The sequence below is a fragment of the Cedecea sp. NFIX57 genome (genome assembly GCF_900177785.1).
Taxonomy (GTDB): Bacteria; Pseudomonadota; Gammaproteobacteria; order Enterobacterales; family Enterobacteriaceae; genus Cedecea; species Cedecea neteri_C.
Genome location: NZ_FXAS01000024.1, coordinates 1 through 56,667, shown reverse-complemented (window position 1 = coordinate 56,667; position 56,667 = coordinate 1). Strand labels below are relative to the sequence as shown.

At 51.5% G+C, this 56,667-nt stretch carries 58 protein-coding genes (1 of these 58 only partly in view); 33 read left to right on the top strand and 25 right to left on the bottom strand.

All coding sequences use genetic code 11. From position 1 onward, the window contains the following. Both B9Y90_RS18860 and metB read right to left on the bottom strand, forming a co-directional pair. Positions 1-1,344, bottom strand: the 5' portion of a protein-coding gene (locus B9Y90_RS18860; RefSeq protein ID WP_039289183.1) for a bifunctional aspartate kinase/homoserine dehydrogenase II. Its footprint begins 1,089 nt before the window's first position; the window shows 1,344 of its 2,433 coding nt (coding positions 1-1,344); its start codon is at positions 1,342-1,344; its stop codon lies off the left edge, out of view. A 2-nt stretch (positions 1,345-1,346) separates the two neighbouring features. Next, on the bottom strand, positions 1,347-2,507 hold the full coding sequence (gene metB / locus B9Y90_RS18855) for a cystathionine gamma-synthase (protein ID WP_039289182.1): 1,161 nt from the start codon (positions 2,505-2,507) through the stop codon (positions 1,347-1,349). A gap of 276 nt (positions 2,508-2,783) precedes the next feature. On the opposite strand from metB, the gene metJ reads away from it, so the two are divergent. Then, the gene (gene metJ, locus B9Y90_RS18850) at positions 2,784-3,101 is read left to right on the top strand and encodes a met regulon transcriptional regulator MetJ (protein WP_008457553.1); all 318 of its coding nucleotides are present in this window, start codon (positions 2,784-2,786) and stop codon (positions 3,099-3,101) included. A gap of 356 nt (positions 3,102-3,457) precedes the next feature. Further along, entirely contained in the window at positions 3,458-4,894 is a 1,437-nt protein-coding gene (locus B9Y90_RS18845; RefSeq protein ID WP_085542174.1) for a diguanylate cyclase domain-containing protein, read from the top strand. A 64-nt stretch (positions 4,895-4,958) separates the two neighbouring features. Here the strand turns inward: B9Y90_RS18845 and rpmE are convergent, their stop codons facing one another. Further along, a complete protein-coding gene (rpmE, locus tag B9Y90_RS18840) occupies positions 4,959-5,174 on the bottom strand; it encodes a 50S ribosomal protein L31 (RefSeq protein ID WP_008457552.1) in 216 nt (71 codons plus the stop codon). A gap of 206 nt (positions 5,175-5,380) precedes the next feature. On the opposite strand from rpmE, the gene priA reads away from it, so the two are divergent. From priA to rraA, 7 genes are all read left to right on the top strand, one after another. Then, positions 5,381-7,579: a primosomal protein N' gene (gene priA / locus B9Y90_RS18835; RefSeq protein ID WP_085542173.1), complete on the top strand. Its 2,199-nt coding sequence runs from the start codon at positions 5,381-5,383 to the stop codon at positions 7,577-7,579. A 161-nt stretch (positions 7,580-7,740) separates the two neighbouring features. Next, positions 7,741-8,775 carry a DNA-binding transcriptional regulator CytR gene (cytR, locus tag B9Y90_RS18830; protein WP_008457548.1) on the top strand — a complete coding sequence of 345 codons (1,035 nt, stop codon included), beginning with the start codon at positions 7,741-7,743 and terminating at the stop codon, positions 8,773-8,775. A gap of 89 nt (positions 8,776-8,864) precedes the next feature. Beyond that, on the top strand, positions 8,865-9,908 hold the full coding sequence (gene ftsN, locus B9Y90_RS18825) for a cell division protein FtsN (RefSeq protein ID WP_085542172.1): 1,044 nt from the start codon (positions 8,865-8,867) through the stop codon (positions 9,906-9,908). Between the two features lie 89 nt (positions 9,909-9,997). After that, complete coding sequence (gene hslV / locus B9Y90_RS18820; protein ID WP_008457544.1) at positions 9,998-10,528, top strand: ATP-dependent protease subunit HslV; 531 nt, start codon at positions 9,998-10,000, stop codon at positions 10,526-10,528. A 9-nt stretch (positions 10,529-10,537) separates the two neighbouring features. Beyond that, positions 10,538-11,872 carry an HslU--HslV peptidase ATPase subunit gene (gene hslU / locus B9Y90_RS18815; protein ID WP_008457542.1) on the top strand — a complete coding sequence of 445 codons (1,335 nt, stop codon included), beginning with the start codon at positions 10,538-10,540 and terminating at the stop codon, positions 11,870-11,872. Between the two features lie 78 nt (positions 11,873-11,950). After that, on the top strand, positions 11,951-12,877 hold the full coding sequence (gene menA / locus B9Y90_RS18810) for a 1,4-dihydroxy-2-naphthoate polyprenyltransferase (RefSeq protein WP_085542171.1): 927 nt from the start codon (positions 11,951-11,953) through the stop codon (positions 12,875-12,877). A 95-nt stretch (positions 12,878-12,972) separates the two neighbouring features. Further along, positions 12,973-13,458 carry a ribonuclease E activity regulator RraA gene (gene rraA / locus B9Y90_RS18805; protein WP_008457535.1) on the top strand — a complete coding sequence of 162 codons (486 nt, stop codon included), beginning with the start codon at positions 12,973-12,975 and terminating at the stop codon, positions 13,456-13,458. A 62-nt stretch (positions 13,459-13,520) separates the two neighbouring features. Here the strand turns inward: rraA and zapB are convergent, their stop codons facing one another. After that, a complete protein-coding gene (gene zapB, locus B9Y90_RS18800) occupies positions 13,521-13,760 on the bottom strand; it encodes a septal ring assembly protein ZapB (RefSeq protein ID WP_008457532.1) in 240 nt (79 codons plus the stop codon). Positions 13,761-14,195: 435 nt separating this feature from the next. Here zapB and B9Y90_RS18795 point away from each other — a divergent pair, with 435 nt between their 5' ends. The 4 genes from B9Y90_RS18795 (at position 14,196) to fpr (ending at position 18,549) form a co-directional block, all read left to right on the top strand. Continuing rightward, positions 14,196-15,050: an MIP/aquaporin family protein gene (locus B9Y90_RS18795; protein ID WP_008457530.1), complete on the top strand. Its 855-nt coding sequence runs from the start codon at positions 14,196-14,198 to the stop codon at positions 15,048-15,050. Positions 15,051-15,071: 21 nt separating this feature from the next. Then, positions 15,072-16,586: a glycerol kinase GlpK gene (glpK, locus tag B9Y90_RS18790; RefSeq protein ID WP_008457520.1), complete on the top strand. Its 1,515-nt coding sequence runs from the start codon at positions 15,072-15,074 to the stop codon at positions 16,584-16,586. Between the two features lie 106 nt (positions 16,587-16,692). Then, a complete protein-coding gene (gene glpX, locus B9Y90_RS18785; protein ID WP_085542170.1) occupies positions 16,693-17,703 on the top strand; it encodes a class II fructose-bisphosphatase in 1,011 nt (336 codons plus the stop codon). Between the two features lie 99 nt (positions 17,704-17,802). Beyond that, positions 17,803-18,549 (top strand): ferredoxin--NADP(+) reductase, encoded by a 747-nt coding sequence (gene fpr / locus B9Y90_RS18780; protein ID WP_085542169.1) that lies wholly within the window; start codon positions 17,803-17,805, stop codon positions 18,547-18,549. A 1-nt stretch (position 18,550) separates the two neighbouring features. Here fpr and B9Y90_RS18775 read toward each other — a convergent pair whose 3' ends face one another. Beyond that, positions 18,551-18,970, bottom strand: coding sequence for a DUF805 domain-containing protein (locus tag B9Y90_RS18775; protein ID WP_008457512.1), 420 nt, complete (start codon positions 18,968-18,970; stop codon positions 18,551-18,553). 117 nt (positions 18,971-19,087) lie between these two features. On the opposite strand from B9Y90_RS18775, the gene B9Y90_RS18770 reads away from it, so the two are divergent. Both B9Y90_RS18770 and tpiA read left to right on the top strand, forming a co-directional pair. Beyond that, a complete protein-coding gene (locus tag B9Y90_RS18770; protein WP_085542168.1) occupies positions 19,088-19,687 on the top strand; it encodes a DUF1454 family protein in 600 nt (199 codons plus the stop codon). 108 nt (positions 19,688-19,795) lie between these two features. Further along, entirely contained in the window at positions 19,796-20,563 is a 768-nt protein-coding gene (gene tpiA, locus B9Y90_RS18765; protein WP_038477074.1) for a triose-phosphate isomerase, read from the top strand. A 48-nt stretch (positions 20,564-20,611) separates the two neighbouring features. Here the strand turns inward: tpiA and B9Y90_RS18760 are convergent, their stop codons facing one another. The 5 genes from B9Y90_RS18760 to cpxP form a co-directional block, all read right to left on the bottom strand. Then, positions 20,612-21,916 (bottom strand): SLC13 family permease, encoded by a 1,305-nt coding sequence (locus tag B9Y90_RS18760; RefSeq protein WP_085542167.1) that lies wholly within the window; start codon positions 21,914-21,916, stop codon positions 20,612-20,614. A 100-nt stretch (positions 21,917-22,016) separates the two neighbouring features. Continuing rightward, positions 22,017-23,006 (bottom strand): sulfate ABC transporter substrate-binding protein, encoded by a 990-nt coding sequence (locus tag B9Y90_RS18755; protein ID WP_039289172.1) that lies wholly within the window; start codon positions 23,004-23,006, stop codon positions 22,017-22,019. 152 nt (positions 23,007-23,158) lie between these two features. Continuing rightward, positions 23,159-24,121 carry a 6-phosphofructokinase gene (gene pfkA / locus B9Y90_RS18750; protein ID WP_085542166.1) on the bottom strand — a complete coding sequence of 321 codons (963 nt, stop codon included), beginning with the start codon at positions 24,119-24,121 and terminating at the stop codon, positions 23,159-23,161. Positions 24,122-24,303: 182 nt separating this feature from the next. Further along, complete coding sequence (fieF, locus tag B9Y90_RS18745; protein WP_039289171.1) at positions 24,304-25,206, bottom strand: CDF family cation-efflux transporter FieF; 903 nt, start codon at positions 25,204-25,206, stop codon at positions 24,304-24,306. Positions 25,207-25,328: 122 nt separating this feature from the next. After that, positions 25,329-25,838 (bottom strand): cell-envelope stress modulator CpxP, encoded by a 510-nt coding sequence (cpxP, locus tag B9Y90_RS18740; RefSeq protein ID WP_085542165.1) that lies wholly within the window; start codon positions 25,836-25,838, stop codon positions 25,329-25,331. A 151-nt stretch (positions 25,839-25,989) separates the two neighbouring features. Between cpxP and cpxR the strand changes: the two genes are divergently transcribed. The 3 genes from cpxR (at position 25,990) to trmL (ending at position 28,631) form a co-directional block, all read left to right on the top strand. Continuing rightward, entirely contained in the window at positions 25,990-26,688 is a 699-nt protein-coding gene (cpxR, locus tag B9Y90_RS18735; protein ID WP_039289169.1) for an envelope stress response regulator transcription factor CpxR, read from the top strand. Further along, the gene (cpxA, locus tag B9Y90_RS18730; protein WP_039289168.1) at positions 26,685-28,055 is read left to right on the top strand and encodes an envelope stress sensor histidine kinase CpxA; all 1,371 of its coding nucleotides are present in this window, start codon (positions 26,685-26,687) and stop codon (positions 28,053-28,055) included. Before cpxR ends, cpxA begins: the two co-directional genes overlap by 4 nt. A gap of 102 nt (positions 28,056-28,157) precedes the next feature. Next, the gene (trmL, locus tag B9Y90_RS18725) at positions 28,158-28,631 is read left to right on the top strand and encodes a tRNA (uridine(34)/cytosine(34)/5-carboxymethylaminomethyluridine(34)-2'-O)-methyltransferase TrmL (protein ID WP_039289167.1); all 474 of its coding nucleotides are present in this window, start codon (positions 28,158-28,160) and stop codon (positions 28,629-28,631) included. Here the strand turns inward: trmL and cysE are convergent. The 5 genes from cysE to B9Y90_RS18700 all read right to left on the bottom strand — a co-directional run bounded on the left by cysE (position 28,628) and on the right by B9Y90_RS18700 (position 31,769). Then, positions 28,628-29,443 (bottom strand): serine O-acetyltransferase, encoded by an 816-nt coding sequence (gene cysE / locus B9Y90_RS18720; protein ID WP_008457483.1) that lies wholly within the window; start codon positions 29,441-29,443, stop codon positions 28,628-28,630. The genes trmL and cysE overlap by 4 nt on opposite strands. 78 nt (positions 29,444-29,521) lie before the next feature. After that, positions 29,522-30,541, bottom strand: a complete 1,020-nt coding sequence (gene gpsA, locus B9Y90_RS18715) for an NAD(P)H-dependent glycerol-3-phosphate dehydrogenase (RefSeq protein WP_085542164.1) — start codon at positions 30,539-30,541, stop codon at positions 29,522-29,524. After that, positions 30,541-31,008 carry a protein-export chaperone SecB gene (gene secB / locus B9Y90_RS18710; protein WP_008457481.1) on the bottom strand — a complete coding sequence of 156 codons (468 nt, stop codon included), beginning with the start codon at positions 31,006-31,008 and terminating at the stop codon, positions 30,541-30,543. Before secB ends, gpsA begins: the two co-directional genes overlap by 1 nt. Positions 31,009-31,064: 56 nt before the next feature. Next, the gene (gene grxC, locus B9Y90_RS18705) at positions 31,065-31,316 is read right to left on the bottom strand and encodes a glutaredoxin 3 (protein ID WP_008457480.1); all 252 of its coding nucleotides are present in this window, start codon (positions 31,314-31,316) and stop codon (positions 31,065-31,067) included. A 21-nt stretch (positions 31,317-31,337) separates the two neighbouring features. Next, the gene (locus B9Y90_RS18700; RefSeq protein ID WP_039289165.1) at positions 31,338-31,769 is read right to left on the bottom strand and encodes a rhodanese-like domain-containing protein; all 432 of its coding nucleotides are present in this window, start codon (positions 31,767-31,769) and stop codon (positions 31,338-31,340) included. A 247-nt stretch (positions 31,770-32,016) separates the two neighbouring features. On the opposite strand from B9Y90_RS18700, the gene gpmM reads away from it, so the two are divergent. The 3 genes from gpmM to B9Y90_RS18685 are packed head-to-tail and all read left to right on the top strand — an operon-like array spanning position 32,017 to position 35,775. Further along, entirely contained in the window at positions 32,017-33,564 is a 1,548-nt protein-coding gene (gene gpmM, locus B9Y90_RS18695; RefSeq protein WP_085542163.1) for a 2,3-bisphosphoglycerate-independent phosphoglycerate mutase, read from the top strand. Positions 33,565-33,573: 9 nt separating this feature from the next. Then, positions 33,574-34,836 (top strand): murein hydrolase activator EnvC, encoded by a 1,263-nt coding sequence (gene envC / locus B9Y90_RS18690; protein WP_039289163.1) that lies wholly within the window; start codon positions 33,574-33,576, stop codon positions 34,834-34,836. Positions 34,837-34,884: 48 nt separating this feature from the next. Next, positions 34,885-35,775, top strand: a complete 891-nt coding sequence (locus B9Y90_RS18685) for a divergent polysaccharide deacetylase family protein (RefSeq protein ID WP_254902717.1) — start codon at positions 34,885-34,887, stop codon at positions 35,773-35,775. A 39-nt stretch (positions 35,776-35,814) separates the two neighbouring features. On the opposite strand, the gene tdh is transcribed toward B9Y90_RS18685, so the two are convergent. Both tdh and kbl read right to left on the bottom strand, forming a co-directional pair. Further along, positions 35,815-36,840, bottom strand: coding sequence for an L-threonine 3-dehydrogenase (gene tdh, locus B9Y90_RS18680; protein WP_039289161.1), 1,026 nt, complete (start codon positions 36,838-36,840; stop codon positions 35,815-35,817). A 10-nt stretch (positions 36,841-36,850) separates the two neighbouring features. Beyond that, positions 36,851-38,047: a glycine C-acetyltransferase gene (gene kbl / locus B9Y90_RS18675; protein ID WP_039289160.1), complete on the bottom strand. Its 1,197-nt coding sequence runs from the start codon at positions 38,045-38,047 to the stop codon at positions 36,851-36,853. Between the two features lie 215 nt (positions 38,048-38,262). Here kbl and rfaD point away from each other — a divergent pair, with 215 nt between their 5' ends. From rfaD to B9Y90_RS18640, 7 genes are read left to right on the top strand one after another with little or no spacing between them, the layout of a single operon-like run. Next, entirely contained in the window at positions 38,263-39,195 is a 933-nt protein-coding gene (gene rfaD / locus B9Y90_RS18670) for an ADP-glyceromanno-heptose 6-epimerase (protein ID WP_039289159.1), read from the top strand. Between the two features lie 16 nt (positions 39,196-39,211). Further along, positions 39,212-40,261 carry an ADP-heptose--LPS heptosyltransferase RfaF gene (gene rfaF / locus B9Y90_RS18665; protein ID WP_085542161.1) on the top strand — a complete coding sequence of 350 codons (1,050 nt, stop codon included), beginning with the start codon at positions 39,212-39,214 and terminating at the stop codon, positions 40,259-40,261. After that, positions 40,261-41,229, top strand: a complete 969-nt coding sequence (rfaC, locus tag B9Y90_RS18660; protein ID WP_085542160.1) for a lipopolysaccharide heptosyltransferase RfaC — start codon at positions 40,261-40,263, stop codon at positions 41,227-41,229. The genes rfaF and rfaC overlap by 1 nt, the downstream gene beginning before the upstream one ends. A 19-nt stretch (positions 41,230-41,248) precedes the next feature. Beyond that, positions 41,249-42,541 carry an O-antigen ligase family protein gene (locus B9Y90_RS18655; RefSeq protein WP_254902716.1) on the top strand — a complete coding sequence of 431 codons (1,293 nt, stop codon included), beginning with the start codon at positions 41,249-41,251 and terminating at the stop codon, positions 42,539-42,541. After that, positions 42,534-43,544, top strand: a complete 1,011-nt coding sequence (locus B9Y90_RS18650) for a glycosyltransferase family 2 protein (RefSeq protein ID WP_085542159.1) — start codon at positions 42,534-42,536, stop codon at positions 43,542-43,544. Before B9Y90_RS18655 ends, B9Y90_RS18650 begins: the two co-directional genes overlap by 8 nt. Position 43,545: 1 nt before the next feature. After that, positions 43,546-44,601, top strand: coding sequence for a lipopolysaccharide core heptosyltransferase RfaQ (rfaQ, locus tag B9Y90_RS18645; RefSeq protein WP_085542158.1), 1,056 nt, complete (start codon positions 43,546-43,548; stop codon positions 44,599-44,601). Then, positions 44,602-45,546, top strand: coding sequence for a glycosyltransferase family 8 protein (locus B9Y90_RS18640; RefSeq protein WP_085542157.1), 945 nt, complete (start codon positions 44,602-44,604; stop codon positions 45,544-45,546). Between the two features lie 46 nt (positions 45,547-45,592). Here the strand turns inward: B9Y90_RS18640 and B9Y90_RS18635 are convergent, their stop codons facing one another. The 4 genes from B9Y90_RS18635 to B9Y90_RS18620 are packed head-to-tail and all read right to left on the bottom strand — an operon-like array spanning position 45,593 to position 49,616. Next, entirely contained in the window at positions 45,593-46,594 is a 1,002-nt protein-coding gene (locus B9Y90_RS18635) for a glycosyltransferase family 8 protein (RefSeq protein ID WP_085542156.1), read from the bottom strand. A gap of 42 nt (positions 46,595-46,636) precedes the next feature. Continuing rightward, positions 46,637-47,659 (bottom strand): glycosyltransferase, encoded by a 1,023-nt coding sequence (locus tag B9Y90_RS18630; RefSeq protein ID WP_085542155.1) that lies wholly within the window; start codon positions 47,657-47,659, stop codon positions 46,637-46,639. Between the two features lie 42 nt (positions 47,660-47,701). Beyond that, on the bottom strand, positions 47,702-48,499 hold the full coding sequence (gene rfaP / locus B9Y90_RS18625) for a lipopolysaccharide core heptose(I) kinase RfaP (RefSeq protein WP_085542154.1): 798 nt from the start codon (positions 48,497-48,499) through the stop codon (positions 47,702-47,704). After that, the gene (locus tag B9Y90_RS18620; protein WP_085542153.1) at positions 48,492-49,616 is read right to left on the bottom strand and encodes a glycosyltransferase family 4 protein; all 1,125 of its coding nucleotides are present in this window, start codon (positions 49,614-49,616) and stop codon (positions 48,492-48,494) included. The genes rfaP and B9Y90_RS18620 overlap by 8 nt, the downstream gene beginning before the upstream one ends. A gap of 434 nt (positions 49,617-50,050) precedes the next feature. Here B9Y90_RS18620 and waaA point away from each other — a divergent pair, with 434 nt between their 5' ends. Together waaA and coaD are read left to right on the top strand one after the other, a co-directional pair. Next, entirely contained in the window at positions 50,051-51,328 is a 1,278-nt protein-coding gene (waaA, locus tag B9Y90_RS18615; RefSeq protein ID WP_039289149.1) for a lipid IV(A) 3-deoxy-D-manno-octulosonic acid transferase, read from the top strand. 8 nt (positions 51,329-51,336) lie between these two features. Then, on the top strand, positions 51,337-51,816 hold the full coding sequence (gene coaD, locus B9Y90_RS18610) for a pantetheine-phosphate adenylyltransferase (protein ID WP_039289148.1): 480 nt from the start codon (positions 51,337-51,339) through the stop codon (positions 51,814-51,816). Here coaD and mutM read toward each other — a convergent pair whose 3' ends face one another. The 4 genes from mutM to radC all read right to left on the bottom strand — a co-directional run bounded on the left by mutM (position 51,817) and on the right by radC (position 54,011). After that, entirely contained in the window at positions 51,817-52,626 is an 810-nt protein-coding gene (gene mutM, locus B9Y90_RS18605; protein WP_039289147.1) for a bifunctional DNA-formamidopyrimidine glycosylase/DNA-(apurinic or apyrimidinic site) lyase, read from the bottom strand. It abuts the gene before it with no gap. A 68-nt stretch (positions 52,627-52,694) separates the two neighbouring features. Continuing rightward, on the bottom strand, positions 52,695-52,862 hold the full coding sequence (gene rpmG, locus B9Y90_RS18600; RefSeq protein ID WP_002436700.1) for a 50S ribosomal protein L33: 168 nt from the start codon (positions 52,860-52,862) through the stop codon (positions 52,695-52,697). 20 nt (positions 52,863-52,882) lie between these two features. Then, positions 52,883-53,119 (bottom strand): 50S ribosomal protein L28, encoded by a 237-nt coding sequence (rpmB, locus tag B9Y90_RS18595; RefSeq protein WP_008457442.1) that lies wholly within the window; start codon positions 53,117-53,119, stop codon positions 52,883-52,885. A 214-nt stretch (positions 53,120-53,333) separates the two neighbouring features. Beyond that, on the bottom strand, positions 53,334-54,011 hold the full coding sequence (gene radC / locus B9Y90_RS18590) for a RadC family protein (RefSeq protein ID WP_085542152.1): 678 nt from the start codon (positions 54,009-54,011) through the stop codon (positions 53,334-53,336). Positions 54,012-54,176: 165 nt separating this feature from the next. Here radC and coaBC point away from each other — a divergent pair, with 165 nt between their 5' ends. The 3 genes from coaBC (at position 54,177) to slmA (ending at position 56,541) form a co-directional block, all read left to right on the top strand. Further along, complete coding sequence (gene coaBC, locus B9Y90_RS18585; RefSeq protein ID WP_139827416.1) at positions 54,177-55,388, top strand: bifunctional phosphopantothenoylcysteine decarboxylase/phosphopantothenate--cysteine ligase CoaBC; 1,212 nt, start codon at positions 54,177-54,179, stop codon at positions 55,386-55,388. Beyond that, positions 55,366-55,824, top strand: coding sequence for a dUTP diphosphatase (gene dut / locus B9Y90_RS18580; RefSeq protein ID WP_034808728.1), 459 nt, complete (start codon positions 55,366-55,368; stop codon positions 55,822-55,824). The genes coaBC and dut overlap by 23 nt, the downstream gene beginning before the upstream one ends. 120 nt (positions 55,825-55,944) lie before the next feature. Next, a complete protein-coding gene (gene slmA, locus B9Y90_RS18575; protein ID WP_039289144.1) occupies positions 55,945-56,541 on the top strand; it encodes a nucleoid occlusion factor SlmA in 597 nt (198 codons plus the stop codon). Positions 56,542-56,667: the final 126 nt, after the last annotated feature.

Sequence of the window (56,667 nt, the reverse complement as noted above, 5' to 3'; positions counted from 1 at the left end):
TAGCCCCTGAATCAGGCTTTCCGTTGGGCCTACGCGCAGCACAGCCACCAGGCTAATGCCGTCTTCCGACTGCCAGATAAACTCCACGGGATGATCTTTCAACTGCTGCCAGAAGCGGTGGCTATGCAGTGGGTTGCGGCAAACACCGGCCCCGACCATTGCCACCAGCGCCAGGCCTTCACGCAGGCGAAGCTCGCCTTGCAAACTGGCATTCTGGAGAAGTTGCAGCACGCTGTTCGCGACTTCGGAGGTGTAGCAAAGCTGCAGCAGATTACGGTCGGGATGCACGCCAATCGACAGCGGACGCACCTGACCACGCTTGAGGATCAGATCCAGCTCTTTTTGCGCCAGCTTGAAATCCTGATGCGACGGCACCTGATATTCAATCAGGCAAACATCGTCGTGACTGGTCACAATTCTGGCACCCGTGCCGGACGCCAGAACGCGTTCAATGCGGGTCGAACCTTGCTCTGGCGAGTAGCTGCAGCGCAGTTGCAGATCGATATCGCTGCCGGAGACAGGCTGTAATGTACGGGCGTGCAGTACCGGCGCGGCGAGACGAGCCAGCTCGCTGGCTTCATCCAGACGCAGCAGAGGCAACAGGCAGGCATCTTTCACTTTACGCGGATCGGCGCTGTAAACCCCAGCCACATCGCTCCAGATAGTTACGCGAGAAACCCCAGCCAGCGCACCAATCTGCGTCGCTGAATAGTCAGAACCGTTACGTCCCAGCAGAACAGTTTCACCTGCTTCGTTGCTGCAGATGAAGCCGGTCACGACCAGGCGTTTATTCGGGTGCTGGGCAAGCAAGTTTTGCAGCAGCGGCCAGGAACGGCCTTCGTCAACCTGTGGCTGAGCCGCACGTTCAGCGCGCATAAAATCACGGGCATCCAGCCAGGCGGCTTCAACGCCCTGCTGATTCAGCACAGCGGCCATCAAACGCGCCGACCACACTTCCCCATGGCCAACCACTTCGGCATAAACGGCATCGGTCATTTTGCCGTCGAGCAGAACAGCAAGGCGCTCAAGGTCGTGGATAAACCCGGCAATCAGGCCATCGGCCACTTCCGGCGGCAGCAGGCCGCTGATCAAATCGCTCTGATAGCGGCGCAGCGTTTGCTGCACCTGATGCGCGGAAAGCCTGTCACTCTGGCTCAGCTTGAGCCAGTTAATCAACTGGTTAGTGGTACTGCCGGCGGCCGAAACCACCATCATGTCACCCGGTCTGGAATATTCGGTCATGATACCCGCCACGCGCAGGTAACATTTCACATCGGCAAGACTGCTGCCCCCAAACTTGTGCAGTTGACGAACCGGCGTCCCTGCTGGTGCTGAAACACTCATGCTTACCCCTCGGCAGCGACCCGGAAGGCATTTTCCAGATCGGCAATTAAATCTTCACTATCTTCTATACCTGTTGAAACGCGTAGCAGCGTCTCAGAAATTCCGGCGGCGGCCCGCGCCTCCGGCGCCATGCCCGCATGGGTCATGGTTGCGGCGTGAGAAATCAAGCTTTCCACGCCCCCCAGCGATTCCGCCAGGGTAAACAGCGACAGCGCCCCCAGGAAACGGCGCAGCGTTTGCTCGTCACCGTCCAGCTCAAAGCTTAGCATCGCGCCAAACCCTTTTTGCTGGCGGGCGGCAATCTCGTGGCCCTGGTTTTCCGGCAGTGAAGGATGATACAGCTTTTTCACCAACGGTTGCTGCTTGAGAAACTCAACAATGGCCTGAGCATTACGCTGAGCCACTTCCATACGCGGCGACAGAGTGCGCAGGCCACGCAACAGCAGGTAGCTGTCAAATGCGCTACCGGTGACGCCAATGTTATTCGCCCACCATGCCAGTTCGGTGACCGTGGCCGGATCTTTTGCAATCACCACGCCAGCAACCACGTCCGAATGGCCGTTGAGATACTTGGTGCACGAGTGCAGAACCAGATCGGCTCCCAGCGCCAGCGGGTTTTGCAGTGCCGGGCTCAGGAAGGTATTGTCCACCACGCTGATCGCACCCGCTTCACGCGCTGCGGCACAGATTTTCGCAATATCCACGACGCGCAACAATGGATTACTTGGACTTTCTACCAGAACCAGCTTTGGTTTTTCAGCCAGCGCAGAGTTTAAAGCTTCTTCATCGTTCTGATCGACGAATAAAACGCGATAAGCCCCACGTTTTGCCAGACTATCGAACAGGCGGTAGCTGCCCCCATAACAGTCGTGAGGCGCCACCAGCAGATCGCCAGGTTTCAGGAATACGGTGGTGACCAGGTGAATGGCCGACATGCCGGTATTGGTCATGACTGCCCCAGCACCGCCTTCCAGTTCCGCTAACGCCCGTTGTACTACGTCGCGCGTTGGGTTACCCCGGCGTGAATAGTCATGGGCACGCGGTTCATTAAAGCCGGTAAAGTTATAGGTGCTGGAGAGGTGGATAGGTGGAACGACGCAGCCGTATTGCTCGTCATCATTCAAACCGCTACGAACTGCGATGGTTGCCTGTTTACGCGTCATTGTATGTCCGATCCTTGCTGGTCGAATAAAAGTCAGGCCTCAGAGTAAACAACCGCAGTATAGACGTCAATACATCTGGACATCTAAACCTCTTTGCGTATAGATTGAGCAAAAGGCAAATAGCCGTTAAAATTATGCGTTTTAGAGTGTATATGTCTGAGTTTCGCGCTCAGGAAAGGGTTATCCTGTGCTGTACACTACAAGAGATAATCGTCAACGCCGCGGATTTACCCGGCTTTGGCACGTTTTCATAGATTAAGAGGATTAAGGTATCTCATGGCTGAATGGAGCGGCGAATATATCAGCCCCTACGCTGAGCACGGTAAGAAGAGTGAACAAGTAAAGAAAATTACGGTTTCCATTCCTCTGAAAGTGTTGAAGATCCTCACCGACGAGCGCACGCGTCGCCAGGTGAATAACCTGCGTCATGCGACCAACAGTGAACTGCTGTGCGAGGCTTTTCTGCACGCCTTCACCGGCCAGCCGCTGCCGAACGATGCTGACCTGCGTAAAGAGCGCAGCGATGAAATCCCGGAAGATGCTAAGGTCATCATGCGTGAACTGGGGATCGATCCGGATACGTGGGAATATTAAGTCAGACATTAAGGCGCCTCAGGGCGCCTTAAAACTGATAGCCCCTGCACTGGTTATCAGTGAGTCATTCAATTGTTAATAATCCTGTTATTTTCTTTGCCTGATAATAATTTGTAACTGAATACATCAGCCTATTTTAGCTAACTCTACTCCCTTATGGGCATGCATTATTGTTAACCTGACACTCTCGTTTATTGTTGATATAGCTCCGTCACAAAAAACAAAACAAAAAAATCAACATTTACGATAGTTTTTTATCATACTGCATTTTTTACACACTTCTATAACTTACAAATGATCATCACCTCTTGCGCCACAGTTAGTATCATTAATGAAACTAAAAAAGAGGGATATTTATGAAAAGAAAAAATATTATTATTGGCACTTCTTTGTCCGTGATATTGTTTCTCCTTTCATCATCTCTTATTACCGCCTATCTATTTCAGCAAGAGAGGCTTTCGCTGCACAAAAGCTTTAATAATTTTACCACCGTTTTAATTGATAACTTTAATATTAACGAAAAAATTGCTGATTCAGTTTCCATTCGCTACCTAAGGATGAAAAATCAGCACATCCCTCTCCCCTCAAGTCATTATGATAGTCACTATCATTTATATGGCGTAAACACTGACCATAACACTTGTAACTCATCTATATTAGGGACGTTTGAATCAATATCCCCACCAAATGAGCAACAGGTAAAACTAGCCACAAGCATTGATTATATTTTTGAACGCTATAAATTTGACGATCCCTATAGCCAAAGACGTCATTACTTTTACTCTATTAATGATGATTTTTTCTATAGCAAAGAAAAGCTTCCGCTCAATCAGTACAAATATAACCCAGATGTTTTTCACGCCAATGTTTTTTTTGGTGAAATGCCCGACTATATTGATAGAAAATTTATCAGTGACACCACTAAAAAAGGCACCACCAGCACTGAATTTTATAAAGATGCCGTTACTAAAAAGTGCACCTATAGCGTGATTAGCTATGTTTACGATCTCAGCAAACCCAATTCGGCTAAGGTGGTTGGTGCCTTAACCTATGATTATAATATTGACGATCTTAGGGCAATTTTAACGCGAACCCTAAAAGATAATAAAAGCAAGTATATTTCAGCTAAACTCACATCTAGCGATACAAAAAGAAGTGTTTTCTTTGTTGGCAATCAAGACTATTCATTCAAAATAGGATCATTCCCACTATCCAAAAAATATACTGTTCATGCTTCTATAAGCCTGCGTCATTTTATATTAGAAAAAACAAAACAATATATTTTAATTAATGCCTTGTCATCCATACTTATTGGCATAATCACCTACATATTCATGAATAACAACACCAACGAGAATATGTGCGACAGCTTAACTTCCGTGTACAACAGAAAACTGTTAAGACATATCAAGCTGAATAAAGATCATGAAAAAACCATTGCCGTCTTCGATTGCAACAAATTTAAAAAAATCAATGATACCTATGGACATGATATGGGGGATAAGGCGCTTATTTTTATAAGTGAAACACTCAAAAAGAATACGCGTAAAAACAGCGATTACATTATTCGCCTGGGCGGTGATGAATTTTGCATTATTTTCAACAAGTTGGCATTGCCGATAGCAGAGAAAATAATGCAACGGATAAACCGTACGCTGGCCACTTTCTCTGAGGACTTTATTTTATCCGTGAGCTATGGCGTCACTCTTTCTCAGGCCAGCGAAGACATCAACGATGCAATTCATCGCGCAGACAAGCAGCTTTACACACAAAAGCAGGCTCGTAGTCGGTAAAGGGCCAATCAACAAACACAAAAAAGGCGCCTTCAGGCGCCTTTCTCTTTCCAGAGTGCGAAACTTATTTTTTCGCGCCTGGTACGCTGAAGCGCTTGTTGAAGCGATCAACACGGCCGCCGGTAGCAACATCACGCTGTTTACCAGTGTAGAACGGGTGGCACTGACCACATACGTCCAGGTTCAGATCGTGACCTACGGTGGAGCGGATCTTGATAACATTACCGCAAGAGCAGTTTGCAGTAATTTCTTCGTATTTAGGATGGATATCTTTTTTCATGGTAAACCTCGGTAAAGGCCGCGTCGCTCTTCCAGCCCTAACGCCAGACACCACGCGATGTTAATAAATTAGGTTTTTTGATACCAAAACTGCGCATCAAAGGCGGCGAATCATACAGAAATTGCTCACCCGGTGCAAACTGATCCGCAATTTTGCAAGCGCACAGTGTACACTAATACGTCATTTTTTTCAGCCTGGATGCTTTCATGCCCGTAGCCCACGTTGCACTGCCGGTTCCGCTGGCCCGTACCTTCGACTATCTGCTGCCAGAAGGCGTGCAGGTTAGCGCGGGCTGCCGCGTGCAGGTGCCGTTTGGCAAGCAACGCGAAGCTGTCGGTATCGTCATGTCGGTCAGCCAGTCGAGCGATTTGCCGCTGGAAAAACTCAAACCCGTTGGCGAAGTTCTCGATGGCAGTTCGCTGTTCACGCCGTCACTCTGGCGCGTACTGCTGTGGGCAGCGGAATATTATCACCACCCAATTGGCGAAGTGCTCTTTCACGCTCTGCCAATCCTTCTGCGCCAGGGAAAACCTGCGCACCATGCTCCGCTCTGGTACTGGTTTGCTACGGAAGAAGGCAAAGCCGTTGACCTGAACAGCCTCAAACGCGCGCCTAAGCAGCAGCAGGCGCTGGCGGCATTGCGGCACAATATTGTCTGGCGGCATCAAATTGGCGAGCTGGAAATCAGTGAGCCTGGGTTACAGGCGCTGAGAACAAAAGGCCTGTGTGATTTAAAAAGCGCGGCGCCTGCGGAAGAAGACTGGCGGGTAAACTATGCCGTGGCCGGTGAACGGTTGCGGCTGAATACGGAACAGGCTACCGCCGTAGGGGCTATCCACAGTGAATCAGACCATTTCTCCGCCTGGCTGCTCGCCGGCATCACGGGTTCCGGCAAAACTGAGGTTTACCTCAGCGTGCTTGAAAATGTGCTGGCGCAGGGCAAGCAGGCTTTAGTGCTGGTGCCGGAAATTGGCCTGACTCCGCAAACTATCGCCCGCTTCCGGGAGCGCTTTAACGCGCCGGTTGAAGTCCTGCACTCCGGGCTGAATGACAGCGAAAGGCTCAGCGTGTGGCTAAAAGCACGCAGCGGTGAGGCAGCCATCGTCATTGGTACCCGCTCCTCTCTGTTCACGCCGTTCTGTCGTCTCGGCGTCATCGTCATCGATGAGGAGCATGACAGTTCCTATAAACAGCAAGAAGGCTGGCGTTATCACGCTCGCGATTTAGCTGTTTACCGGGCACATGCTGAAAACATTCCGATCATTCTCGGCTCGGCAACGCCAGCATTAGAAACCCTGCACAATGTTCAGGTGGGAAAATATCGCCAGTTACGCCTGACCAAAAGAGCCGGAAACGCGCGCCCGGCTCATCAGCAGGTTGTCGATCTGAAAGGGCAGCAGCTCAAAGCAGGTTTAGCCCCTGCACTTATTAAAAAGATCGGCGAACATCTTGCCGCAGATAACCAGGTGATCCTTTTCCTCAACCGCCGCGGCTTCGCTCCTGCCCTGCTCTGCCACGAATGCGGCTGGATTGCGGAATGCGCAAGGTGCGATCATTACTACACGCTGCACCAGGGCCAGCGCCACCTGCGCTGCCACCATTGCGACAGCCAGCGCGCGATCCCGCAGCAGTGCCCACAGTGCGGTTCCACACATCTGGTTCCAGTAGGAATGGGGACTGAACAGCTTGAACACAGCCTTGAGCCGCTGTTCCCGAACGTACCGATTTCTCGTATCGACCGCGATACCACCAGCCGTAAAGGCGCGCTGGAACAACAGTTGGCCGAAGTGCACCGGGGCGGCGCACGTATTCTTATCGGCACCCAGATGCTGGCTAAAGGCCACCACTTCCCTGATGTCACGCTGGTCGCCTTACTTGATGTAGACGGCGCGCTTTTCTCAGCAGATTTCCGTGCCGCCGAACGCTTTGCCCAGCTCTACGTCCAGGTTTCTGGCCGGGCGGGCCGAGCCGGTAAGCAAGGTGAAGTCCTGCTGCAAACGCACCATCCTGAACACCCTTTGCTGCAAACGCTGCTGACCAAAGGCTACGATGCGTTTTCCAGTCAGGCATTGAACGAGCGCCAAACGGTATTTTTGCCGCCGTATACCAGCCATGTGTTGATCCGGGCCGAAGATCAGAACAACCACCAGGCACCGCTATTTTTGCAGCAGTTACGTAATCTGCTGGAAGCCAGCCCGCTGCGCGATGAGCAGCTCTGGATCATGGGGCCAGTCCCTTCGCTGCAGCCCAAACGCGGCGGGCGTTTTCGCTGGCAAATCTTGCTGCAGCACCCATCGCGCGGGCGCCTGCAAAAGCTGGTCAGCCACTCGCTCACGCTGGTCAACACGCTGCCTGAAGCCCGGAAAGTGAAGTGGATGCTGGATGTCGACCCTATCGACGGGTAGCACAATCGGGCTGGTTATGCGAAGCCGATCGAAAAATCTAATACTCATCACATTTCTTATGAAAAATTTGTAACCGCTTACAGCCAACTTCTGCTAAGAATGTGATGACTGTCAGACACACAGGAGTGTTGACGATAGCGGCGTGCATGTGAGGAGAAGAAGTGAAGCCGAAGAAACCGGTGGTGAATGCCACCATGAAAGATGTCGCCGTGCAGGCAAAAGTGTCTACTGCAACGGTATCCCGCGCCTTAATGAACCCGGACAAAGTTTCACAAAGCACCCGTAATCGCGTGGAACAGGCGGCGATTGAAGTGGGGTATTTGCCACATTCTCTGGGGCGTAACATCAAGCGCAGCGAATCACGCACTATTCTGGTCATCGTGCCGGATATCTGCGATCCGTTTTTCAGCGAAATCATTCGCGGGATTGAAGTCACCGCAGCTTCACACGGCTATCTCGTGCTGATTGGCGATTGCGCCCACCAAAATCAGCAGGAAAAAACCTTCATCGACCTGATCATCACCAAACAAATTGATGGCATGCTGCTGCTGGGCTCACGCCTGCCGTTTGACGCCAGCAAAGAAGAGCAACGCAACCTGCCGCCGATGGTCATGGCCAATGAGTTTGCCCCTGAGCTGGAACTGCCCACGGTGCATATCGACAATCTGACCGCCGCCTTTAACGCCGTTTACTATCTGCAAGAGCTGGGGCATCAGCGCATCGCCTGTATTGCCGGGCCTGAAGAAATGCCGCTTTGCCATTATCGCTTACAGGGATACGTTCAGGCGCTTCGCCGCAACGGTATCGTCGTCGATCCTCACTATATTGCGCGCGGCGATTTTACCTATGAAGCAGGCGCCGCAGCACTGGCACAGCTTATTGCTCTGCCCGAACCCCCAACGGCTATTTTCTGCCATAGTGACGTAATGGCGCTGGGTGCGCTTTCTCAGGCGAAACGCAGCGGGCTTAAAGTGCCGGAAGATTTATCGATTATGGGCTTCGACGACATTGCCCTGTCGCAGTTCTGTGACCCGCCCCTCACCACCGTCGCGCAACCCCGTTTCGATATTGGTAAGGAAGCTATGCTGCTATTGCTGGACAACATGAACGGCCAAAACGTTAACAGCGGTTCACGCCTGCTGGACTGCGATCTTATTGAGCGAGGCAGCACCGCCGCGCCCGGCAGCAGAAATTGAGCCGTTTTTAAGACTGCATAAACTGGTCAAAGCCCCGCCCCTTAAGTAACATGGCGGACTGATAAACGAATAAAGACAGCGAAACGATAGTGGCACAACGAGATTATGTAAGCCGCGGGCAATCGGCAGGGACGCGGCGCAAAAAAAGTACACCCCGCAAAAAGCAACGTAGTCTGCCCTCCGTCTCTCCGACGATGGTTGCCATTGCGGCCGCAGTCGTGGTGGCCTTTGTCGGTGCTCTTTACTTTATTACTCACCATAAGAAAGAAGAGATTGACGCGCTCCCTGGCCACAAAGTGACCGGCAATGGTTTGCCGCCAAAACCGGAAGAGCGCTGGCGTTATATTAAAGAGCTGGAAAACCGCCAGCCCGGCGTCCGTGCGCCTACCGAACCTACCGCCGGCGGCGAAGTCATGAACCAAAGCCAGCTGACCAACGAACAGCGTCAGTTGCTGGAGCAAATGCAGGCGGATATGCGCCAGCAGCCTACGCAGCTGAATGAAGTCCCATGGAATGAGCAAACCCCTGCCCAGCGCCAGCAAACGCTGCAGCGCCAGAAACAGATTGTGCAGCAAACTCAACCTGTACAACAGCAGCAGTGGAATACACAAACGCAGCAGCCACGGGTGCAGCAGCGTGTAGCGGAACAGCCATACCAGCAGCCGCGCAATACGCAGCAAACCACGCAGCCTTATCAGCAGCCAAAAACCGTGCAGCAGCAACAGCCGAAAACCTCTACGGCAAATAATCAGCAGCCTTATCAGGATCTGCTGCAAACGCCACCGCACAGCCAGCAAAAAGCGCCACAGCAAACCAAACCGGTTCAGCGTGAAGTGCAGCCAGCGCCAATTACGCGTGAGCCAGAAGTGGCTAAGCAGGCTCCTGCTGCTCAGGAGAAAAAAGACGAAAAACGCTGGATGGTGCAGTGTGGTTCGTTTAAAGGCAGCGAGCAGGCGGAAACCGTTCGTGCTCAGCTGGCGTTTGAAGGCTTTGATTCCCGCATTACCACCAATAACGGCTGGAACCGCGTCGTCATTGGGCCAATCAAAGGTAAAGACAATGCCGATGGCACCATCAATCGGCTGAAGATGGCTGGACATACCAGCTGTATTCGTCTTGCTGCCGGGGGTTGAAACCCCAAAATTGCCCCCCATTTATAATGGCATTAGGCCCTGCGCACCGCGCAGGGCTCCTGTTTAGCTGATGCAAAAGGGGTCCGATCGTGACAACAATAGTAAGTGTACGTCGTAACGGCCATGTGGTTATTGCCGGCGATGGCCAGGCCACGCTGGGTAATACCGTCATGAAAGGTAACGTCAAAAAAGTACGTCGCCTGTACAACGATAAAGTGATCGCAGGCTTTGCCGGCGGCACTGCGGATGCCTTCACGCTGTTCGAATTGTTTGAGCGCAAGCTGGAAATGCATCAGGGTCACCTGGTGAAAGCCGCTGTTGAGCTGGCGAAGGACTGGCGTACCGACCGCATGCTGCGCAAGCTTGAAGCACTGCTGGCCGTGGCCGACGAAAGCGCGTCGCTGATCATCACCGGTAACGGCGATGTCATCCAGCCTGAAAACGATCTGATTGCCATTGGCTCCGGCGGCCCGTACGCCCAGGCCGCAGCCCGTGCCCTTCTGGAAAATACCGAAATGGGCGCGCGCGATATCGCTGTGAAAGCGTTGGATATTGCAGGTGATATCTGCGTTTATACCAACCACTTCCATACCATCGAAGAATTACCGTCTAAAGCGTAAGGATCTCCCATGTCTGAAATGACCCCACGCGAAATTGTTAGCGAGCTGAATAAACACATTATCGGCCAGGACAACGCTAAGCGCTCCGTCGCTATCGCCTTACGTAACCGCTGGCGCCGTATGCAGCTTGATGAAGAGCTGCGCCATGAAGTTACCCCTAAAAACATTCTGATGATCGGCCCGACCGGCGTGGGTAAAACCGAAATTGCCCGCCGCCTGGCAAAACTGGCCAATGCGCCGTTCATCAAAGTTGAAGCGACCAAATTCACCGAAGTCGGCTATGTGGGTAAAGAGGTGGATTCTATTATCCGCGATCTGACCGATGCCGCAGTCAAAATGGTACGCATGCAGTCTATCGAGAAGAACCGCTACCGCGCTGAAGAGATGGCCGAAGAGCGCATTCTCGACGTGCTGATCCCGCCGGCGAAGAACAACTGGGGCCAGGCGGAAGCCCAGCAGGAACCTTCTGCAGCTCGCCAGTCGTTCCGCAAGAAACTGCGCGAAGGGCAACTGGATGATAAAGAGATCGAAATCGATCTCGCCGCTGCGCCGATGGGCGTAGAAATCATGGCACCTCCTGGCATGGAAGAGATGACCAGTCAGCTGCAGTCCATGTTCCAGAACCTCGGCGGCCAAAAGCAGAAACCACGTAAGCTGAAAATCAAAGATGCGATGAAGCTGCTGGTGGAAGAAGAAGCGGCGAAGCTGGTGAACCCGGAAGAGCTGAAACAGGACGCCATCGACGCGGTTGAGCAGCACGGGATCGTGTTTATCGACGAAATCGACAAAATTTGTAAACGCGGCGGCAACAGTTCCGGCCCGGATGTATCCCGCGAAGGCGTACAGCGTGACCTGCTGCCGCTGGTAGAAGGCTGCACCGTATCCACCAAGCACGGCATGGTGAAAACTGACCACATCCTGTTCATCGCTTCCGGCGCATTCCAGGTTGCCAGCCCGTCAGACCTGATTCCTGAGCTGCAGGGGCGTTTGCCTATCCGCGTTGAGCTGCAGGCGCTGACCGTGGACGATTTCGAGCGCATCCTGACCGAACCTAACGCTTCCGTGACCGTACAGTACAAAGCGCTGATGGCAACCGAAGGCGTGAACATCGACTTTACCGAGGACGGTATCCGTCGTATTGCTCAGGCGGCCTGGCAGGTGAACGAATCAACCGAAAACATCGGTGCTCGTCGCCTTCACACCGTCCTTGAACGTCTGATGGAAGATATCTCCTATGACGCCAGCGAGTTAGATGGCCAGTCCATCCTGATCGATGCCGAATATGTTGGCAAACATTTGGATGAGTTGGTTGCAGATGAAGACCTGAGCCGTTTTATCCTATAATCCGGCTAACGCATTTTCTTCATTTGAAATGGAGGGCTTATGCCCTCCATTTTTTTTATCTAAACTGGCAACCAAATAATGAGCGATTCGCAATCTACAAGTGTCACCCAGGCCTGGCTGGAAAGCCTTCGCCCACGCACGCTGCCTCTGGCGTTTGCTTCAATCGTCTGCGGTTCAGCCCTGGCCTACTGGCAAGGCGTATTTGACCCCGCCGTGGCGCTGCTGGCGCTGTTGACCGCCGGCCTTTTGCAAATCCTGTCTAATCTCGCCAATGACTACGGCGATGCGGTTAAAGGCAGCGATAAAGAGGATCGCATTGGGCCGCTGCGTGGGATGCAGAAAGGGATGATTACTCAGGCTCAGATGAAACGTGCGCTGGTCATCACCGTCATCCTCATTTGTCTGTCGGGACTGTCGCTGGTCGCCCTCGCCTGTCACACTTTTGCTGATTTCATGGGCTTCCTGCTGCTTGGCGTAATGTCTATCGTCGCCGCCATTACCTACACCGTCGGCACCCGCCCTTACGGTTATATGGGGCTGGGGGATATTTCTGTGCTGGTGTTCTTCGGTTGGATTAGCGTCGCAGGGACCTGGTACCTGCAGGCTCATTCACTCGCACCGCTGGTTATTCTGCCCGCTACCGCCTGCGGTCTGCTCGCAACGGCCGTACTGAATATCAATAACCTACGTGATATCGACAGTGACCGTGAAAACGGTAAAAGTACGCTCGCCGTGCGCCTGGGCCCCACTGTTGCACGCCGTTATCATGCTGCTCTGCTGATCGGTTCTTTGGCCTGCCTCGCCCTGTTTAACCTTATCTGGCTCAAGAGCCTGTGGGGATGGCTGTTTGTTCTGGCTGCGCCGCTTCTGCTCAAGCAGGCTGCCTATGTCCTGCGGGAGCAAGATCCCGTGGCGATGCGCCCGATGCTGGAACGCACCGTCAAAGCCGCGTTGCTGACGAATTTGCTGTTTGCTCTGGGCGTCGTCCTCAGTACCGTCGCGTGATGACTGACAAATATCAATTAACAATTGATGATTTTGCCAACAGTTAACAGAACGCGATATACTGACAACTCCTGCAGCAAATGAACCTTAATCCTATGAAATACGATACTTCTGAGCTTTGTGACATCTACCAGGAAGAGGTCAACGTCGTTGAGCCGTTGTTCTCTAACTTTGGTGGCCGCTCGTCATTTGGTGGGCAAATCATCACGGTGAAATGTTTCGAGGACAACGGGTTGCTGTACGATCTGCTCGAAGAGAATGGCCGTGGTCGAGTCCTGCTGGTAGACGGCGGTGGTTCGGTACGTCGCGCGCTGATTGATGCGGAACTGGCTCGTCTTGCGCTGCAAAACGAGTGGGAAGGCATTGTGGTTTACGGCGCGGTGCGTCAGGTGGACGATCTGGAAGAGCTGGATATTGGCATCCAGGCGATTGCCGCCATCCCGGCTGGCTCCGCGGGAGAAGGCATTGGCGAAAGCGATGTGCGCGTCAATTTTGGTGGCGTGACCTTCTTCTCCGGCGATCATCTGTATGCCGACAACACCGGCATCATTCTCTCCGAAGACCCGCTGGATATTGAATAATCCAGCCGGTAGATAGTAAAACGGGCGCCTGAGGCGCCCGTTCTGTTTTGTCGGAAGCGGAATTACACTTCTTCCATTTTGCCCAGCAGCGCGTGCAAACGCTCCTGCCAGACATGCTGTTGTTCTTTCAGGCTGCTGTTTTCACGCACCAGCTCTTCATGGTTGCTTTGTGCCTGCTGGACTTCCTGAGCCAGACCGTTATTTTTCTCTTTCAGCTCTTCGATTTCCATCTGTAACAACGTAATCGTGTCAACCGCCTGCTGAACTTTTGCTTCCAGTTTCTCAAACACTTCAAATGACATTTCGAACTCTCCTGAATGGCAAGGCGTTGATGGATGGCTATCCTCGTCCCGATTCTTCGGCGACGCCTTTATGAACGTATGCGCAACACGTAGCGTAACTCGATTGTAAGTAGCCCGGATGCCCGTGTCCAGCGGCTTACCGCGCTCTTTGCGTAACATGACGTTTTTCAGCCTATGCTGAAAGCCAGGGTTCACGGTCGATTCGAATTGTTAAAAAACACGTTAACAAAACGCGTAATTCCCCCTGCGTTCACATGAAGCACCGCTCATTTTTTAGCGCGAAAACGCTCATTTTCTTGACGCACCACGCACATTTTAAGTTCGATATTTCTCGTTTGTGCTCGTTAACGATAAATTAACACCATGCCTACATGGCATAAAGGTGACAAGGATGCTCGACAACAATAATCATCAATTTGCCTTCAGGACCCCACTATGAGTCAGACCGCTACAACAACCTTAAAAGGCCAGTGCATCGCCGAATTCATGGGTACCGCGTTGTTGATCTTCTTCGGTGTGGGATGTGTTGCTGCATTGAAAGTGGCCGGTGCCACCTTCGGGCAGTGGGAAATCAGCATCATCTGGGGCTTAGGGGTGGCGATGGCCATCTATATGACCGCAGGGGTTTCCGGCGCACATCTTAATCCGGCAGTAACGATCGCACTCTGGCTGTTCGCTTGTTTTGACGGACGCAAAGTCGTGCCGTTTATTATTTCACAGTTCCTTGGCGCATTCTGCGCCGCCGCGTTGGTTTATGGCTTATATTACAATCTGTTCCTCGACTACGAACAAACGCACCATATGGTGCGCGGCAGCGTAGAAAGTCTGGATTTGGCCGGCATCTTCTCCACCTATCCGAACCCACACATTAACTTCGTGCAGGCATTCGCCGTAGAAATGGTGATCACTGCCATTCTGATGGGCGTTATTCTGGCGCTGACCGACGATGGCAACGGCGTGCCGCGTGGTCCGTTGGCTCCGTTGCTGATTGGCCTGCTGATCGCGGTGATCGGCGCTTCCATGGGGCCACTGACCGGGTTTGCGATGAATCCAGCACGTGACCTTGGGCCGAAGACCTTCGCGTGGCTGGCTGGCTGGGGCGACGTCGCCTTCACCGGTGGGAAAGATATCCCTTACTTCCTGGTGCCGCTGTTTGCGCCTATTCTCGGCGCCTCCCTTGGTGCATTCGGCTACCGTAAATTGATTGGTCGCCACCTGCCATGCGACGTCTGCGTTGTCGAAGAAGACAAACCAGACAGCAAGGTGACCTCTCAGCAAAAAGCACTGTAATACTGACTTCAGGACTTGATTATGACTACAGAAAAAAAGTACATCGTCGCTCTCGACCAGGGAACAACCAGTTCGCGTGCCGTCGTCCTGGATCATGACGCCAACATTATTAGCGTTGCGCAGCGTGAGTTTGAGCAAATCTATCCTAAGCCAGGCTGGGTAGAGCATGACCCGATGGAAATTTGGGCCACCCAAAGCTCCACGCTGGTAGAAGTGCTGGCGAAAGCCGACATCAACTCCGACGAAATCGCGGCCATCGGTATCACCAACCAGCGTGAAACCACGGTGGTATGGGAGCGTGAAACCGGCAAGCCAATTTACAACGCTATCGTCTGGCAGTGCCGCCGTACCGCTGATATCTGTGAAGAATTGAAGCGCAACGGCATGGAAGAATACGTCCGTCACAACACCGGCCTGGTGGTAGACCCGTACTTCTCCGGCACCAAGGTGAAGTGGATCCTCGACCACGTCGAAGGTTCCCGCGAGCGTGCTCGCCGCGGTGAACTGCTGTTCGGTACCGTCGATACCTGGCTCATCTGGAAGATGACTCAGGGGCGTGTACACGTCACCGACTACACCAACGCCTCTCGTACCATGCTGTTTAACATTCACGAGCTGGACTGGGATGACCGCATGCTGGAGGCGCTGGATATTCCTCGCGCGATGCTGCCAGAAGTGCGTAAGTCTTCGGAAGTCTATGGCCAGACCAACATCGGCGGTAAGGGCGGCACGCGTATTCCTATTGCCGGGATCGCGGGTGACCAGCAGGCCGCGCTGTTTGGTCAGCTGTGCGTGAAAGAAGGGATGGCGAAGAACACCTACGGGACCGGCTGCTTTATGCTGATGAACACCGGTGAGAAAGCCGTAGCCTCCACCAATGGTCTGCTGACAACCATCGCCTGCGGCCCGAAAGGTGAAGTGAACTACGCACTGGAAGGCGCGGTGTTCATGGCGGGTGCGTCCATTCAGTGGCTGCGTGACGAAATGAAGCTGATTGGCGATGCGTTCGACTCTGAGTACTTCGCCAACAAGGTGAAGGATACCAACGGCGTATACGTTGTGCCTGCGTTCACCGGCCTCGGCGCACCTTACTGGGATCCGTATGCACGCGGGGCTATTTTCGGTCTGACCCGTGGCGTGAACTCTAATCACATCATTCGCGCCACGCTGGAATCGATCGCCTACCAGACCCGTGACGTGCTGGAAGCAATGCAGGCAGACTCCGGTATTCGTCTGCATGCGCTGCGCGTGGACGGCGGGGCGGTAGCCAACAACTTCCTGATGCAGTTCCAGTCCGACATTCTGGGCACCCGCGTTGAGCGTCCTGAAGTTCGCGAAGTCACCGCGCTGGGTGCGGCTTACCTGGCCGGTCTGGCCGTGGGCTTCTGGCAGAACCTCGACGAACTGCAGGAGAAATCCGTCATCGAGAAAGAGTTCCGTCCTGGTATCGAAACCACCGAGCGTAATTACCGCTACGCCGGCTGGCAAAAGGCGGTTAAACGCGCCCTTGCCTGGGAAGATCACGAAGAGAAGTAATCCCTACAAGGCCCCTGAATAGGGGCCTTTCAGTCTCTGTCTTTCCCGCCCCTTTCCTCGCCTGTGCTAAACTCCCCGGCAATTCTGTTTGCTAAATGAGTCAGCTATGAAACGTGAACTTGCCATCGAATTTTCCCGCGTGACCGAAGCCGCCGCCCTTGCTGGCTACAAATGGCTTGGCCGTGGCGATAAAAATGTCGCCGACGGCGCAGCGGTAAACGCCATGCGTATCGTCCTTAACCAAATCAATATTGACGGCGAAATCGTCATCGGCGAAGGTGAAATCGATGAAGCGCCAATGCTCTACATCGGCGAAAAAGTCGGGACCGGCAAAGGCGACGCGGTCGATATCGCCGTTGACCCCATCGAAGGTACGCGCATGACTGCGATGGGCCAGGCCAACGCTCTGGCAGTGCTCGCCGTGGGCGACAAAGGCACGTTCCTCAATGCGCCCGATATGTATATGGAAAAACTGATTGTGGGGCCGGGAGCCAAAGGCGTCATCGACCTTAATCTCAGCCTCGAGGACAACCTACGCCGCATCGCCGCTGCGCTGGAAAAACCGCTGAGCGAATTGACCGTGACCATTCTTGCCAAACCACGTCATGATGACACGATCAAAGAGATGCAGAAGCTTGGCGTGCGCGTGTTTGCTATTCCCGATGGCGACGTGGCAGCTTCTATCCTGACCTGCATGCCGGACAGCGAAGTTGATGTCCTCTACGGCATCGGCGGTGCGCCGGAAGGTGTGGTTTCAGCGGCAGTGATCCGCGCGCTGGACGGCGACATGCAGGGCCGTCTGCTGGCCCGTCACCACGTAAAAGGCGACAGCGAAGAGAATCGCCGCATCGGCGAGCAGGAACTGGCGCGCTGCAAAGCGATGGGCATCGAAGCTGAACGCGTGCTGAAGCTCGATGAAATGGCGCGTAACGACAACGTTATTTTCTCTGCTACCGGCATCACTAAAGGCGACCTGCTGGAAGGGATCACCCGTAAAGGCAATATGGCCACCACGGAGACGTTACTGATTCGCGGTAAATCCCGCACGATTCGCCGTATTCAGTCTATTCACTATCTCGATCGTAAAGATACCGAGGTACAGAAGCATATTCTGTAACGTTTCTCGTTTGTTGGTTCGAGCTTTCCGGCTCGTTTGGGCTGGAAATGCTGCCACATTCTGGTGAAGATAGGTAAAAAGCGACGACGGGAGTACAACATGGCGGAGTGGGTTACAGGTAAAGTTACCAGAGTTCAAAACTGGACGGATTCTCTCTTCAGCCTGACGGTTCATGCGCCGGTGCATGCGTTTACCGCCGGGCAATTTACCAAGCTTGGGCTGGAAATTGACGGCGAACGCGTGCAGCGCGCTTACTCCTACGTTAACGCCCCAAGCAATCCCGATCTCGAGTTCTACCTGGTCACCGTGCCGGAAGGCAAACTCAGCCCTCGTCTGCATGCGCTCCAGCCTGGCGATGAAGTGCAGCTGGTCAGCGAGGCCGCCGGGTTCTTCGTGTTGGAAGAGATCCCTGAGTGCAAAACGCTCTGGATGCTGGCAACCGGCACCGCACTAGGGCCTTATCTTTCTATTCTGCAGGAAGGCAAAGATCTTGAGCGCTTCGAGAATATCGTGCTGCTCCATGCGGTTCGCTACGCCAGCGATTTAAGCTATCTCCCGCTCATGCTTGAGCTGCAAGAGCGCTATCAGGGGAAACTGCGTATTCAAACCGTGGTCAGCCGTGAAACGGTCGCAGGTTCGCTTACCGGGCGCGTTCCGGCGCTGATTGAAAGCGGTGAGCTTGAGGCGGCCGTAGGTTTACCGATGGATATCGAAACCAGCCACGTGATGCTATGCGGTAACCCGCAAATGGTGCGTGACACGCAACAGCTTCTGAAAGATACCCGGCAGATGGCCAAACACCTGCGCCGCAGGCCTGGCCATATGACCGCCGAGCATTACTGGTAAATCAGCGGAATTTAACTTCGCTGGTCTCTTTTCCGAAACGGTTTTCGCCCTGGGTGCCCACAAAAGCGCCCAGGTCCATCAGCACCATGACAAAAATAAGCGTCGGGATAAAACGCCCCAATCCCCACTGCCACAGAGTGCCAAAGGTTTCCCAGTTTCCCGCCACCAGCAGCCAGGCAGGAATAAACAGCAGCGCCCACCAGCCTTTTTTATCCCTGTCGTGCAGGCGCTTCACAATCACCGCCGCAGTTGGAATCAGCGAGCCGGTGAGGAAGAAGCCCGCCGTGGAATACGGCATGATTTCGGCTCCAGCCAGGGTAAACAGAATAATCAGTCCGACTATCCATGCGCCGATCCAAATCCAAAAATCGCGGCGTCCAATACGCCCTTTAAAAGAGAACAACCATTGCTGTATGGTCATGGGTAAGGTCCTTATTATTTTATCGCGGCGTAGTGTACCCTGGTCACCGCCCGTTTTGACAAGCCAACGGATTGCCGATTTAATCGGGATGATGAACCCATCAGGAGAAGTGTGTCGATGAAATACCTGCTGCCTGCCCTCGTGCTGCTGGCGCTGCCTTTGGCGGTGAGCCGGGCAGATCCTGCGTCAGACGCAGCTTCTCAGCTTCCGGCAGCGCCCTATCTGCTGCCAGGCGCGCCCACTTTCGATCTGACCATTACCCAGTTTCGCGGCAAATTTGATATCGATAATCCTTCGCTGCCGCTGAACGAATTTCGCGCCGTGGAGAAGAGCCGCGATAAAGCCAACCTGACCCGCGCCGCGACCAAGATCAACGAAAACCTCTATGCTTCTGCAGCGCTGGAACTCGGCACCCTAAAAATTAAGTCGATGCAGATAACCTGGCTCCCCATTCAGGGGCCGGAGCAAAAAGCCACCCGTGGCAAGGCGCTGGAGTACATGGCCGCGATTATCCGCAGCTTCACGCCAACGCTTTCCAAAGTACAAAGCCAGCAGAAACTGACCAAACTACTCAGCGACGGCAAAAATAAACGCTATTTCGCGCAGAACGACGGTGCCATTCGCTATGTCGTGGCAGATAACGGCGAAAAAGGGCTAACTTTCGCCGTTGAACCGATTAAGCTAACGCTATCTGAGACGCTAAACAGCGGCGAATAAATGACAAAAAGCAAAGCCTTTCGCCCGCCGACTCTCTATACTGTTTCACAGACCAAGCTGCCCGACGGGCAGTGATTCTTTTTATTGCTTACCGCGTGGAGAATTAAAATGCGACATCCTTTAGTGATGGGTAACTGGAAACTGAACGGCAGCAAACACATGGTTAACGAGCTTATTGCTAACCTGCGTAAAGAGCTGTCTGGCGTGGACGGCTGCGGCGTGGCTATCGCCCCACCAACCATGTACCTGGACCTGGCAAAACACGCTGCTTCCGGTAGCCACATCATTCTTGGCGCGCAGAACGTAGACGTTAACCTGTCCGGCGCGTTTACCGGTGAAGTTTCTGCAGACATGCTGAAAGATATCGGTGCTAAATACATCATCATCGGCCACTCTGAGCGTCGTACCTATCACGCAGAGTCCGACGAGTTCATCGCTAAGAAATTCGCTGTGCTGAAAGCAGCAGGCCTGGTACCAGTTCTGTGCATCGGTGAAAGCGAAGCGGAAAACGAAGCAGGCAAAACCGAAGAAGTTTGTGCACGCCAGATCGACGCTGTGCTGAAAACTCAGGGTGCAGCAGCATTCGAAGGCGCGGTAATCGCTTACGAACCAATCTGGGCTATCGGTACCGGTAAATCTGCAACCCCAGCTCAGGCTCAGGCGGTACACAAATTTATCCGTGACCACATTGCTAAAGCAGACGCGAAAGTAGCAGAGCAAGTGATCATCCAGTACGGCGGTTCCGTTAACGATAAAAACGCAGCAGAGCTGTTTGCTCAGCCGGACATCGACGGCGCGCTGGTTGGCGGAGCATCCCTGAAAGCGGACGCTTTCGCGGTTATCGTTAAAGCAGCAGCTGAAGCGAAAAAAGCGTAATTACGCGAACAGTATTGATGAACGGCTCCGCTTGCGGAGCCGTTTTTTTTACAGTTTGTGCAGCAACTGGAACCAGCCATAATCCAGCGGCAGTAAAATCAAAAACGTCACCACGGCCAGCGCCAGGCAAAGCTTCATCCCTTCCCTTGCCGGCACTTTTCCCAACCCCATAGCCACCACAATCGGCGACGCCATATACGGCAGGAGCGGCGTTGAGTAGCCCAGCACCTGAATCATAATCACCGTCAAAAGTGGGAAGTCGGTCGCCTGCGAAAAACTCTCGGCAAACGTGGTATAGAGCGCTGGAACGCCGTTCGCAGTCACGATGAAGTTGAGCAGGCTGGTGATACCGGTGAGCGCGGCAAAGCTGGTGAACGGCCTGCTGGTATCCAGCGGCATAATCGCCATTAGCTTTTCGCCCACAAGCGCCCCAAGGCCGATATGCGTCACGGTCGTGGCCAGAGCCAGAATGCCCGCGACATAAAAACAGGTGCGCACATTCACGCCGCTGGCAAACTCCTCGCCGCTGATAAATCCAATACGCGGCAAGAGCGTCACGCACGCGGCCATCAGCCCTATCCATGCGGGACCAATGCCGTGCCAGCTTTCCGTCACCCATAACCCGAGCACCACAGCCAGCAGCCACGCCAGCCGCTTTTCTTCGCCACTCATCGGCCCTGGGTGCTCAATTTGCGTTGGTGGCAACGGCTTGCCGGGAAATAACCAGGCAATCAGGCCGATCAGCACGACGCCTTTAAGAATACCGAGCACCGGCGTGTGTAGCAGCAAATAAGGCAGATAGTTAAGATGTAGGCCATAAGACCCTTCCGCCGCCCCGCTCATCACCAGATTCGGCACGTTCGCCGGTAAAATCGTCGCCGAGAGCTGGAAAGTGCCAAACCCCACGGCCAGCGCCAGGCCGAACCAGGCTCGAGTACCCTCGCCGACGGACGCTCTTTTCGCCATCGCGGCAACAATCGGCATCAGCAGGGCAATACGTCCCATATTTGAAGGCATAACAAATGCCAGCGCATAGCTTAACAGTACGACACTGCCTACCATATGGAGCCAGGAGTCCGTCAGCCGGGCGGAAAGTCCCCGCGCAACCCGATCGGCCAGACCCGTTTTGCGAATCGCTATGCCTAACACAAAACCGCTGAATACCAGCCAGAAAGCCGATGAGGCAAAACCGCTAAAAATCACTTCGGCCGGGGCTATCTTCGCCACCATCGCCGCGGCGAAAAATAACAGTGCAGTCAGGTATTCAGGCAGCGCAGATGTGGCCCAAAGGACAATAGTGATGAGGATAATAATGCCGGGCAGGATCAGAGGGTCTGACAACCAGAGCGACATACCTGTCTCCTGTAGAGTTTTTCAGCACTCTACGGGAAGATATTCTGCGAGTAAATGTCAGACCGTGGAAACAAAAATGGCCCCGTAGGGCCATTTAACGTTAACGCTTGCTGATTTGGTCGAAGCTGCCGCCGTTGGAGAAGTGGTCCTTCTGCGCTTTCGCCCAGCCGCCAAACTCTTCATCAATCGTGTAGAGCTTCAGTTTCGGGAATTCTTTTTCGTATTTCTTCGCGACTTCAGGATCGCGCGGACGGTAGTAATTCTTCGCCGCAATCTCCTGACCTTCAGGTGAGTAAAGATACTTCAGATAGGCTTCCGCCACGGCCTGAGTCCCTTTCTTCTCAACAACCTTGTCCACTACGGACACTGTCGGTTCCGCAAGGATAGATTCGCTTGGGGTCACAATCTCAAATTTGTCTTTGCCCAATTCATTGGTAGCCAGTAACGCCTCGTTTTCCCACGCAATCAGCACATCGCCAATGCCGCGCTCAACAAAGGTGTTGGTCGAACCACGAGCGCCGGAGTCCAGCACCTCTACGTTTTTGAATAAAGCTTTAACGAAGTCCTGCGCCTTCGCCTGATCGTTATTGTTGTGGTGCAGCGCATAACCCCATGCAGCTAAATAGTTCCAGCGCGCACCGCCGGAGCTTTTCGGGTTTGGCGTGATGACAGAAACACCCGGTTTAATCAGGTCGTTCCAGTCATGAATTTGTTTAGGGTTGCCTTTGCGCACCAGGAATACGATGGTGGAGGTATATGGCGCAGAATTGTCCGGCAGGCGCTTGATCCAGTTTTTATCAATGCGCCCGCGCTCAGCGATGGCATCCACGTCATAGGCCAGCGCCAGGGTTACGACGTCGGCTTCAATACCATTGATGACTGACGTTGCCTGTTTCCCGGATCCGCCGTGTGACTGGCGCACGGTGACCGTATCACCAGTTTGCTGCTTCCAGTGAGCACTGAACGCTTTGTTGTATTCTTCATACAGTTCACGAGTCGGATCGTAAGACACGTTGAGTAACTGAATATCCTTCGCCAGTACGCCACCAGAAGCCAAAAGTAATGTTAAACCCACGCCCCACTTGTTCATCGCCCGCTCTCTTTATGAAGTTTGATGCGACCAGCCTGCCAGAAACTATTTCAAGGATTAAAGAATAAAAAAAGATTGGCTATAACTTTTGGCGATATAACAGGCAATAAAAAAACCGGGCAATGCCCGGTTTTCGCTAACAAGTGCTCTACTTAGTACAGCTTTTTAGCGCAATCCAGCCAGTCACCTTTGAACGGACGCTTCATGTTTTCAATCGCGTCGATGATGTCATGGTGAACCAGTTTTTCGTTCTGGATGCCGACGCAGCGGCCACCAAAGCCCTGCAGCAGCAGTTCGATGGAGTAGGAGCCCATGCGGGACGCCAGAATACGGTCATACGCTACTGGAGAACCGCCGCGCTGGATGTGGCCCAGAACGGTAGCACGGGTTTCGCGCTTGGTTTCGGTTTCGATATATTTAGCCAGTTCGTCGACATCGCAAATGTGCTCGGTAATGGCAACAATGGCGTGTTTTTTACCTTTGGCGATCCCGGCTTTAATTTCTGCCACCAGATCTTCGCGGCTGAATTCAACTTCCGGCAGAACCACAAACTCACAGCCGCCGGCAATAGCCGCAGCCAGGGTCAGGTCACCGCAGTAACGTCCCATCACTTCAACGATGGAAATACGCTGGTGTGAAGAGGAGGTATCACGCAGGCGGTCAATCGCTTCAACCACGGTTTCCAGCGCAGTGAAGTAACCGATCGTGTAGTCGGTGCCTTTGATATCGTTATCGATGGTGCCCGGCAGGCCGATACAAGGGAAGCCCATTTCGGTCAGACGCATCGCCCCCATGTAAGAACCGTCACCGCCAATAACCACCAGCGCATCAATGCCGCGTTTTTTCAGGTTTTCGATAGCCACGGCGCGAATGTTTTCATCGCGGAACTCAGGGAAGCGAGCGGAGCCGAGGAATGTACCACCACGGTTGATCATGTCGGACACGCTATAGCGGTCCAGCTGCACCATGCGATCTTCGTACAGACCCAGGTAGCCATCATAGACACCCATGACTTCCAGACCTTCTGACAGCGCTGCACGCACCACACCGCGGATCGCCGCGTTCATGCCCGGCGCATCACCGCCACTCGTCAACACACCAATTTTTTTGATCATGACTACCTCTGAACTTTGAAAGCAAAATTAATCCTGTTGCCGGAAAACGCTGCGGGCAATCCGAAGCTTCGACGCTGCCCAAATAGTATAACAACGGCTTCCAGCTGAATTGATTCAGGTCAGGCCAAATGGCGGTATATTATGCAAAAACTGCCAGTCAGCGCCAACTTTCCAACGTAAAACTAAAGCTCGAAATGCCCCTGCCGTCCCGTCGGGACAACAGAGCAAGGATCCTGGTGGATAATCACATCCGATCCTGGGAAACGCTGCAGAATCGCCTGCTCCACCTGTTCAGCCACAACGTGCGCCTGAACCAGCGGTAAATTATCTTCCATCTCAATATGAAGCTGTATAAAGCGGGTCGGCCCTGACTGCCGCGTTCGGAGATCGTGGGCTCCTCTGACGCCGGGCCACGCATTCACGATATCAATAATAGCCTGACGTTCCTCGTCTGGTAACGCCCGATCAAGCAGCGATTGCACGGCTTCATAGCCCATTTGCAGCGCGCTATACAAAATGTACACGCCAATACCCAAAGCAAACAGCGAATCAGCACGATGCCAACCATACCAGGATAAGCCTAACGCAATAAGAATTGCGCCATTCATCATAACATCAGACTGATAATGAAGCATATCGGCCCGGACGGCCTGGCTTTGCGTTTTTCGCACTACCCAGCGCTGGAACGTCACCAAAACTAAGGTGCTTATCAGGGCCACAACCGTTACCGCAACGCCAATCCCAGGCTCTTTCATCGGGGAAGGCTCAGCCAGGTGCTGAATACCGGTTAAAAACAGGAACAGTGCCGAGCCAGAAATGAACATGCTTTGCGCGAGAGCGGCCAGCGATTCCGCTTTGCCGTGACCGAATGTATGTTCTTCGTCTGCGGGCTGGAGTGAATAACGCACCACAAGCAAGTTCGTCAATGAAGCTGCGATATCGACCAGCGAGTCCACCAGTGCCGCCAGAATACTGACCGAGCCGGTATACCACCAGGCGAAAATTTTTATTAAAAGTAGCAACGACGCCATAACGGTCGCCGCGATTGCAGCCCGGCTAACCAGCTGCCCATATTGTTGATTCATGGGGGCTCCCGCAGGTGAATGCCGGTAGTATAGCGGACAGGCCTGAGCGTCGGGCAAAAAAAACCCGCCTGGTGAGGCGGGGAAGACAGGGATGGTGTCTATGGCAAGGAAAACAGGGTTTGTTACTGGTTACTACGGGTACTGCTACTACTCATGGCCTGCAGCGAAACACCCTGCTGCAGTTCCGACAGTTCACGGAGATGGTCCATGCGCTGCTGGTGTTTCTCATTTAAAGCGGCTTGCTGCTCTGCACTGAGTAAGTGGTACATTTGGTTGCGTACTTTTGCCATCTCGACCTGGCGGGCAACCTGTTCTTGTGCCATTTTTTCAGCCTGAGCTTTCACTGCCACTTCATCAAATTTATCAGCGGTGATCAGGCGATGCATGATCTCCATTTCGCTAACATTAACGGGTGGGCTATCATGCCTTGCCCGGTGCATAAGATCTCGCATCTGTTGGCGTTGTTGCTCAGTCAAACTTATGCCGTCAAACATGTGATTCTGAGCGTTGTTTCGTTTCGCCAGATTGTCGCTTTGTGGCCAGTTAACGCCGGTCGGCAAATCAGCGGCCTGGCTGGCGAACGAGATAAATGCCAGTGTTGAGGCCATGACGGCAGCGGTAACATTGCGCATCACTTACTCCCGAAATCTGTGTGTGCTGCGATTCAACGAGAGCCAGTCTACGATTCCCGCTGCAAACTAGCGTCAGGGGGTGTAAAACAACGTAAAGTCATGGATTAGCGCGCCTTGATGACGTAATTTCTGCCTCGGAGGTAATTTCACAATGAATAAAATCCTGTTAGTTGATGATGACCGAGAGCTGACTTCCCTGTTAAAGGAATTGCTCGACATGGAAGGTTTTGACGTAGTTGTTGCTCACGATGGTGAGCAAGCGTTGACGCTTCTGGACGACAGCATCGACCTGTTATTGCTTGACGTAATGATGCCCAAGAAAAACGGCATTGATACGTTGAAAGAACTTCGCCAGACACACCAGACACCCGTCATTATGCTTACCGCACGCGGTAGCGAGCTTGACCGCGTACTCGGCCTTGAGCTGGGTGCAGATGACTATTTACCAAAACCTTTTAACGATCGTGAGCTGGTTGCCCGTATTCGCGCCATCCTGCGTCGTTCACACTGGAGCGAGCAGCAACAAAACAGCGATAGCAGTTCACCGACGGTAGAAGTCGATGGACTGAGCCTCAATCCAGGCCGCCAGGAAGCCAGCTTCGATGGGCAAGCACTGGACTTAACCGGTACCGAGTTCACGCTACTATATCTCCTTGCCCAGCATCTGGGTCAGGTGGTGTCTCGTGAACACCTTAGCCAGGAAGTCCTGGGTAAACGCTTAACGCCGTTTGACCGTGCAATTGACATGCATATTTCCAACCTGCGTCGTAAATTGCCGGATCGCAAAGACGGCCATCCGTGGTTTAAAACGCTGCGTGGCCGTGGCTATCTGATGGTTTCCGCTTCATGATAAGTAGCCTTACCGCGCGCATTTTTGCCATCTTCTGGCTGACGCTGGCTCTGGTACTGATGTTAGTTTTGATGCTGCCGAAGCTGGATTCACGCCAGATGACCGAGCTGATGGAAAATGAGCAACGTCAAGGCTACATGATTGAGCAACACGTCGAAGCTGAACTGGCAACCGATCCACCGAATGATTTGATGTGGTGGCGGCGTTTGTTCCGTGCAATCGACAAATGGGCACCTCCTGGCCAGCGTCTGCTGCTGGTCACCAGCGAAGGGCGCGTCATTGGCGCCCAACGCAACGAAATGCAGATCATCCGTAACTTTATTGGCCAGTCCGATAACGCCGATCATCCCCAGAAAAAGAAATATGGGCGAGTTGAGCTAGTTGGCCCATTTTCGGTGCGAGATGGAGAAGATAACTACCAACTTTATCTGATTCGCCCGGCCAGCAGCTCGCAATCTGACTTTATCAACCTGCTGTTCGACCGGCCTCTCTTGCTGCTGATTGTCACCATGCTGGTGAGTTCTCCACTGCTTCTCTGGCTGGCATGGAGCCTTGCGAAACCTGCTCGTAAGCTGAAAAATGCAGCAGACGAAGTCGCCCAGGGCAACCTACGTCAACATCCGGAACTCGAGGCTGGACCACAGGAATTCCAGGCAGCGGGCGCGAGCTTTAACCAAATGGTGACCGCGCTGGAACGAATGATGACGGCACAACAGAGGCTGCTGTCGGACATCTCCCATGAGCTCCGCACGCCGTTGACCCGACTGCAGCTCGGTACAGCGCTACTGCGCCGCCGCAGCGGCGAAAGCAAAGAGCTTGGGCGCATTGAAACCGAAGCCCAACGCCTGGACGGCATGATCAATGATCTGTTGGTGATGTCCCGCAATCAGCAAAAAAATGCGCTGGTTAGCGAGACGATGAAAGCGAACCAAATCTGGACAGAAATGCTGGATAACGCCGCTTTTGAAGCCGAGCAAATGGGCAAGTCGCTGGAAGTCACCTATCCGCCAGGCCCGTGGCTGATGTACGGTAACCCAAATGCGCTGGAAAGCGCGCTAGAGAACATTGTCCGTAACGCCCTGCGCTACTCGCACACCAAAATAGCGGTCAACTTCTCAGTCGATAATCAAGGTATTACCGTCACCGTTGACGATGACGGCCCGGGCGTCAGTCCGGAAGACAGAGAGCAAATTTTCCGTCCGTTTTATCGTACGGATGAGGCGCGCGACCGCGAGTCCGGTGGTACAGGTCTCGGCCTGGCTATCGTGGAAACGGCCGTGCAGCAACATCGTGGCTGGGTAAAAGCTGACGACAGTCCACTGGGTGGCCTGCGTCTGACGCTCTGGCTGCCGCTTTATCACCGCTGACAAACAGAATCAACATTCTCAATAACAGGCTCTACGGAGCCTGTTTTCGTTTCTGCTCAGTAGCTATTTTGCTATTCTGCGCCCCTAGTTGATGGGGGTTGTATGTTAAATATCGTTTTGTTTGAGCCAGAAATTCCGCCCAATACCGGGAACATTATCCGCCTGTGCGCCAACACCGGTTTTCGCCTGCATATCATTGAGCCGATGGGCTTTCCCTGGGATGATAAACGCCTGCGTCGTGCAGGGCTGGATTATCACGAATTTACGACAGTGCTACGCCATCGCGACTATAACGCCTTTCTGGAAACCGAAAACCCTCAACGCCTGTTTGCCTTAACAACCAAGGGAACACCCGCCCACAGCGCTGTGAGTTATCAGGCAGGAGACTATTTGATGTTTGGTCCGGAAACCCGTGGGCTGCCAGCGGAGATACTGGACGCGATGCCACCCGAGCAAAAGATTCGCATTCCCATGATGCCGGACAGCCGCAGCATGAATCTCTCTAACTCGGTGTCCGTGGTGGTCTATGAGGCCTGGCGCCAGTTGGGGTATCAGGGCGCCGTTCTCAGAAGCTAAATGCCGTCGCCGTACTCAAAGCCAGCGCCGTTGAAGTGCTGATCCATATCTATCGCTGGCTTGTCACTTCCAGGCGTGCCCACGATGCGTGCCGGTACGCCGGCTGCCGTAGTGTGCGGCGGAACAGGCTGTAGCACGACGGAGCCCGCGCCAATTTTCGCGCCGGTTCCGACCTCAATATTGCCGAGGATCTTGGCACCCGCACCAATCATCACGCCTTCACGGATTTTCGGATGGCGATCGCCACTGGTTTTACCGGTACCGCCCAGGGTGACCGATTGCAGAATAGAGACATCGTTTTCAACGACCGCCGTCTCACCAATGACAATCCCGGTGGCATGGTCGAGCATGATCCCACAACCGATTTTTGCCGCAGGGTGAATATCAACCTGGAAAGAAACGGATACCTGGTTCTGCAGGAAGATAGCCAGTGCCTGTCTTCCCTGCAGCCAAAGCCAATGGCCAATGCGATACGCCTGCAGCGCATGAAAGCCTTTAAGATAAAGCAGCGGCGTTGAATACTTGTCTACTGCAGGGTCACGCGTGCGCACCGCCTGGATATCGCAAGCTGCAGAGGCAATCATCTGCGGATCGGCCGCGTAGGCCTCTTCAACAACCTCACGAATGGCGATGGCCGGCATAATCGGCGAAGCCAGCTTATTGGCCAGCATGTAGCTGAGCGCATTCCCAAGATTATCGTGTTTGAGGAGCGTCGCATGATAAAAACTGGCTAACATGGGTTCACAATCCGCAAGCGCTCGCGCTTCGGCTTTAATATTGCTCCACACCAAATCCAGTTCTTCTGACGACATTGCTCTCTCCAGACATAAAAACAACGCCCGACACCAGGGTCGGGACGTTTCAGTTATTGCGGTGTATTAGGCGATCCTTCATTTGCCGCTTCGTTCATCCTTACGAGTACGACCAAGCAACGTTAATGCTGCCTCGCGCGCATTTTTTCCGCAATACAATACCTGATAAATTTCCTCGGTTATTGGCATTTCGACGCCTACCCGAGCCGCCAGCTCGCGAACTTCTTTGGTATTGCGATAGCCTTCAACCACCTGGCCAATCTTCTGCTGTGCGCCATCCACATCCATTCCCTGACCGAGCATCATGCCAAAGCGACGGTTACGAGATTGATTATCGGTACAGGTCAACACCAGATCGCCCAAGCCGGCCATGCCCATAAAGGTTTCCGGAGAAGCACCGAGTGCACTGCCAAGGCGAGTCATCTCCGCGAGACCACGGGTGATAAGCGCGGTACGAGCATTGGCACCAAACCCGATGCCGTCCGACATCCCTGCGCCAATAGCGATAACGTTTTTAACCGCCCCACCAAGCTGAACGCCGATGAAATCGGGATTGCTGTAGACACGGAAGCTTTTACCGCAGTGCAGAAGATGTTGGAGATCATCCGCAAACTGGTCATCGGTTGCCGCAAGCGCAATCGCCGTCGGTAAACCTGCTGCCAGCTCTTTCGCAAATGTTGGGCCAGAAATGACCGCCAGAGGAGCATCATCCCCCAGCGCCTCACGGGCAACATCCTGCAATAGACGACCCGTTTCAGCTTCCAGCCCTTTTGTCGCCCACACAATACGTGCATCTGGGCGCATCAGCGGCTTGATTTGACGCAACACTTGCCCGAACACATGGCTCGGTACGACCACCAAAATATTACGGCTGGCAGCCAGCGCTACGGCTAAATCACTCTCAAGATGCAAGGTATCGGGAAAAGGGACATCGGGCAGGAAAGCAACATTGCAGCGATCGGCCTGCAGCGTAGCGATATGTTTAGCGTCATGACCCCACAGCACTACGTGGTGGCCATTTCTCGCAAGGGTGATAGCGAGAGCGGTGCCGTAAGAGCCGGCACCGATAACAGTCATTGAAGCATTAAGGCTGTTCATCAGGCATCCTGATGGTTTTCAGCACCTTCGCCAGCTTGCTGCTGCAGATAGTTCATGAACAACGCATCGAAGTTAACCGGTGCAAGGTTCAGCTGAGGGAAAGTACCGCGAGAAACCAGGCTAGTGATACATTCACGCGCATATGGGAACAGAATGTTCGGGCAGTATGCGCCCAGGCAATGCGCCAACTGCGTGCCTTCGATACCGTCAACGGAGAAGATACCCGCCTGCTGAACTTCGCACAGGAAAGCGGTGTCTTCGCCCAGCGTAGCGGTCACAGTTACGCGCAGCACAACTTCATAAACATTTTCAGCCAGCTGGCTGGATGCAGTATCCAGATCCAGTTTTACTTCTGGCTGCCAGTCTTTCTGGAATACGTGCGGTGCGTTAGGTGCTTCGAAAGAGACATCCTTGGTGTAAACACGCTGAATCTGGAAACCCATTTCTGTATTGTTTTGTTCTGACATTGTTAACCCTTAAATTTAAACGTCCTTACTCTGCGATACACGGCAGACAAACCGCACTAGCTCAGGAGGGGATCGAGTCCACCACGCGCATCCAGTGCGTACAAGTCATCGCAACCGCCAATGTGCTGTGCGTCAATAAAAATCTGCGGTACCGTGGTACGGCCACTGCGTTTGATCATCTCTTCCCGCTTAGCGGCATCACCATCAATAGGTAATTCCTGGAACGCCACGCCTTTTTCGTTCAGCAGGGCTTTTGCACGGTGGCAAAAAGGACAAGTCGCTTTGGTATAGATCTCAATATTCGCCATGGTTTACCTCAGTGTTCCAGATTATTTACCGCGAACCAGCGGCAGGTTTTCCCCGCTCCAGCCAGCAATACCTTCTTTTAACAGCGCAACCTGCTCAAAACCAGCTTTGTTCAACAAAGCCGCGGATTCTTGTGAAGAAACACCGTTAGCGCACACCACAATAATGGGTTTAGCTTTGTGTTTTTCAAGTTCACCCAAGTTGCCGCTTTTGATTTCTGTTGGCAGCACGTTCAGTGAATTCGCAATGTGGCCTTTACGGAAATCATCACGCTGGCGCACATCAACAACCACCGCATCTTCTTTGTTAATTAAGCGAGTGGCTTCACCACGGGTGATCACTTTGACTTTAGAGGCCAGGCCTTTAAAAGTCATGAAAAGTACCGCGGCCAGCAGACCAACCCACGCCAGACTAAGTATGGGGTGGCGACCAACGAATTGCATAATTTCTTGCATGGGGGGTAATAACTCCCGACTAAGTAATGATGAGAAAACCAGGTGGGGAGTATACCTTCGCGTTGTGGCAATTACAGCCAGTCTGAATAATGTTATGTGGATTCTGCGGGCTGTTACGAAAAAAAAGAACCAGACTGATGCAATCCGATCGCCCTCCAGCCCCTTTCTTTGATCTTCTGCGGCTATTCGTCGGGATCGGCTGTAGTAAAATTACGCAAATTTTGTCTTAGACTCAGAGGTTGTTGCAATGTCGGTTACTAAAAAACCTATGGTCCTGGTGATTCTCGATGGCTATGGCCACCGCGAAGAGCAGCAGGATAACGCGATTCTTAATGCTAAAACGCCGGTGATGGATAGCCTGTGGGGCCAGCGCCCGCATACTTTGATCAACGCATCAGGGCTGGAAGTCGGTTTACCAGACGGGCAAATGGGTAACTCCGAAGTCGGCCACGTCAACCTCGGTGCCGGCCGTATCGTTTATCAGGATCTGACTCGCCTCGACGTTGAAATTAAAGAACGTAGTTTCTTTGCTAACCCGGTATTGACTGCTGCAGTGGACAAAGCCATTGCCGCCGGTAAAGCGGTACATATCATGGGCCTGGTTTCCCCTGGCGGCGTTCACAGCCATGAAGACCATATTCTGGCGATGATAGAGCTGGCAGCCGAACGAGGTGCGGAAGCTATTTATCTGCATGCTTTCCTTGATGGCCGTGACACGCCGCCACGCAGCGCAGAGTCCTCCCTGAAGAAATTTGCCGACAAGTTCGCTGAGCTGGGCAAAGGCCGCGTTGCCACCCTGATTGGCCGCTATTACGCAATGGATCGTGACAACCGCTGGGATCGTGTTGAGCTGGCTTACGACCTGATGACTCAGGCCAAAGGTGAATTCCAGGCAGACAATGCGGTTGCTGGCCTGGAAGCCGCTTACGCTCGTGACGAAAACGATGAATTCGTTAAGCCAACCGTGATTCGCGCCGCAGGTGAAGCCGACTCGACTATGAATGATGGCGATGCGCTGATCTTCATGAACTTCCGTGCTGACCGTGCCCGTCAGATCACCCGCGCCTTTGTTAACGCCAATTTCGATGGTTTCAGCCGCAAAAAAGTAGTGCAGTTTGGCGACTTCGTGATGCTGACTGAATATGCCGCAGACATTAAAACGGCCTGCGCTTACCCACCAGCGTCACTGACCAATACTTTCGGCGAGTGGATGGCGAAACACAATAAAACCCAGTTGCGCATCTCCGAAACCGAGAAATACGCTCACGTCACCTTCTTCTACAACGGCGGCGTTGAAGAGCCGTTCGCGGGTGAAGACCGCGTGCTGGTAAATTCTCCGAAAGTGGCGACCTACGATCTGCAGCCTGAAATGAGCTCTGCTGAACTGACCGATAAGCTGCTGAGTGCCATCAACAGCGGCAAATACGACACCATCATCTGCAACTATCCGAACGGTGATATGGTTGGCCACACCGGCGTCTATGATGCTGCGATTTCCGCCGTTGAAGCCCTCGACAACTGCGTCGCTCAGGTGGTTAAAGCCGTTGAGGCCGTTGGCGGTCAGCTGTTGATCACTGCAGACCACGGTAACGCAGAGCAAATGCGCGACCCGGCTACCGGCCAGGCCCATACCGCGCACACCAGCCTGCCGGTTCCGCTGATCTACGTAGGTGAAAAAAACCTGAAAGCTGTCGCTGGCGGCAAGCTTTCTGACATCGCGCCAACCATGTTGAGCCTGATGGGAATGGAAATCCCGCACGAGATGACTGGCAAGCCGCTGTTCATCGTGGAATAATCCCTCCCCATGAGGGGAAAGGTGATTTTTTCAAAGACATGGGCTGTGAAGCCCGTTATCTACGCCAGCGTGTTTAGCGCTGGCGTCTTGTTATTGCCTTTTTCCAGCCACGCTGACGACAAGCAGCAGCTGCAATCCATTCAACAGGATATCGCGGCCAAAGAGCGCGCGGTGCGTCAGCAACAGCAGCAACGTTCCGTTTTACTCGCTCAGCTAAAAGCGCAAGAAGAAGCAATTTCCGCGGCCAGCCGTAAGCTGCGCGAAACCCAGAACACTCTCGCGGATTTAAACAATCAAATCGCGACGCTGAACAACTCCCTCGCAAAACTTCAAAAACAGCAAGCGACTCAGGAACGTAACCTGGCCGCTCAGCTGGATGCGGCGTTTCGTCAGGGTCAGCATACCGGTATTCAGTTGATTCTTAGCGGCGAAGAAAGCCAGCGTGGCCAGCGCCTGCAGGCCTATTTCGGTTACCTTAACGCTGCGCGTCAGCAGACTATCGAAGAGTTAAAACAGACCAAAGCGGAAGCCGCACAGCAGAAAACCGAGCTGGAAAGTAAGCAAAGCGAACAGCAAACTTTGCTGTATGACCAGCAGGCGCAACAGGCCAGGCTGGAGAGCGCCCGCAACGAACGCAAAAAGACGCTGGCAGGCCTGGAATCCTCCATCCAGCAGGATCAGCAGAAGCTGAGTGAAATGCGCCAGAACCAGGCGCGACTGCAGAGCCAGATCGCCCGCGCAGAAGCAGCGGCAAAAGCTCGAGCCGAGCGTGAGGCACGCGAAGCAGAGCAGGTTCGCAATAAACAGCAGGAAGCCTCCAACAAAGGCACAACCTACAAGCCAACCGAAAGCGAGCGTTCATTGATGTCGAGAACAGGTGGCCTGGGTGCGCCACGTGGGCAGGCATACTGGCCGGTTCGCGGTTCGTTACTGCATCGCTATGGCGAACAGCTGCAAGGTGAACTACGTTGGAAAGGTATCGTTATTGCGGCGTCGGAAGGCACGGAAGTTAAAGCCATTGCCGACGGACGTGTGATCCTTGCCGACTGGCTTCAGGGCTATGGTCTTGTTGTCGTCATTGAACACGGCAAAGGCGATATGAGTCTCTACGGCTACAACCAGAGCGCGCTGGTCAGCGTCGGCACCCAGGTACGTGCCGGGCAACCTATTGCGCTGGTCGGTAGCAGTGGCGGCCAGGGCCGTCCGTCACTCTATTTCGAAATTCGTCGCCAGGGCCAGGCAGTGAATCCACAACCGTGGTTGGGAAGATAAGTTTTGCCTCAGTTTCGCACCGTTTTTTTCGCCGCCGCCAGCGGGCTAATGCTGGCAACCTCCGCCTGGGCCGGTAAGCTCTCAATAGTCATTGATGACTTTGGCTATCGTCCTCAGCAGGAAAACCAGGTGCTGGCCCTGCCAACTAACGTCTCTGTCGCCGTGCTACCCAACGCACCACACGCTCGCGAAATGGCGACCAAAGCCCATAACGCCGGGCATGAAGTTCTGATCCATCTGCCGATGGCACCACTCAGCAAACAACCGCTAGAGAAAGATACGCTCCGCCCGGACATGAGCAGCAGCGAAATCGAGAGAATTATCCGCGACGCGGTGAACAAAGTCCCTTATGCCGTTGGGATGAATAACCATATGGGCAGCGCGATGACCTCAAGCCTGTTCGGCATGCAAAAGGTGATGCAGTCGCTGGAGCAGTACAATCTCTATTTCCTGGACAGCATGACCATCGGTAACAGCCAGGCCACGCGCGCCGCAGCCGGCACTCGAGTCAAAGTGATTAAGCGGAAAGTGTTCCTCGACGATACTCAGAACGAGGCGGATATCCGCTTTCAGTTCAATCGCGCTATCCAGCTTGCTCGCAAAACCGGGTCAGCAATCGCCATCGGTCACCCTCACCCTTCGACCGTTCGCGTCCTCCAGCAGATGGTGTACAACCTGCCACCGGACATCACGCTGGTGCGGCCGAGCAGCCTGCTTAATGAGCCACAGGTAGATACCTCAACACCGAATAATACTCTGCCGGGCAAACAGCCACCGCCACGTAACCCGTTCCGGGGCGTGAAGGTGTGTAAACCGAAACAGCCTCTTGAGCCGGTGTACGCCACCACCTACTTTAAAGTCATCAGTGAAAGCATTGCCGAGAGCGCGCTGGTGAAATATCTCCAGCATCAGTGGCAGGGTTGGGCCAAACAGGCCTGATTGAAAAACCAGAGGGCGCAATGCCCTCTGGCTTAATGATTAATCCCAGCTCAGGATAACTTTGCCGGACTGCCCGGAGCGCATCGCGTCAAAGCCTTTCTGGAACTCATCGATAGAGAAGCGGTGGGTGATGATCGGAGACAAATCCAGACCAGACTGAATCAGGGCTGCCATCTTGTACCAGGTCTCAAACATCTCGCGACCGTAGATACCCTTAATAAACAGCCCTTTAAAGATAACTTTGGTCCAGTCGATAGACATATCTGACGGCGGGATCCCCAGCATCGCAATCCGGCCACCGTGGTTCATGGTATCCAGCATGGTACGGAACGCCGGTGGCGCGCCGGACATCTCCAGACCCACGTCAAACCCTTCGGTCATCCCCAGCTCGCTCATCACGTCCTGCAGGCTTTCTTTGCTGACGTTGACCGCACGAGTAATACCCATTTCACGCGCCAGCTCAAGGCGGTATTCGTTCACGTCGGTAATCACCACGTTACGCGCGCCGACGTGCTTCGCTACTGCCGCCGCCATGATCCCGATAGGGCCTGCGCCGGAGACCAGCACATCTTCGCCTACCAGGTCGAACGAAAGCGCCGTGTGCACGGCGTTGCCGAACGGGTCGAAGATGGAAGCCAGGTCGTCTGAGATATTGTCCGGGATCCTGAACGCATTAAACGCCGGGATAACCAAATACTCAGCAAAACAGCCGGGGCGGTTCACACCCACGCCAGTGGTGTTACGGCAGAGGTGGGTACGCCCGCCGCGGCAGTTACGACAGTGTCCACAGGTGATATGCCCTTCGCCGGAAACGCGATCGCCAATCTTGAAGCCTTTCACTTCCTGGCCAATGCCTACCACTTCCCCCACGTATTCGTGGCCCACAACCATAGGAACAGGAATAGTTTTTTGCGACCATTCGTCCCAGTTGTAAATATGGACGTCGGTCCCGCAAATCGCCGTTTTACGAATTTTGATCAGCAGATCGTTATGACCCATTTCCGGCTTGGGGGCATCCGTCATCCAGATGCCTTCTTCCGCCTTCAGTTTTGCTAATGCTTTCATGACCGCTCCCTTAAGCGATAACGCCTAATTGCTTACCGATGCGCGTAAACGCATCTACCGCACGTTCAATTTGCTCAGGGGTATGCGCCGCCGACATTTGGGTGCGAATACGCGCCTGACCTTTTGGCACCACCGGGTAGAAGAAACCGGTGACATAAATACCTTCTTTTTGCAGCTCGCGCGCAAAGTTTTGCGCCACAACTGCTTCACCAAGCATCACTGGAATAATGGCGTGATCTGCACCTGCAAGCGTAAATCCGGCAGCGCTCATTTTTTCACGGAACAGACGAGCGTTTGACCACAGGCGCTCACGCAGCTCTTCGCCTGACTCCAGCATTTCCAGTACCTTGATAGAGGCGGAAACAATGGCTGGCGCGAGTGAATTTGAGAAAAGGTAAGGACGGGAACGCTGGCGAAGCCATTCGATAACCTCTTTACGACCTGCGGTATAACCACCAGAAGCGCCGCCCAGTGCTTTACCCAGCGTGCCGGTAATAATATCAACACGGTCCATGACATCGCAGTATTCGTGCGTACCGCGCCCATTGGCACCTACAAAGCCCACGGCGTGGGAGTCATCGACCATAACCAGCGCATTGTACTTATCCGCCAGGTCACAAACACCCTGCAGGTTGGCAATCACACCGTCCATTGAGAACACGCCGTCGGTGGCGATCATCACGTGGCGAGCACCTGCAGCACGAGCCTCTTTCAGGCGAGCCTCCAGCTCCTGCATATCGTTGTTGGCATAGCGATAACGCTGTGCTTTGCACAGGCGCACACCGTCGATAATTGAGGCATGGTTCAGTGCGTCAGAAATGATGGCATCTTCCGGCCCGAGCAGCGTCTCAAACAAGCCGCCATTGGCGTCAAAGCAGGAGGAGTAAAGAATCGCGTCGTCCGTTCCCAGGAAATCGGCCAGCTTGCTTTCCAACTGTTTATGGCTGTCCTGAGTACCACAGATAAAGCGGACCGAGGCCATACCAAAACCGTGTTTATCCATCCCCTGTTTAGCTGCTTCAATCAGCTGCGGATGGTTAGCAAGACCCAGATAGTTGTTGGCGCAGAAGTTAATAACGTGGCTGCCGTCCGAGACGGTGATGTCCGCCTGTTGGGCGGAGGTGATAATACGCTCTTCTTTAAATAACCCTTCCACACGAGCCGTCTCGAGCTGGGAGGTCAACTGCTTGTAAAAATCTTCGCGCATCGCGATTCTCCAGGCATGGCAAATTTCGGCATATATTACCCAAACCTATACCAGGAGACGAGATTACGCTTCAGGGAATATGATTTTTGCAGGATAAATCACGAGGGTGAAAAACTTCCGCCCATTAGGCGGGTCTTTAATTGTAATGGTATGATAAGAGCCATTAGCGCATCAGGTTTATGGCCTGAAAGCCCCACTTTTTAAAGGTTGAAATTATGATTATCGTTACTGGCGGCGCCGGCATGATCGGCAGCAACATTGTTAAATCTCTGAATGAGCAAGGCTACCGCGATATCCTGGTCGTGGATAACCTCAAAGACGGGACTAAATTTGTTAACCTGGTTGATCTGGACATCGCCGACTACATGGACAAGGAAGACTTCCTGATCCAGATTATGGCCGGGGAAGAGTTCGGTGATATCGACGCCATCTTCCATGAAGGTGCCTGCTCTTCCACCACCGAGTGGGACGGCAAGTACATGATGGACAACAACTATCAGTACTCTAAAGAAATCCTGCACTACTGCCTGGAGCGTGAAATTCCGTTCCTGTATGCCTCTTCTGCCGCCACCTACGGCGGGCGCAATGCAGATTTCATCGAATCTCGCGAATATGAACAGCCGCTGAACGTATACGGCTACTCAAAATTCCTGTTTGATGAATATGTGCGCCAGATCCTGCCAGAAGCGAACTCTCAAGTGACCGGCTTCCGCTACTTTAACGTTTACGGGCCGCGTGAAGGTCACAAAGGCAGCATGGCGAGCGTCGCCTTCCACCTCAATACCCAATTGAATAACGGTGAAAATCCTAAACTCTTTGAAGGCAGTGACGGCTTCAAGCGTGACTTCATCTATGTGGGGGATGTGGCCGCCGTTAATCTGTGGTTCTGGCAAAATGGCGTTTCCGGTATTTTCAACTGCGGTACCGGCCGTGCAGAATCCTTCCAGGCCGTGGCAGACGCTGCGCTGGCGTATCACAACAAAGGCAGCATCGAGTACATTCCTTTCCCGGACAAACTGAAAGGTCGCTACCAGGCTTATACCGAAGCCGACTTAACCAATCTGCGCGCTGCAGGTTACGACAAGCCGTTCAAAACCGTAGCCGAAGGCGTTGCGGAATACATGACATGGTTAAATCGCGACGCATAAGCTGCACAGGGAAAGTATGAAAATTCTGGTGATTGGCCCGTCATGGGTGGGCGACATGATGATGTCGCAAAGTCTCTATCGCACGCTCAAGGCGCGTTATCCCCAGGCGATCATTGACGTGATGGCACCCGCGTGGTGCCGTCCGCTATTATCGCGTATGCAGGAAGTGAACGAAGCCATCGCCATGCCTTTGGGCCACGGTGCGTTGCAAATTGCAGAGCGTCGTCGCCTTGGACACAGCCTGCGGGACAAACGCTATGACCATGCGTACGTTCTGCCAAACTCGTTTAAGTCCGCGCTGGTGCCTTTTTTTGCCAACATACCTCACCGCACTGGCTGGCTAGGTGAGATGCGCTATGGCTTGCTGAATGACAGCCGCAAGCTGGACAAACAAGCCTGGCCTTTAATGGTGGAACGCTACGTCGCCCTGGGTTATGAGAAAGGTATAATGCAGTCGGCTAAAGACCTCCCGCAGCCGCTCCTGTGGCCTCAACTACATGTTAGTGAAGGTGAAAAAACACAGACTTGCGCTGCTTTTAATCTTGAGCCACAGCGCCCGATGATTGGTTTCTGCCCAGGAGCAGAGTTCGGCCCTGCAAAACGCTGGCCGCACTATCATTACGCCGCGCTCGCGGCAAAGCTCATTGATGCTGGCTATCAGGTTGTGCTCTTCGGCTCAGCCAAAGATAAGGACGCAGGTAAAGAGATTCTTGCTGCCCTCAGCAGTGAGCAACAGGCATGGTGCCGTAACCTTGCCGGAGATACCCAGCTCGAGCAGGCCGTTATTTTGCTTGCAGCTTGCCAGGGTGTAGTCACTAATGACTCTGGCCTGATGCATGTTGCAGCCGCACTCGACCGCCCACTGGTCGCACTTTATGGCCCCAGCAGCCCGGATTTCACCCCACCGCTTTCCCATAAAGCGAAGGTTATTCGCCTGATCAGCGGATACCATAAAGTGCGTAAAGGCGATGCCGCTGAGGGCTATCATCAAAGCCTGATCGATATCACGCCCGAAAGCGTGCTGGTTGCATTGACCGAACTGTTAACCAGCAGCAAGGAAGACTGATGCGTGTTCTTCTCGTTAAAACATCTTCGATGGGCGATGTGCTTCATTCGCTTCCAGCCCTGACGGATGCGATGCATGCTATTCCAGGAATCAAATTCGACTGGGTTGTTGAAGAAGGCTTTGCCCAGATCCCGAGCTGGCACCCCGCCGTAGATAAAGTATTTCCGGTTGCAATCCGTCGCTGGCGTAAAAGCTGGTTTGCTTCTAAAACACGCGGCGAACGTGAAGTGTTCTATGAAGAGCTGAAGGCCAGAGAATATGACTGCATTATCGACGCCCAGGGGCTGGTAAAAAGTGCTGCACTGGTCACTCGCAAGGCGCGTGGCATAAAGCACGGCATGAACTGGAACAGCGCACGTGAGCCATTAGCCAGTCTGTTCTACAACGTAAGACACAGCGTGGCCAGACAGCAACACGCGGTGGAGCGCGTGCGTGAGCTTTTTGCTAAGAGTTTGGGATATATCCAACCCGATCGGCAGGGTGATTATGCAATCGCATCGCATTTCCTGAACTATCTGAACGCGGATAATGGTCAGTATGCCGTATTCTTACATGCGACGACACGAGATGATAAACACTGGCCGGAAACGCACTGGCGTGAGCTAATTAGCCTGCTGGAGGGTTCAGGGGTTCGCATTAAGCTTCCGTGGGGAGCGCCACATGAAGAAGCAAGGGCTAAGCGGCTGGCAGAAGGATTTGATTTTGTTGACGTCTTACCGAAAATGACGCTTGAAGAAGTGGCTAAAGTATTGGCGGGAGCAAAATATGTGGTTTCCGTTGATACAGGATTAAGCCACCTTACCGCAGCATTAGACCGGCCGAATGTGACGCTATACGGGCCGACTGATCCGGGGCTAATTGGTGGGTATGGTCTACATCAGCAGGCGCTAAAAAATGGGGATCATGCAATGGCTTCAACATCAGCAAACGATGTCCGACAATTACTTCAACATTCAAACATACTATAATTCTTTTAAGAGTATATTTATGCCTGATAGCCCAATTATTTCTCTGCATGATAGCAAGAGAAAAGATACTTTCTTCAGCATCGTCGACGGCCTGTTTCTTGCGGGTTGCTTGCTTTCATTGGCTATGGTGCTTATTAATCCCGATCAGGCAATCAAGGTCTTCATTTTCAGTACCGTCCTTTCATTTCCTGTTATTTTCAACAACCGCCATAACTTATTGAAAAATAAAAAAACGCTAATACTGCCGCTCGCTCTTTTTGCGTTTGGGCTAATGCAAATCATTTGGGTAGCGATCTTTAAACAGCAGGGCTCACCTTTTACAGCAGCCTATCGCTCTTACCAGAATGGCGGTAAGACGCTGATTTTTTCTTCATTTGTCATAACAGCGATCGGTTGCCAAAAGGCATTTTCTCCCTGCATTAGGCAGGCTGTTAACTATCTGATCATCGCCATTGGGCTCTCTCTATATGGGTGGGCAGCTTACCAACTCTATAGTATCGGCGCGATGAACCTACTTGCATACAGGGTTTCGCTAGGTTTTGAATTTGCAACTGGCACTGCGTATGCCTTGACGTTTATTGCATTACTGGCCTCTCAGGCAATACTTAATTTACGTGGTCACTGGGTTATTCCGCTTTATTTTCTACATTTTGCTCTATCTTCTATGGCTATTGTCACCACACAAACGCGAGCAGCCATTTTAGTTTATCCAATATTATGTATTGCCTTATTTTTATTACATTATCGTCGTAACCATAAAGTTCTGGCAGTCTCCATAACCAGTTTTATCGTCCTTGGGGTTTTGGCACTGATCCCGCTGAAATCGGTGCTGGAACAACGGTATATGGATTTCAAAGGCGATATAGCGGCATACAAGAGTGAGAACAGTAATACGTCAATTGGTGCGAGGTTTGCCATGCAACGTGTAGGATTTGAGACGGGGAAATTGCATCCCGGAGGCGAGTCCCTGGAGCAGCGTAGCGCTTCTCTTAATATTTTAGAAAAAACTGACCCCTCGCTCAGCGGCGCACTGATATATATGAACATCCATCTCCATAATGAAATAATGGATACGTTTTCTCTAAAAGGCGTATTGGGCGTTGTGCTCCTCGTACTCTTATATGCCTCAATGATATATATGGCATTTGAACAGAAAAATGCGCTGTTACTGGTTGTTGCAGGTGCTATCGCAGTCTACGGGTTAAGTGATCTATTACTGTATGCCAAAGGCGAATCATTAAGTAGCATACTGGCCCTTTCTTTTGCACTAATACTGGTTTCTAACACCAAAAGAGAGCAATCTCATGTGTGATAAAAATCATTACCTTCTGAGCATTATTATTCCGACATATAATAATGCCGAATTTATCACTTCGACCCTGACATCTCTTCAGTCCGGGATCACAGATGAAGTTGAAATCATCATCATTAATGATGGTTCGACCGATCATACCGATGAAAAGATCGCAGAATTTTACCGGTTCAGCCCCAGTGATAACGTTAAGGTAATACATCAGAGTAACCAAGGCGTAGCGATTGCCCGAAATAAAGGGCTAGAATCCGCAACGGGTGTATACATCGCTTTTGTGGACAGTGACGATATTATCAGTTCCGATTATTTCACTCTTTTACTGCCCGTCCTGCGTGAACGTAAATATGACATTGTAGAATTTGGCTTAACTCGCGATAAAGAAAAACTATACACATCGCAAGGCGCCAGCAATGAAAATATTGAAAGAAATGAACTCATTCTGCAGGATACTCAATGTTTGCCATTAATGCCTACGTTTAGCGCTGCACAGTGGCATTTAGTCACAAGAATATTTCTCCGGGATATTCTTGGCAATGACAGATTTGAAGCTAATCGCCGCTATGAAGATATTATTTTCAGCCCGTTCCAGTACTTTAAATGCCGTAACATCCTGAATCTCAATGTTAAACTTTATTACTACCGGCTAAATTCCCATAGCATCACTGAAAATCTCAGAGAAAGTGACGCTCAACACATCTTTTTTGCCATGAGAAAAATGTGTGACTACATAAAAAACAATCCAGAAAAACGCTCGGTTGCAACGCTGATGATTGTTAATTGTTTTCTTGAAGGGCGTAAAATTGTACGTAAAAAGAAAGGCTACTATGCCTATGATGAGCAAATGTTAAGCGATATAAAAACGGCACTACAGTATTGCGACGAAAGCGTCATGAATAAAAAAATAATCTATAAAATGCGACACCCTTGGATAGATACATTTATTTCTGCTACTCGCAATCAGGTATTTAAGCTTTGCAAGAAAAAGATCAACAAGGAAAGTTAAGATGGCTCAACAACATGTAGATCGCATTTTAATTTGCAAGCTTAAGTTTTATGGTGATGTATTGCTCATTACCCCAGTCATAGCGAGCCTGCAGGCACGCTATCCGCACGCTAAAATTGATTTGCTATTGTACAAAGATACCAAAGCCATTCTCGCGGCAGATGACCGTATTCATCAATTTTATCTGGTCGAAAAAAAGCTCGGGCTGCTCGATACAATCAAAAACTACCTCGCCCTGCAGCGCGAACTTAGAAAAAATCGCTACGACCTGATTGTGAACCTGACTGAGCAGTGGCCTATTGGTGCGCTGGTCGCTTCATTAGGCCGACCTTCTGTCGCCTTCCAGCGAGAAAAAAAGCTCTGGAACAAGCTCTTTAGCCGGGTAGTGCCTATGACAGGAACTCACATCGTTGAGCAAAATTTGTCTCTACTGAAAGGCATCGGCTTTACCGATAGTGAACTGAAGCCACAAATGCAGCTGAGTTATCAGGAAAATGATGTTCAGGCGCTATGTGCTCTGGATCCCGAGCTCATGCTGCAGCCTTATGTGGTTATTCAACCCACCGCACGGCAGTCGTTTAAGTGCTGGGATGAGGATAAATTCGCTGAGGTCATTAATCATCTGCATAGCCAGGGATTGAAGGTCTATTTAACCTGCGGGCCAGCAGCCACTGAACAGGAACAAGTAAAGCGGATTGCCGGTCTCTGCGATATATCTCCAGACCTCCGTTTTGCAGGGAAAACATCATTCCTGCAGCTTGCAGCACTGCTCGACCACGCAACCCTTTATATCGGTGTTGATTCCGCTCCGATGCACATGGCTGCAGCACTGAATAAACCTCAAGTATGCCTGTTCGGTGCAACCAACTATCAGCAATGGCGACCGTGGTCAGATAAAGCAACGCTGATTTGGGCGGGCAGTTATCATCCGATGCCCGAAAGAAAAGATTTGGATCGTTCGCAGAAGTATCTTTCCTGGATCCCAGCGCAGGCCGTCATCGACGCTGTCGATACCACGTTGAAAAATGCGGCAACCCAAGACAATGAGAACAAATAAATGGCTAATAACTCAATAATCAATGTTGCCTGGTGTACGGATGCCAATTATCTGGAGTATGTCGCTACCTCAATGATATCCGTAAAAATGAACAACCTAAATCAAGAGTTGGCATTCTACGTATTTGTTTATGATGTAAGCGATGAGGAAATCGAAAAACTGAAAGCAACCTGTGATGGCGTTCAGGTGATAAAAATAGAAAAAGACGCGATTGAGAAATACAGCAATGATTTCGCTATTAAACACCTTAACCGTTCAACTTATATGCGTCTTGCAGTGCCCCGGTTACTTCAGGGAAAAGTTGAAAACTTCATTTATCTTGATGCCGATACGTTGTGCTTCGACGATATCAGCAGCATAAATGATATTGATATCAGCAATGTTATCTGCGCTGCCAGTCATGATTCGCTCGATGTACAGAACGACAAACATGCCAAACGTCTCGGCCTAAAAACAAAGCATTATTTCAATGCAGGGTTTCTTTATATCAATGTCAATAACTGGATAGAACATGACGTTGAAAATAAAGCAAACGAAGTATTATTCGAAAAAGGAAATAGCCTTCCCTACTTTGATCAGGATGCATTGAATATCGCGATGGATGGCCATATACGCTTTATCGATAACCAGTGGAACTTCCTTTTCAACTGGTTCACTGAGGAACAAAAAGAAACGTTTTTATATCACGAAAATACAACACCTAAAATCGTCCACTTCACCGGTGGCAGAAAACCATGGTACCGGGAACATACTGGCCTGGCACAGCAACTCTACTCTTTCTATCATCACTTTACGCCATGGCGAAACGCTCCGTTGCGTTCCTATGCACCACGGATGCGGCCAACGGACTATCGAGTATATGCCCGACAGCATGCCCGTAAAAGACAGTACCTGGTCGCCGCCGGTTGGTATCTGAAGTATTTGCAGAGCAAACTGCGCAAGTAAAATGCGTATGACTCAAAAATAAAAAGCTCCCAATGGGAGCTTTTTGTTATTTACTTTTCAGTTTGGCAATAAGATAGCCAATATAACTCACAATGGATGCCAGCATTTTTCCCTGCAACCTTTCATGGCGGGACTTTTTCTTAAATTGCTTAGGTGTTCTTGGCCCAAGCAGAGGAACATTTGCCCAAGGAGATGCTTGCCAGGCCGTCGTGAAATATTGTGCTGAAGGGTAATTCGCCCAGGAATTCCAGGGTTTAGTCACACCGATATAGTGGATTAAAATGGTTTCCGGCTTGATATAGTCGCGATAGCGATTAATATCCTTATTTTTTAGTTCCTGCTTAATGCCATAAATAGCATTATAAATACGCGGCAGAAATATAACTTTGTCTTTGAAAAGAATATTCAAAACATCTTGATCGGGAAATGAATGTTTTTGCTTTTCGTCTAACAACATATCAAATGCTGCACTGAGAAAATTGAATTTTCTCCACGCAACAAGATTAGTGTACATTACACCAGAATTAAAATAGTTCTCATTAAAGTCTGGTGTTCCAGCTCTTCGTGCTGGACTATCATCAACATCCCGAACAACCGCTGCCACTTTATCTTCAAAATCAATATCAATCAGATCCTGAAGAGAACCTTTACATATAACATCAGCATCAATATAAAGTAAGGCATCAACGTCTTCGCTAAGATACTCGAACGCAACAAACCGGAAGTACATTGCATGGGACCATGCGTGACTAAAAGGCAATATTTTTAGTTCGTTCGCATCGATAACATAAATCGTGATTTTTGTAGAAAATATCTTAGATAGTTCTGCTGCACGGGCCTTATAATCGTCATCAATATAGTCAGTAAAAAGATGAAAGTGAATGGGAACATTTCGATTATTCTGCAACACTGACATCATAGATATTGCCGCACCAAACATGAAATTCTTATCGACACCCCATGCAACATGTAGTTGCGGCTTATATTCAGCAGGTGCGTTGTTGAAAGCAACAATTTCCTTTATAGCCTGGCGACAATCAAAATTCATCTGACATACCTTTTAAACACAAAAATTAACGGGTTATGCTACTCAGCGCAAATGGGAACCAAAAAGTTTGCTCTTGATATACATTATATGACTCAAAACAGACAGTACATACTTGTGCTGGACTCTTTCATGTCGTGATTTTCGTTTATAAAGCTTAGCCGTATTTGCGTTAAGCAATGCTTTTCCTGACCATGTTGATTTTTCATATGCTGCCATAAAGAACTTAGAAACTGGATACTTAGCCCACCTATGCCAGGGCTTTGTCACGCCAACATAGTGAATAAGAATGGTATCGTCAGTAATAAAATCTTTATAATCGTCATTAATATTTTTATTTACTAATTCCTGATCAACACCATAGATACAGTTAAAGTCTCTACGTAATGAAATAGTATTACCCACAAACAAAATGTTTAATACATCTTGATCAAAATAAAGCAGTCCGTCTTTCTTTTCTGAAAAAACACCAAATGCTTTACTCAGTAACTTTTGTTCTTTCCAAAGAACCAGATTTGCGAGCACAACACCAGAGTTAAAGTATCCGTGTGAAAGCTCTGGAATCCCAAGACGTGCTCCTGATTTGAGACGGACTTCATCAATATCATGAATAATGGCGGCATATTCGCCGTTAAATTGTATACCTGTCAATTCGTCCAATGAGCCTTTACAGATGATATCTGCATCAAGGTAGAGAACTGAATCAAGATTGTTACTTAAATATTCAAACGCAAAGTAACGGTAGTACATTGCATATGTCCATGCTTTAGTACTTGGGAGATCACGAAATGCTTCATTATCAAACACAATAACCGTAATTGACGTATGATATTTTTCCGCTAAACGCTCTACGCAACTTATATAATCATCATCAACAAAATCGGTGAAAACATAGAAATTAAACTCCATCTCTGGATTATTGATCAGTACGGAGGTCATTGAGATGCCTGACCCAAACAAAAAATTACGATCAATACCATAAGCTATGTTAAGTTTTTTTTCTTTTGTATGGATAGAACGATCGCAAATAATTTCTTTGAGTATCGCTTTATCGAAATTAATTTTCATTCTTTTTTGCCTCATGCCTACAGAGCTTTTAATTTTAATAAATTATAATGACTTTCTTACCGTTCTTTTCTGTATTTTTTGTGCTTTTACGTGCGCGGTTGCAAACAAAGCTGACTCATTTTTAATGATATCCCGTAGTGGCACTGAAAAATAAATACTCAGAAATCGGTAAATGTCGCGCGAAGTTAAGCCTATATGCAAAGAGGAAAAATAAAGACCGATAAGATCTTTGTCTCGCCAACGGCGAGGCACAGCGCGACGAATTTGAGCCCGATGTAAATCGATCACCGAGATTTTTAACTGTGCTTCTGGCGATTCAAACGGCAAATGCAAAAGGAAATGGCATATGTAGCAGTCCCTATGGTTCACGCCTCCTCGATGCATCTCTCTAACCATTTCGGCTACGCGTTGGATAATCGCACGTTTGACGCTAACTTTGGGTGGCTTAACAGCCCAATCAGCACAATAGTCTTCCAGGCTGATCGTCGGGGAGAGATCGTCGGTAATAATAAAAGAAGTTCGTTCTAAAGGATTCAGTCCCTTTTGGCCAAACGCGACGCCATTCATCGTGTCGACACCAAGCGCTTTGAGCCGATGAATAGCAAACCATTCTCTGTCTGCGCCCAGCACGGGCATACGTAGTGAAATCAGGTTTTTCACCACTTCTTTTAACGTTGTGCCGCGATGATACTTAAGAAAATAGCCTTTACCCTCCATCTCGAAACGGATCGTCCGGCGGGACTCCAGGGCACGGAACACTTCACCCTCCAGCTTTACAACCTCAGCAAAAGGGTCTTTTCCACGCCATCGCGTAGCAAACGGCTCTTTAAGCTCAATCATGTTCACAACCTAAAATAATATCAGCCACTTTCTCAGGCAAACTGTACAGATCCTCACTGTCGGCATAATGCCGTGCATGCTCGGCCCATTGGTTACGCAACGCCTCGTTCTCTAAAGCATTGGAAAGTGCATGATTCAACGTCGCCTGATTAAACGGCTCTGGGATGACCTCACCACAGTGAGCAGACTCGATATAATGGGCATAACCGCAAACTTCCGTAACCAGTACTGGCAATCCGGAAACGATAGCTTCTAACAGGACAATCCCAGCCGCTTCCTGAACCGCTGGATGAATCAAAATATCTGCTGCCGCCATCAACTCGGCAACGTCATCCCTTCCAGAAAAGAACTGCACATTATCTGCAATGCCAAGCAGCTGCGCCTTCGCTTCGAAACGCCCTGGTTTATCCTGCCCAACGACCAGATAACGTGTTTTTTTACGTAGGGCTTCCGGCAAGGCGGCTATCGCCTCCAGAGAACGAAATACGCCTTTTCGCTTAAAATCCGAGCCTACCTGAAGCACCACGAACTGCTGCGGATCAATGCCGTTTTTTTGGCGATATACTCGCCTGCTGTCGGCAATCTGGTTACTGTACTTTCTGTCCGGGTAAATCCCCGGCGGCATAATATGGAAGCGATCGGATTCTGTCTGATAGTGTTTTTTAAAATCAGCTATTTGCGTCGGCGTTAACATCAACAGTTGAGTTTTTTTTCCTCGCAGGAACGTGGCTTTCTCAAACTGCGCATAATGTCGATAACGTGCGGTTAATTTGTAGAAAAAGCCCTTTTCACGCTCAACCTTTTCGGCATAACAGACGTCAGCCGCGTAATAAACATCAAGACCGGGCATTTTATTGAATCCGACAACCCGATCGACAGGATGTATCTTCAGCTCATTCTCAACCCATTGATGATACTGCGCATTCTTCCCATGATTTGTACGAGCCGTCACCGGAACAAGCACAATTTCAAACTGCTTAGGATGCTCTCCCTGCCACTGTTGGGTAAACACTTTGACGTGATGACCACGAGCAGCAACGGTTTGAGCTATACGCATAAAATCGCGCTGCAGGCCGCCGTAGGGAAAGTATTTGTATAAGCAAAAAGCAATGATCATGTACTCATATCCGCGAGGCCTAAACCGAAGTCAGACAAACCACAGGGAGAAACCCTTCTGGTCAGGTCGATGATGCCGGAAGGAAAATGCTCAATTTTCCAACACTGACGAGTTCCAAATTCCTTTGAAAACGTTGCATAGTGTAGCATTTATCAGGGGGCAATCCGATATGAATATCAATCGTATAAAGCGATACGCAACCATTTATAAAATAAGAAAATAAATTTCAATTTTCATCGGCACAGTACCTTGCCAGCACGGTTTGCTAACCCAAGATTCACCATCCTGTATTCAATAAAAATTGAAAAAAACATCATGGTTAATATCACCAGGAACAATCAGGGGTGATTTCAGGCAATTTCCGCAAAAGTAATGGCAAAGCTCAGGTTAAATACATAGAATCCCCAGCACATTCATAACGCCAGCCGTGTCCTATGCTCCAATTGCTTTACACCATACTGCTTTACCTCATACAGCCACTCATCTGGCTGCGATTATGGGTGCGCGGTCGTAAAGCTCCTGCATACCGCAAACGCATTGGCGAGCGCTACGGCTTCTATAAAAAGCCGCTCAAGCCAGGTGGCATTATGTTGCATTCGGTTTCCGTTGGGGAAACGCTAGCCGCCATCCCTCTGGTTCGCGCGCTTCGCCATCGCTATCCAGAACTGCCGATTACCGTCACGACAATGACACCAACCGGCTCAGAAAGGGTCATGTCCGCGTTCGGAGAAGACGTCCAGCACGTCTATCTGCCTTATGATTTACCGTGTGCGCTAAACCGTTTTCTGGATAAAGTCGATCCGAAGCTAGTGCTTATTATGGAAACCGAACTTTGGCCAAACCTGATAGCCGCGCTGCACAAACGCTATATCCCATTAGTGATTGCCAATGCCAGGCTTTCCGCACGCTCGGCAAAAGGCTACGCGAAACTTGGTGACTTTGTCCGAACACTGCTGCAGCGCATTACGCTTATTGCCGCGCAGAACGAAGAAGACGGTGAGCGCTTCATCTCGCTGGGTGCAAAACGAAGCCAATTGACGGTCACCGGAAGCCTTAAATTTGATATCTCTGTGACGCCGCAACTTGCTGCTCGTGCCGTAACGCTTCGCCGGCAGTGGGCACCACACCGCCCAGTCTGGATAGCCACCAGCACGCATGAAGGTGAAGAAAGTATTGTCGTTCAGGCCCATCAGTCACTTTTAAAACAGTTTCCTAATTTATTGCTGATCCTTGTACCACGTCACCCGGAACGCTTCCCGGATGCTATCAATCTGGTCAGAAATGCAGGATTAAGCTACATCACCCGTTCTTCTGGAGAGGTGCCGTCTTCCAGTACGCAGGTCGTCATTGGCGATACTATGGGTGAGTTAATGTTGCTGTACGGAATTGCCGATCTGGCTTTTGTTGGCGGCTCGTTAGTTGAACGCGGTGGCCATAATCCGCTCGAACCCGCCGCACACGCTATTCCCGTGTTAATGGGCCCACATACCTTTAACTTCAAAGATATCTGCGCGCGCCTGTCGCAGGCAGATGGCCTAATCACCGTGAACGACGAACAGTCATTAGTAAAAGAGATTGCGTCTTTGCTCACAGATGAGGATTATCGTAACTTCTACGGGCGCCATGCTGTGGAAGTGCTTTACCAGAACCAGGGTGCATTACAGCGCCTGTTGCAGCTACTGGAACCTTATCTCCCCCCTAAAACACACTAAGGTCAGATATGCAAAAGCGGGCAATCTATCCGGGGACTTTCGATCCTATCACCAACGGCCATATTGATATCGTTACCCGTGCAGCCAGTATGTTTGACCAGGTGATCCTTGCCATTGCAGCAAGCCCCAGCAAGAATGCTTTGTTTACGCTGGATGAACGCGTTGCGCTGGCGCAGCAGGCGCTTGCACATTTACCCAATGTTCAGGTTCTCGGTTTCAGCGATTTAATGGCAAGCTTTGCGCGCAAGCAGCAGGCAAACGTGCTGGTGCGTGGGTTGCGTACCGCGGCTGATTTTGAATATGAAATGCAGCTGGCCCACATGAATCGCCATCTCATGCCAGAACTGGAAAGCGTCTTCCTGATGCCATCTAAAGAGTGGTCATTTGTTTCTTCTTCTCTGGTCAAAGAAGTGGCGCGCCATCACGGGGATGTCGCTCACTTCCTGCCAGAGCACGTCTGTAAAGCGCTTATCGAAAGGCTTAAATAGCTATCGCTGACAGCGGCGGCAATAGTAGGTGCTACGCTGAGCGTGCTTAGCGGCAGCAATCGGCGTACCACATACCCTGCAAGGTTCTCCTTCCCGCCCATAGACCTGCAGCTCCTGAGCAAAATAGCCAGGTTTGCCATCGGACTGAAGGAAGTCTTTTAAAGTCGTTCCACCTTGCTCTATTGAGCGCTGCAATACCGCTTTGATCGCCGCGACCAGAGTTTCAGACTCTTTTTTTGATAGCGACTGCGCGCTACGGTCGGGATGGATCCCCGCCGCGAACAAGGATTCGCTGGCATAGATATTCCCCACCCCGACAACCAGTTTGTTATCCATCAGCCAGGGCTTGATAGCCGTTTTCTTTTTGGCCGATTTTTCACGCAGGTATTCTGCACTGAATGCCTCACTCAGCGGCTCTGGCCCGAGATGAGCCAATACGTTACTCCCCTCAAGCTCTTTGACCCATAGCCAGGCACCAAAACGCCGCGGATCGGTGTAGCGAAGGACTTTGCCGTTGCTCATGATCAGATCGACATGATCGTGCTTTTCCGCAGGAAGTTCTTCCGCGAGGATCCTCAGACTGCCGGACATTCCCAGGTGAATGATGATCCAGCCATCCGGTAGCTCCAGCAGCAAATACTTCGCCCGCCGCTGCACGCTCAGCACGGGCTTATCGCTCAGAGCATGTATTTCATCAGAAACCGGCCAGCGCAGTCGAGCATTGCGCACAACGGCATACAGGATGGTTTCACCCACCAGGTGCGGCTCAATACCGCGACGACTGGTTTCTACCTCTGGTAATTCAGGCATCTCTCCTCCGGGAAGCAGGCATAAAAAAACCCGGCCTGAGCCGGGTTTCTTCAACAAAGTTACCAGAATTATTTAATTTTGGCTTCTTTGTATACAACGTGCTGACGGACAACTGGATCGAACTTTTTCAGTTCCAGTTTTTCCGGCTTAGTACGTTTGTTCTTCGTGGTGGTATAGAAGTGACCAGTACCAGCAGAAGAAACCAGCTTGATTTTCTCACGAATACCTTTAGCCATGATTTATTTCCTCTAAGTACTTAGTACTTTTCGCCACGGGCACGCAGTTCGGACAGAACTGTATCGATGCCTTTCTTATCGATTACACGCATACCTTTAGCAGATACACGCAGGGTGACAAAACGCTTCTCGCTCTCAACCCAGAAACGGTGAGAGTGCAGGTTCGGCAGGAAACGGCGTTTAGTCGCGTTCAGTGCGTGGGAACGGTTATTACCGGTCGCCGGACGCTTGCCAGTAACTTGGCAGACTCGGGACATGTCTATTCTCCAAAAATCAAATTAGCTCGAGCTTCGTATAGGGTTAGGCGCCTCGTCAGGCTGCAAGCCTGGTCCCTGGCGGTTCAATGTGAACCACAGTGCCAGGCGCATAATGCCAAACCCGAGATTCTCAAAGGTGGCGTAGTATACGCTGTGTGAGGCATGTGCTCAAGTCCCGAACAGACAAAGATCCCAATGGATCGCGCCTGATGGCTTAAATCCACCCTCGTTCAGCGAAAGAAACGTATTCTCCGTGACCAATAACCAAATGATCAAGCACTCGAATTTCCATAAACAGGCAAACTTTCACGATGCGTTCCGTAATAGCCCGGTCTGCTTTACTGGGTTCGGCCTTACCTGATGGGTGGTTGTGCGCCAGTATAATGGCACCGGCGTTGCATTTCATCGCTTCACGGACAATTTCTCTCGGGTGAACTTCAACGTGACTTAGCGTTCCGGCAAACAACCGTTCACATTTAATAACCTGATGCTGATTATTCAAAAACAGCACCATAAATATTTCACGCTGCTCGGTCGTCAACTGACTCTGAACATACTCCCGCACCTTTCCTGGCGTAAGCAAAGAGAGTTCTTTGACCCCCTGAGATGAGTAATAACGCCTCGCCAGCTCGGCAATCGCGTTTAGTTGAGTGTATTTCGCTTCGCCAATCCCCTTCACGTCCTTGAAATGGGAATAATCTGCCGACAACAAGCGGTGCAGGGAACCAAACTCACGTAGCAGCATATTGGCAAAAACCAAAACGTGCATTCCCTGGTGGCCCGTACGTAAAAAGAGCGCCAGCAGCTCAGTGTCGGTAAGAGAACCTACACCGAATTGCAGCAGTTTTTCCCTGGGTAAATACGCGTTTTCAATCTCATAATCCCTGTCCATCGCACCTCTCCCTCTCTTAACTCCCCCATAATGCGGCCTTTTTTATTGTCAGGCGATGAGCGGGTTTTGGTCTTGCGTAGCGCCTCGCAAACTGCAAAAAGTCGCCTGCCAGGGATTGTGATAAAATGGCCATTCGACTGTGACTTCCAACGGATAAAAATCATGATGGGACTTTCCGGCAAGAAAATTGTTCTTGGTGTGAGCGGTGGTATTGCTGCCTATAAAACACCTGAGCTGGTTCGTCGTCTGCGCGATCGCGGAGCGGATGTACGAGTGGTAATGACCGAGGCGGCGAAGGCCTTCATCACGCCACTAAGTTTGCAAGCAGTGTCCGGTTATCCGGTGTCCGACAGTTTGCTAGACCCCGCAGCAGAAGCCGCCATGGGCCACATCGAACTCGGCAAATGGGCAGACTTAGTGATACTCGCCCCTGCGACAGCAGACCTGATCGCGCGCGTGGCTGCAGGCATGGCAAACGACCTGGTCAGCACCATCTGCCTGGCAACAGCCGCCCCAGTTGCCGTTGTTCCAGCAATGAACCAACAAATGTTCCGCGCGGCTGCCACTCAACATAATCTGGACGTCCTAAGCGCTCGTGGTCTCCTGATTTGGGGCCCGGATAGCGGGAGCCAGGCCTGTGGCGATATTGGGCCTGGTCGCATGCTGGATCCGCTAACGCTGGTTGATATGGCCGTTGAACATTTCTCCGTAGTCAAAGATCTGCAACATCTGAACGTCATGATTACCGCCGGCCCAACGCGTGAACGCCTTGATCCCGTCAGATATATTACGAACGACAGCTCTGGAAAAATGGGGTTTGCTATCGCTGCAGCAGCGGCAGCGCGCGGGGCAAACGTAACCCTGATTTCAGGCCCGGTAAATCTGCCTACTCCGGCGTGGGTCAACCGCATTGACATCACTACGGCGCTGGAAATGAATGAGGCGGTCCAACAACGCGTCGCCGGGCAGCATATATTCATTGGCTGTGCCGCCGTTGCCGACTATCGAGCAGCCGTGGTTGCTGACGAGAAAATTAAAAAGCAAGGCGATGAAATTACGCTAAAAATGGTCAAAAACCCGGATGTTGTTGCGGGTGTTGCGGCACTTTCAGAAAGGCGTCCCTATGTTGTAGGGTTTGCCGCCGAAACAAATAATGTGGAAGAATACGCCCGGAAAAAGCGTGCCGCTAAAAACCTGGATCTGATCTGCGCCAATGACGTATCTCAGAATAATCAAGGGTTTAATAGCGACAATAACGCATTGCACCTTTTCTGGCAGGAGGGAGACAAAGTCTTACCGCTTGAGCGTAAAGCACTCCTTGGCCACCTTTTACTGGACGAGATCGTTACCCGCTATGATGAAAAAAATCGACGTTAAAATTCTGGACCCGCGAGTTGGTCAGCAATTCCCATTACCAACTTACGCCACCTCCGGCTCTGCCGGTCTTGACCTGCGCGCTTGCCTGGATGACGCCGTAGAACTTGCACCTGGTGCAACAACGCTGCTGCCAACCGGCCTGGCTATTCACATTGCTGACGCCTCTCTGGCAGCGGTCATCCTGCCTCGTTCCGGCCTGGGCCACAAACACGGTGTTGTGCTGGGTAACCTGGTGGGGCTGATTGACTCCGATTATCAAGGCCAGTTGATGGTTTCTGTCTGGAACCGCGGCCAGGACAGCTTCACCATTCAGCCTGGTGAACGCATTGCGCAGATGGTCTTTGTACCCGTTGTGCAGGCAGAATTTAACCTGGTTGAAGATTTTGACGCCAGCGACCGTGGCGAAGGCGGATTTGGTCATTCAGGCCGCCAGTAATACCGTTTTATCAACGTAACCCTACCGCGCAGATAACGTTAAAACAGACCGCAAACCAGGCGTTTGGGGGCGCGGTTCGGTGCTTACCTGACAAGGTATTTTTCAGGGGTATTTTAGAACATGGCAGAAAAACAGACCGCGAAAAGGAATCGTCGCGAGGAAATACTTCAGTCTCTGGCCCAAATGCTCGAATCCAGCGACGGCAGCCAACGCATTACGACCGCTAAACTAGCGGCAACCGTTGGCGTGTCCGAAGCCGCACTTTATCGGCATTTTCCCAGCAAAATGAAAATGTTCGATAGCCTGATTGAGTTTATCGAAGATAGCCTGATTACCCGCATTAACCTGATTCTGAAAGATGAAAAAGACACGCTGGCCCGTCTGCGGTTGATCGTACTTTTGGTGTTGGGTTTTGGTGAACGGAACCCAGGCCTGACGCGTATCCTCACCGGGCACGCGCTGATGTTTGAGCAGGATCGCCTGCAGGATCGCATCAACCAGCTTTTTGAACGCATTGAGGTTCAGCTGCGCCAGGTTATGCGTGAAAAGAAAATGCGCGAAGGCGAAGGGTTTAGTACCGATGAAGCCTTGCTGGCGAGTCAGCTACTGGCTTTCTGTGAAGGAATGCTCTCACGATTTGTGAGAAGTGATTTCCGCTATCTGCCTACGGATGATTTTGATACCCGCTGGCCGCTGATTGCCGCTCAGCTTTACTAGTAAATAAGGGCCGGAAGGCCCTTCAGATTGATGACAAAGTCCTGGCCGTGAGGCCGGGACTTTGATCTAATAAGGTCAGTGCAAAAAACGGACTGACCGCCATGCTCAGAGAACTTTCCCCGCAGC

Coding starts and splice junctions, on each gene's coding strand:
- metB (WP_039289182.1), bottom strand. CDS start 2,507: ATGACGCGTAAACAGGCAACCATCGCAGTTCGTAGCGGTTTGAATGAT.
- metJ (WP_008457553.1), top strand. CDS start 2,784: ATGGCTGAATGGAGCGGCGAATATATCAGCCCCTACGCTGAGCACGGT.
- B9Y90_RS18845 (WP_085542174.1), top strand. CDS start 3,458: ATGAAAAGAAAAAATATTATTATTGGCACTTCTTTGTCCGTGATATTG.
- rpmE (WP_008457552.1), bottom strand. CDS start 5,174: ATGAAAAAAGATATCCATCCTAAATACGAAGAAATTACTGCAAACTGC.
- priA (WP_085542173.1), top strand. CDS start 5,381: ATGCCCGTAGCCCACGTTGCACTGCCGGTTCCGCTGGCCCGTACCTTC.
- hslU (WP_008457542.1), top strand. CDS start 10,538: ATGTCTGAAATGACCCCACGCGAAATTGTTAGCGAGCTGAATAAACAC.
- menA (WP_085542171.1), top strand. CDS start 11,951: ATGAGCGATTCGCAATCTACAAGTGTCACCCAGGCCTGGCTGGAAAGC.
- rraA (WP_008457535.1), top strand. CDS start 12,973: ATGAAATACGATACTTCTGAGCTTTGTGACATCTACCAGGAAGAGGTC.
- zapB (WP_008457532.1), bottom strand. CDS start 13,760: ATGTCATTTGAAGTGTTTGAGAAACTGGAAGCAAAAGTTCAGCAGGCG.
- B9Y90_RS18795 (WP_008457530.1), top strand. CDS start 14,196: ATGAGTCAGACCGCTACAACAACCTTAAAAGGCCAGTGCATCGCCGAA.
- glpK (WP_008457520.1), top strand. CDS start 15,072: ATGACTACAGAAAAAAAGTACATCGTCGCTCTCGACCAGGGAACAACC.
- glpX (WP_085542170.1), top strand. CDS start 16,693: ATGAAACGTGAACTTGCCATCGAATTTTCCCGCGTGACCGAAGCCGCC.
- fpr (WP_085542169.1), top strand. CDS start 17,803: ATGGCGGAGTGGGTTACAGGTAAAGTTACCAGAGTTCAAAACTGGACG.
- B9Y90_RS18775 (WP_008457512.1), bottom strand. CDS start 18,970: ATGACCATACAGCAATGGTTGTTCTCTTTTAAAGGGCGTATTGGACGC.
- B9Y90_RS18770 (WP_085542168.1), top strand. CDS start 19,088: ATGAAATACCTGCTGCCTGCCCTCGTGCTGCTGGCGCTGCCTTTGGCG.
- tpiA (WP_038477074.1), top strand. CDS start 19,796: ATGCGACATCCTTTAGTGATGGGTAACTGGAAACTGAACGGCAGCAAA.
- B9Y90_RS18760 (WP_085542167.1), bottom strand. CDS start 21,916: ATGTCGCTCTGGTTGTCAGACCCTCTGATCCTGCCCGGCATTATTATC.
- B9Y90_RS18755 (WP_039289172.1), bottom strand. CDS start 23,006: ATGAACAAGTGGGGCGTGGGTTTAACATTACTTTTGGCTTCTGGTGGC.
- pfkA (WP_085542166.1), bottom strand. CDS start 24,121: ATGATCAAAAAAATTGGTGTGTTGACGAGTGGCGGTGATGCGCCGGGC.
- fieF (WP_039289171.1), bottom strand. CDS start 25,206: ATGAATCAACAATATGGGCAGCTGGTTAGCCGGGCTGCAATCGCGGCG.
- cpxP (WP_085542165.1), bottom strand. CDS start 25,838: ATGCGCAATGTTACCGCTGCCGTCATGGCCTCAACACTGGCATTTATC.
- cpxR (WP_039289169.1), top strand. CDS start 25,990: ATGAATAAAATCCTGTTAGTTGATGATGACCGAGAGCTGACTTCCCTG.
- cpxA (WP_039289168.1), top strand. CDS start 26,685: ATGATAAGTAGCCTTACCGCGCGCATTTTTGCCATCTTCTGGCTGACG.
- trmL (WP_039289167.1), top strand. CDS start 28,158: ATGTTAAATATCGTTTTGTTTGAGCCAGAAATTCCGCCCAATACCGGG.
- cysE (WP_008457483.1), bottom strand. CDS start 29,443: ATGTCGTCAGAAGAACTGGATTTGGTGTGGAGCAATATTAAAGCCGAA.
- gpsA (WP_085542164.1), bottom strand. CDS start 30,541: ATGAACAGCCTTAATGCTTCAATGACTGTTATCGGTGCCGGCTCTTAC.
- secB (WP_008457481.1), bottom strand. CDS start 31,008: ATGTCAGAACAAAACAATACAGAAATGGGTTTCCAGATTCAGCGTGTT.
- grxC (WP_008457480.1), bottom strand. CDS start 31,316: ATGGCGAATATTGAGATCTATACCAAAGCGACTTGTCCTTTTTGCCAC.
- B9Y90_RS18700 (WP_039289165.1), bottom strand. CDS start 31,769: ATGCAAGAAATTATGCAATTCGTTGGTCGCCACCCCATACTTAGTCTG.
- gpmM (WP_085542163.1), top strand. CDS start 32,017: ATGTCGGTTACTAAAAAACCTATGGTCCTGGTGATTCTCGATGGCTAT.
- envC (WP_039289163.1), top strand. CDS start 33,574: ATGAGGGGAAAGGTGATTTTTTCAAAGACATGGGCTGTGAAGCCCGTT.
- B9Y90_RS18685 (WP_254902717.1), top strand. CDS start 34,885: ATGCTGGCAACCTCCGCCTGGGCCGGTAAGCTCTCAATAGTCATTGAT.
- tdh (WP_039289161.1), bottom strand. CDS start 36,840: ATGAAAGCATTAGCAAAACTGAAGGCGGAAGAAGGCATCTGGATGACG.
- kbl (WP_039289160.1), bottom strand. CDS start 38,047: ATGCGCGAAGATTTTTACAAGCAGTTGACCTCCCAGCTCGAGACGGCT.
- rfaD (WP_039289159.1), top strand. CDS start 38,263: ATGATTATCGTTACTGGCGGCGCCGGCATGATCGGCAGCAACATTGTT.
- rfaF (WP_085542161.1), top strand. CDS start 39,212: ATGAAAATTCTGGTGATTGGCCCGTCATGGGTGGGCGACATGATGATG.
- rfaC (WP_085542160.1), top strand. CDS start 40,261: ATGCGTGTTCTTCTCGTTAAAACATCTTCGATGGGCGATGTGCTTCAT.
- B9Y90_RS18655 (WP_254902716.1), top strand. CDS start 41,249: ATGCCTGATAGCCCAATTATTTCTCTGCATGATAGCAAGAGAAAAGAT.
- B9Y90_RS18650 (WP_085542159.1), top strand. CDS start 42,534: ATGTGTGATAAAAATCATTACCTTCTGAGCATTATTATTCCGACATAT.
- rfaQ (WP_085542158.1), top strand. CDS start 43,546: ATGGCTCAACAACATGTAGATCGCATTTTAATTTGCAAGCTTAAGTTT.
- B9Y90_RS18640 (WP_085542157.1), top strand. CDS start 44,602: ATGGCTAATAACTCAATAATCAATGTTGCCTGGTGTACGGATGCCAAT.
- B9Y90_RS18635 (WP_085542156.1), bottom strand. CDS start 46,594: ATGAATTTTGATTGTCGCCAGGCTATAAAGGAAATTGTTGCTTTCAAC.
- B9Y90_RS18630 (WP_085542155.1), bottom strand. CDS start 47,659: ATGAAAATTAATTTCGATAAAGCGATACTCAAAGAAATTATTTGCGAT.
- rfaP (WP_085542154.1), bottom strand. CDS start 48,499: ATGATTGAGCTTAAAGAGCCGTTTGCTACGCGATGGCGTGGAAAAGAC.
- B9Y90_RS18620 (WP_085542153.1), bottom strand. CDS start 49,616: ATGATCATTGCTTTTTGCTTATACAAATACTTTCCCTACGGCGGCCTG.
- waaA (WP_039289149.1), top strand. CDS start 50,051: ATGCTCCAATTGCTTTACACCATACTGCTTTACCTCATACAGCCACTC.
- coaD (WP_039289148.1), top strand. CDS start 51,337: ATGCAAAAGCGGGCAATCTATCCGGGGACTTTCGATCCTATCACCAAC.
- mutM (WP_039289147.1), bottom strand. CDS start 52,626: ATGCCTGAATTACCAGAGGTAGAAACCAGTCGTCGCGGTATTGAGCCG.
- rpmG (WP_002436700.1), bottom strand. CDS start 52,862: ATGGCTAAAGGTATTCGTGAGAAAATCAAGCTGGTTTCTTCTGCTGGT.
- rpmB (WP_008457442.1), bottom strand. CDS start 53,119: ATGTCCCGAGTCTGCCAAGTTACTGGCAAGCGTCCGGCGACCGGTAAT.
- radC (WP_085542152.1), bottom strand. CDS start 54,011: ATGGACAGGGATTATGAGATTGAAAACGCGTATTTACCCAGGGAAAAA.
- coaBC (WP_139827416.1), top strand. CDS start 54,177: ATGGGACTTTCCGGCAAGAAAATTGTTCTTGGTGTGAGCGGTGGTATT.
- dut (WP_034808728.1), top strand. CDS start 55,366: ATGATGAAAAAAATCGACGTTAAAATTCTGGACCCGCGAGTTGGTCAG.
- slmA (WP_039289144.1), top strand. CDS start 55,945: ATGGCAGAAAAACAGACCGCGAAAAGGAATCGTCGCGAGGAAATACTT.